The organism is Thermomonas carbonis (assembly GCF_014396975.1).
In the GTDB taxonomy this organism is placed as follows: Bacteria; Pseudomonadota; Gammaproteobacteria; order Xanthomonadales; family Xanthomonadaceae; genus Thermomonas; species Thermomonas carbonis.
Map to the genome: position 1 here is coordinate 169369 of NZ_CP060719.1, position 55976 is coordinate 225344.

Consider the following 55976-nt stretch of genomic DNA (forward strand, 5'->3'; position numbering starts at 1 on the left):
GCTGGCCTCGCGCATCGTCGATGCCAATGCCAAGACCATGACCGACCCGGGTGCGCGCCACGCAGGCAAGACGATCAAGCGACTGGTGGTGAAGGGTGCGTTCCATGGCCGCACCGAGCGCCCGGCGCTGTATTCGGATTCCAGCCGCAAGGCCTACGTCCAGCACCTGGCGAGCTACCGCGACGAGACCTCGGTGCTGACCGTGCCGGCCTACGACATGGACGCCCTGCGCACGCTGTTCGCCGATGCCGACACCAACGGCTGGTTCATCGAGGCGATGTTCCTGGAGCCGGTGATGGGCGAAGGCGACCCCGGCCGCAGCGTTCCGGTGGCGTTCTACGAGCTCGCCCGCGAATTGACCCGTGCGCATGGCGCGATGCTGCTGGTGGACTCGATCCAGGCCGGCCTGCGCGCCACCGGCTACCTGTCGATCGTCGATTACCCCGGCTTCGAAAATGTCGATGCGCCGGACCTGGAAACCTATTCCAAGGCACTCAACGCGGCGCAGTACCCGCTGTCGGTGCTGGCCGTCACCGCGGAATCCGCGGCGATCTACAAGCGCGGCCTTTACGGCAACACCATGACCGCCAACCCGCGTGCGCTCGACGTTGCCTGCGCGGTACTGGCACAGCTGACTCCGGAACTGCGCGCCAACATCCAGCAGCGCGGCAAGCAGGCGCTGGCCATGCTCGAAGCACTGAAGGCCGAGCTCGACGGCCGCATCACCAAGGTGCAGGGCACCGGCCTGTTGTTCTCCTGCGAACTCGCGCCCGGCTACAAGGGCTACGGCGCCGGCTCCACCGAGGAGTGGATGCGCGAACACGGCATCGGCGTGATCCACGGCGGCGAAAACTCGCTGCGCTTCACCCCGCATTTTGCGGTGAGCGAAGACGAGCTGGCGCTGGTGGTGGCGATGGTCAAGCGCGCCCTGCTCGAAGGGCCGTGCCAGCAGATCGACGCCGCAGCCCAGGCCGCCTGATTCCTGGCAGGCGCGCGTGAAAAAGGCGGGTCAGAGTGGGGTTTCCTGCAGGAAACCCCACTCTGACCCGCCTTTTTCGTTTCCGCCTAGCGACCGGACTGTTTTTCGAAGCGCTGCATCGCTTCGCGGATCAGCGCCTTAGCTTCGGCGGCATCGCCGTAACCTGACAGGCGCACCGGGTTGCGACCCTTCGGCAGGTCCTTGTACACGCGGAAGAATGCTTCGATGCGATCCAACTCGACCTGCGGCAAGTCGGCGACGTCGCGGATCCCGGCATAGGTTGGATCGACCTTGTCGGTCGGCACGCCGATGATCTTCTGGTCGGCCTCGCCAGCGTCTTCCATGCGCAGCACGCCGACCGGGCGGAAGCGGATCAGCACGCCCGGATGCAGTGCTTCGCGGGTAAGCACCAGCGCGTCCAGAGGGTCACCATCGCCAGCCAGGGTGCGCGGCAACGAGCCATAGTTGGCGGGGTACGCGACCGGCATCGACTGGAAGCGATCGACGAAAACCAGGCCTTCCTCGTTGATCTCGTACTTGGTGATGCTGCCGGCCGGGATCTCGACGGCCAGCACCGCGCTTTCGGGCGCGTCCTTCGCCTGCTCGGCGTGGAACGGATGGCGAACGTTCGGGTCGCCCGCCATCGCCGCGCCGACGCACAGCGAAAGCACCGCACCCACCGCACATCGGCTCATTCCCAGCATCGGTCGCTCCGTCCCTTCAATGTCTGCGCTCGGGGGCAGTCTCGCTCCGCGATACGGCCTTCCTGCACTTCCAGCAGGCGCTTGCCGGCAGCGCCGTCGTCGAGCAACTCGAACGCGTCGTACAGGCACCCGGTGGCGGTGCGCGCTTCGTAGCGCAGGCGCGTGCCATCGATGCGCACGACCTGGAACAACTGGGTGTCCTCCGCGACCGGGCGCATCGTCTCGCGTGCTTCCCGGGACAACCGGTATTGCTTGGCACCGGCCACCGAGACCACGAACACCGGCGTCGGCGCGTCGCCCGCGCGTCGTCCGTACAAATGGTCGTGGCCCTGCAACACCAGGTCGACGCGATGCTTGCGAATCACCGGCAGCAGGTGTCCGCGCAGCAACACGTTGTCGCGCCCATCGCGCGGCGAGAAGAACGGCTGGTGCGTCATCACGATGCTCCAGCGATGCGGGTTCGCCCCCAGCACACCGTCCAGCCAGTGCGCCTGCGCACTCGCAGTGCCGAGGTCGAGTGCTGACGTGCCATCGATCACCGCGACCCGCACGCCCTGGTAGTCGAACCAGTACGTCGTGCCCTTCGCACCGGCTGCGCCATTGCCGGGCAACGAAAACGTGAGCGGCCAGTGCGCACCGAGCACGCGGCGCTCCCGCGGCGTGTCCTCGAACTCCTCGAAGTATTCGTGATTGCCGATCGCCGGTGCCACCATCATCGAGGTCGGCAGCGACTCGTTCGCCTCGAACCACTCGCCCCACTCGTTGTCGTCCTCGCCGTCGCCGCCGCTGACCAGGTCGCCGGCGAACAGCGCCAGCCTGGCGTCCGGCGCATGTCGCATCGCCTCCCGGATTACCCGCGTGGTCAGGCTGGTGTTCTTGTTCTGGGTGTCGCCGAAATACAGCAAGGTCATTGGCGCTTCGGCGCGGGCTGCGGTGCGGGTGTGGTGCCAGGCGCTCCAGGTGCCGCCGCCCTGCACGCGCCAGGCGTACAGCGTGTCGGGCTGCAGGCCGTCGACATCCGCGCGGTGGTGGCGAGCCAGGCCGTTCTCGGTGCGCAGTTCGCGGCTCGACGATGCAATCTCGCGCGGCACGCCCATGTCGGGCGAATCGCCGGCCACCACGATCTGCAGCAACGGCGCATCGAGCTGCGCGCTGGTGCGCCATGCCACCGAGAAACCCGTCGATGCATCCTGCTCGGGCGACGCAACGATGCGATCGGGGAACACGCTCGGTGAAAAGCGGATCACACCCGCCGGCACCCGCGTGTTCGGTTCGTGCTTGCGCGCCGCGTCCTGCGCCGCCAGCGGCAGGCACAAGAGCGCTGCCAGCACGACGGCAGCTTGCACGCTCAACTTCAACGCGCGCACGCCGGCAGCTGCAAGGCCTTGGCGATATCGCGCCAATCGAACGCAGCCACGCCCAGGTCGAGATGCGAGGCGTAGAACGCGCCCTGCGGGAAGCGCGCGTCGCCGCGTTCGTCCAGCCACACCCCGTCGGTCAGGCCGGTCACCTTGCCGGCGAACGAACCGGCGTGCTGCAGGCTCCTGCGCTCGAACAGGTGGAACACGGTGCGGTCGGCGAACTGGTCGCTGGCCACCCACCAGCCGCTGCCGTCGGCGCAGCGCATCAGCGCGATGCCCTCGGCCTGGGCGACATACTGGCCATTGCCGACATCGCGACCGAGATAGCGGCCATGCAGGTCGTACTCGCGCAGGCGGGTGCCGGTGGGTACATCTTCCTCGGCGATCAGCAGGCGGTCGTTGGCTTCGTCGGCGAACAGCGACTCCGGCACGCGGATCGCGCCGGCCGCGCTGACATCGCCGAATGCGCCAGCGGCCTGCGCGCTCCATTTGCCATCGGCCTGCAGCACCTCATAGCGACGGAAACGGCGATCGAGTTGCGCCAGCGGCGGGACGATATCGTCGCCCTTGGCATCTTCGCCGGCCATGTAGGCATCGCTGACCAGCACTTCGTAGCCCGCGCCCTTGCGCCGCACCCACAGGCCGTACGGCTGCTGCAACGCGTCGTCGCCGAACGCGAGCAGCGGGGTGAAGTCCGGCAACTGGAACATCTGCACGCGGCGGTTGTCGCGCTCGACCACGAACAGGAAACGGTCGTCGATGGTGGCGATGCCGTTCGGGCGCGACAGCTTGCCCAGTGCCTTGCCGCTGCCGCCGAGGGTGCGCAGGCGCTTGCCGGTGTCGCCGTCGTACACGACCAACTGGTCGGTGGCCTTGGCGCTCGCCACCAGCATCAGCCTGCCGTCCTGCAACCAGCTCGCCGGCGAATCGATGTTGTCGTCCGGCGTGGATGCGGTGACGAACGCCTCCGCGACCACCACATGCGGGACGTCATGGTTCCGCAACAACACGTCGTCGGCTTCGTATTCGTCGGGCTCGCGATCCGCATCGACGATGGTCGCGCCGCCTGGCGCGCTTGCGCAGGCGGCGAGCAGCAACGGCAAGGCAAGCAGGGCGAGGCATTGGCGCATCAGGCGGTTCTCCGGACGGATGTTGCAAACCGCGATGTTGTACGCGGCGTGGATGACGCTTTCGTGTCACCGCCACCGCGCCGACTGACTGTCATGCAGATGGCATCCCGCTGTCATCGTTCGGCCATCCCGCTTACTTACAAAGGCGCGTTCATTTACGCAACGGGACTCCATTCGATGAAACGCACTGCCTTGGCCACCAGCCTGTCACGAGCACTGTTCTGCGTGGCCCTGCTGCCGGCCGGCTTCGCCTCCGCCCAGCAGGTCGCACCGGATGGCGGCAACGCCACCGACCTGACCGCGACCGACCCCAAGAACCTGGACAAGGTCGTCGTGCAGGGCGAGATCACCTACCGCAACCGCACCGAAGACACCGCGCCGGTGCTGCGCTACGACCTCGAATACTTCCAGCGCTTCGAGCCGAACACCGTTGGCGACATGCTCAAGCGCGTGCCGGGCGTGGCCTTCGTCGGCTCCGACATCATGGAGTTCGACGGCGCGATGATGCGCGGCATGGCCGCCGGCTACACCCAGGTGCTGGTCAACGGCAAGAAGGTGCCGGGCGCGGGCGACGACCGTTCGTTCTGGGTCGACCGCATCCCCGCCGAGATGGTCGACCACGTCGAGATCCTGCGCAGCAACAGCGCCAACCGCAGTGGCGACGCGATGGCCGGCACCATCAACATCGTCCTGCGCGACGCCTACGTGTTCGACGGCAGCTACATCCGCGTCGGCGCCAACCGCTGGTACGACGGCGAAATCAACCCGACCTTCGGCGCGGTCACCAGCGGCGATTTCCTCGGCGGCCGCATCCTCGCCGGCATCAACGTGCAGGATCGCTACCGCGCCAAGATCAAACGCTCCGACCGCTACGCCGATCCGTCGATGGACGAACTGGTCAGCTGGGAAGACCAGAACGAGGTCAAGGACGGCCGAGACTACTCGGGCAACCTGTCGTGGACCACCGACGTCGGCGAGACCGGCCGCTTCGGCATCGACGGCTTCTTCGTCAAGACCGATCGCGATGTCACCGAGGTCTCGCATGAAGTCGAGTACGACGACGACGTGATCGAGTCCAATGTCCCCGGCTTCAACCCGGTCGACCAGGTGAACTGGGGCATCGGTGCCGAGTACCGCTTCGACATGGCCGGCGGCACCACCTCGTTCGACCTCGACCATGCGCGCTTCGAAGACAACAGCGCCGTGCGCGAAGAGAAGCACGAGTACGTCAACGGCGAGTGGGACGCCTCCGAGGCCGAAGCGCAGTCGGTGGATGCCGTCGACAAGGAAACCGGCTTCACCCTCGCCCACAAGCGCGCGCTCGGTGCTGCCGAACTGGAGTTCGGCGTGGACTGGCGCAGCAAGAAGCGCGACATCACCTACACCAACTTCGAGTGGGAAGCCGACAACGAAGGCGACCCGGTGGTCTACGAACTCGACGGCAGCATCGGCTCGCTGATCGAGGAGACTCGCGTCGACCCGTACGTGATGGTGTCCGGCAAGCGCGGCGCGTTCGCATGGGAAGCCGGCCTGCGCTACGAGACCACCAAGTCCGACATCCGCTACCGCGAGGACGGCGAAGCCGAAGGTTCCGCGAATCGCGACTACAACAGCCTGCTGCCCTCGCTGCACCTGAAGTGGGACCTGGACGAGGCGACGCGCATCAATTTCTCGCTGGCGAAAAGCATCAAGCGGCCGAACTTCAACGAGTTGGTGCCGGCAGTTCTGGACGGCGAGTACGGCGACAACGACTACATCGGCAACCCGCTGCTGGAACCGGAAAGCGCGAACGGCCTCGACCTCGGTTTCGAGCGCCGGCTGGGCAAGAGCGGCGTGGTCGGGGTGAACTTCTTCTACCGCGACGTGAAGAACCTGATCGAACTGGTCAACACCGGCGAGTGGAGCGAGGACGCGCAGGACAACTACGAGGACGACCTCGAGGAATTCCTCGACGATAATCCCGGCGCGAGCGAGGACGACTTCGAGTTCGAGCCGGAAAGCTGGCTGTTCACTTCGGCCAATGTCGGCGACGGCAAGGTCTACGGCGTGGAATTCGACCTCTCGACGCCGCTGACCGCACTGGGCCTGCCGGATACCGGCGTGTTCCTCAACTATTCCTGGCTCGACAGCAAGGTCGAGGACTTCATCGGCAACCGCCGCTTCAACGACCAGGCGCGCAGCGTGTACAACGTCGGCTTCATCCATGACATGCCGGCGTTGCAGGCCTCGTTCGGCGCGACCTACCGCAAGCAGGGCGACGCCTTCAGCCGGATCGTCGCCGAGGAAGTGACGGTCAAGTACGGCGCCGACCTGGAGGTCTTCGTCGAGAAGCGCTTCGGCGAGACGGTGTCGCTGCGGCTGAGCGCGGCCAACCTGCTGGATGCGTCCAAGGACGAGTTCTTCAACAAGTTCGACAACCTGGACGACCAGATCGATCGCGATTTCGACGAGTACGAAGTTGAAAGCGAGCAGGCCGGGCCGAGCTACCAGGTGGTGCTGCGCTGGGCATTCTGAGCGCGCTGTCGCGTCACGAATCGTTGCGGAGGCCGGCCATGCGCCGGCCTTCGCATTTGCGCGCGGGCCGACTTGCGGCACACTCGTGCAGCAAACGGAGCGCATGCATGAAGATCGTCGAAGTCCGCCACCCGCTGGTCCAGCACAAACTCGGCAAGCTGCGCGATGTCGGCACCGACCCGGTGCTGTTCCGCCAGCTGGCCAGCGAAATCGCCGCGATGCTCGCCTACGAGGCCACCCGCGAAATGCCGGTGGAAACGCGCAGCGTGCCGACCTGGGCCGGGCCGTTGGATGTTGCACATGTGCGCGCCGAGAAGGTGACGCTGGTGCCGATCCTGCGCGCAGGCCTTGGATTCCTGCCCGGCGTGCAGGCGATGCTGCCGGCCGCCGCGGTCAGCGTGATCGGCCTGCGCCGCAACGAGGCCACCCACCAGCCGGAAACCTATTACGAGCGACTGGCCGACAACATGGGCGAGCGCACCGCGATCCTGATCGATCCGATGCTGGCCACCGGCGGAAGCGCGCTGGCCGCCATCGACATGCTCAAGGCAGCGGGCTGCAGGCAGGTCAAATGCCTGTTCCTGGTCGCCGCACCGGAAGGACTGCGTGCGCTTGAGGCCGCGCATCCCGACATCGAGGTCTATGTCGCCGCCGTCGACGAACGACTGAACGAGGACGCCTACATCCTGCCCGGGCTGGGCGATGCCGGCGACCGGTTGTTCGGCACGCCGGTGGATTGATCGCGCGGTTTCAACGCAGGGCAAGCCACAGGCCTGCCAGCGCCATGGCCAGGAACACCAACCAGGTCAGCACGGTGCCGGTGAAACGACCGAAGGAATAACCGCCGCTGCGCGACAAGCCGAACGCATGCAGCATCCGTCCGAGCAACAGCGCGCTGCCGAAACCCCACAGCCACATCGGCGCCAGCCCGCAGAGTTCCAGCAAGGCCAGCACCAGCAACGCGAACGGCGCATGTTCGATGAAGTTCCCGTGGGTGCGGATCATCCGCGTCAGCACCTTGTCCCCGCCGTCGCCAAGTCCGATCTTGCGCGAACTCCGGTAACGCGGGATCGGCGCGAGCAGGACCAACATCAGCAACACATGCAGCGACGCGAACAGCAGGGTGATCTTGGGCATCGGTCGGATTCGCGTTGGCGGGAGCGCGCACGATGCACGCCCGCGTGACGGAATGCCAGTGGATCAGGCAGCCATCGCCCTTGCGCGCAGTTCCGCGTGTTCGTGGGCCGTGCCGAACTTTCCCTTGTCGTCGCGCACCACCCGCGCCAGCGCGCAGCCGGGATCGTGGGTAAAGAACAGATGCACATTGCGCGCCAGCATGTCTTCCAGGAACGCGCGCTTCTCGTCGATCAGCAGTTCCGCATTACGGTCGTAGCCCATGGTGATCGGCACGTGCACCCATGGCCGCCCGGGGATCAGGTCGGCGCAGAACACCACGCCGCCATGGTCTTCGCCACCGCCGTGTTCCGGCCCGACGATCTCGGCCAGCATCAGCCCCGGCGTGTGCCCGTCGCTGTAGTGGAAGCGCACGCTGCGACCCAGCGCCTTCGAAAACTCGTTATCCACCAACTCCAGGCGACCGCTGGCTTCCAGCAAGGCCGGCAACTCCGGAATGAAGCTGGCGCGATCACGCTGGTGCGGCGCGCGCGCGCGATCCCAGCACGCGGCGCTGACCAGGAAGGTCGCATTCGGGAACAGCAGGCGCGGCGGCTCGCCCTCCTGCCACGCCGCAAGCAGGCCGCCGGCATGATCGAAATGCAGGTGCGACAGCACGACCACATCGACGTCCTCGTGCGAGAACCCCGCCTCGGCCAGCGAATCCAGCAGCACGTGGTTGGCCTCGACCACGCCATAGCGCTCGCGTAGCGCCGGCGCGAAAAAGGCGCCGATGCCGGCCTCGAACAGCACGGTCTTGCCGGCCAGCGGACTGGCCAGCAACGCACGGCAGGCCAGGTCGATGCGGTTGGCTTCGTCCACCGTCGTCCAGCGTTCCCACAGCGCACGCGGCGCATTGCCGAACATCGCGCCGCCATCGAGTTTTTGCGAATTGCCGAGGATCGACCACAGCTTCATGTCATTCGTCCCTGTTTCGCGCGGGCCGGCTTGCACGACCAATGGCGCAGGAGTAGTACGGGATACCGTGGGCACGGGCTTGCGGAGGAGCAATGGGCACACGGACTGCCGGCCGTCTATTGTCCTGCATCTGCGCAATCGCAGTTGTACCGTCCGTCCAGGCGCAATCGCGAGCCGGCCATTTCGACGACATCGGGCGAATCGCCTGCGCAGAGGGTGCCGAACGCTACCTGCCCGGCGATTACTACTTCTGCGCGGCGAACAAGGCGTTGCAGTCCGGAAATGCCGGCAAGGCGCGCGAAATGTACGAGGAGTCCGCCGGTTGGGGCGACAAGCGGGCGATGTTCAACCTCGGCCTGCTGCTGGTGCGCGGCGACGACTTCCCCAGGGACGAGCCGCTCGGGCTGGCGTGGCTGGCACTGGCGGCGGAACGCCCGAAGAATGTCCTTCACCGCGAGGTGCTGGCCGGCGCGTGGAAAGCCGCCACGCCGGAGACGCGTGCCGCGGCAGATGCGTTGTGGAACCGCATGAAGCTGCAATACGCGGATCGATTCGTGCTTGCACGCGCGCAGCAGCGTTACGAACGCGAAACCCGCCAACTTCGGTTTGCCCTCCAGCGCGATCCATCCATGCGCATACAGATCGGCGGTGTGCAGGGCGCGCAAGGCGGCAACCGCGCCATCCAGCTGCTGGACGAAGCCGCCGCCGAAACCATCCTGCGGCCGTTGCCGGGCGCGCAAGGCGAAGTCAACGTCGGCGCCCCGGAAACCGTGCGCGACCCGGAAAAACCGCAGACGCCGTGAACGTCCGGCTCGCCGCTCACGCGATCAGGGCGTCGCGACGACCCGTGCCTTGCCGACATTGCCACGCGGATCGCTGCCACCACTGAGCGTGTTGGCGCGCTTGTCCCACAGCACCGTGTTCATGTTGCCCCAGGCATCGCTGGAGCGGCGGCCCCGGTTGTCCTCGCCGGGAACCACGACCACGTGCCCCATCGCCCGTAGCGCGGCGACCACGTCCGCCGGCAAGGCATTGCGTTCGATGCCGAGTGCGTCCGGCATCCACTGGTGGTGGTAGCGAGGCAACGCCGCGACCTGCGGCGCATCCAGCCCGTCCGCATAGCCGAGGATGCCGAGCAGCACCATCGTGATGATGCGACTGCCGCCGGGCGTGCCGATCACGGCGATCCTGTCGGCATTCGACAGGAAGGTCGGCGTCATCGAGCTGAGCATGCGCTTGCCCGCTGCCGGTGCATTCGCGTCGTAGCCCATCACCCCGAATGCATTGGGGGTGCCCGGCTTCAGCGCGAAGTCGTCCATTTCGTTGTTGAGCAGCACTCCGGTGCCGGCGGGCACCAGGCCGGAGCCGTACAGCAGGTTCACCGTCTGGGTCACCGCCGCACGGTTGCCCTCGGCATCGATGATCGAGAAGTGGGTGGTTTCCTCGTCTTCCAGCGGCGTCGCCGCGCCGGAGAGCAGGTCGCTGGGCGTGGCCTTGCCTGGATGGATGGTGGCGCGCAGACCGGCGGCGTAGTCCGGATCCATCAGGGTCTTGACCGGAATCTTCACGAAGTCCGGATCGCCCAGGTAGAAGGTGCGGTCGCGGTAAGCGCGGCGCATGGCTTCGGTAATCAGGTGCACGCGTTCGGCCTGCGGCAATGCCGCCAGATCCCACGGCTCGAGGATCTGCAGCATCTCGGCCAGGGCGATTCCGCCGGAGGACGGCGGCGGCGCGGTCACGATGTCCCAGCCGTCGTACTCGAAGCGCAGCGGCTCGCGCTCCTTCACCCGGTAACCCGCGAGTTCCTCGGCAGTCCATTTGCCGCCGGCCGCCTTGACGCCTGCAAGCAGTCGCTTGGCCGTGGTGCCGCGATAAAACCCGTCGAAACCACCCGCTGCCAGGCGCTCCAGCGTGGCCGCCAGTTCGGGCTGGCGGAACAGGTCGCCTTCCTTCGGCGGCTGGCCGTTGCGCAGGAAGACTTCGCGAGTGCCCGGATAGCGCTCCATCACCTCGCGGCGTTCCGCGTAACCACGGGCCAGACGACCGTAGACCGGGAAGCCTTCCTTCGCGATGCGGATCGCCGGGGCCAGCGACTGCACCAGCGGCAAGCGGCCATGACGCTCGGCCACGTGCACCAGTGCCGCCGGCAGGCCGGGGATACCAGCCGACCACGGCCCGTTCTGCGCACGATCGCGATCCAGCTGGCCCTCCTTGTCCAGGTAGGCCTGCGGCGTGGCTGCGGCCGGCGCGGTCTCGCGCGCATCCACGAACACGTCCTTGCCGGTTTTCGCATCGTGCAGCAGGAAGAAGCCGCCGCCGCCCAGGCCGGAGCTGATCGGCTCGACCACCGACAGCACCGCGGACACGGTGACCGCAGCATCGAAGGCGTTGCCGCCGCGCGCCAAGGTCTCGAAACCGGCATCGGTCGCCAGCGCATGCGCCGAGGCGATCACCGCACCGGGTGGCTTTTCAGGACTGCCCGGCTGCTGGGCGAACGCCAGCAGCGGCGACAGCAACAGGATCGGGCACAACAAGTTCAGGAACCGACGCTTCATGCCACCTTGCCTCCATGCATTTGCAGGCGGGCCAGCTTGGCCAGCAGCTGCTCATTGGTTTCCGGATGCGCCGGGTCGGAGTCGATGCATTCGACCGGACACACCGCCACGCATTGGGCTTCGTCGTAATGGCCCACGCATTCGGTGCACAGCGCCGGATCGATCACGTAGATCTCCGGCCCCATCGCGATCGCCTTGTTCGGACAGACCGGCTCGCAGACGTCGCAGTTGACGCAGAGTTCGTTGATCTTGAGCGACATCTTCTATGGTCGTTTCGAGCTTGGCGAACAACCCGACTGCAGCTCCTGCCGAAGCAGGACAGATCCCTCGCCTGCGCTCGGGATGACGGTTCCGCAAAGGCGTGGCTGCAATGCAGCCACGCACGGAAGCGTCACTTGGCTTCGACGAAGATGTATTTCACGCCAGCCGGTTCGACCGCGGTCCTGACCCGCTCGCCCAGGATCGGGGTGCCGATGAAGATGACCTTGACGCCCTTCATGCTGCCCGGCGGCACCGTCTTGAATGCGGTCTCGACCATCTCGGTGGTCTTCTCCTGTGCCGGCGATGCAAACACCAGCATGTTGCCTTCCAGGATGCCGCGGCCGAGGTCCTGCTCCAGCTTCTCCAGCAGGCGCTCGTACAACCCGCCGAAGCCTTCGCTGTTCTCGCCCGGCAGGAAGTACACGAACGGACTGTTGTTGATGCCGTCCATGTTGCGGGTGGCCACGTCGTTCACGTAGGCGCGCCATGCGGTTGCGTCTTCGGTCGTCGGTGCGGACAGCGGCGCGGCGACTTCGGCCTTGGGTGCCTCTTCCTTCTTGCACGCGGCGAACGACAGGGCCAGACAGGCGACGGCGAGCAGGCGGGTGATGGTCTTCATGGTGTTTCCCCTGGTACGGCGAAGTGGTGTTGAGGATGAGACGGAGGTGGTGGCGCGCGGGCTCATCCGGACCGTTTGCGCCATTGCGCCTCGAGCGCGACGGCGACCGCCGCCGGCACGAAGCCGGACACGTCGCCGCCCAGCCGCGAGATCTCGCGCACCAGCGACGACGAGATGAAGCCGTACTGCTCTGCCGGCGTGAGGAACAGGGTCTCCACCTCCGGGATCAGATGGCGGTTCATGCTGGCCATCTGGAACTCGTATTCGAAGTCGGATACCGCACGCAGGCCGCGCAGCAACACCCCGGCACCGATCTCGCTGACGAAGTGCGCCAGCAACGAATCGAAGCCACGCACCTGCACGTTCGGGCAGCCGGCAAGCGCTTCCTGTGCCAGCTCCACGCGCAGTTCCAGCGGCAGCGCAGGCCCTTGGACGGGCTGGCGGCAACGCCGACGATCAGGGTTTCGAACAACGGCGCCGCGCGCTGGACCAGGTCCACGTGCCCGTTGGTGATCGGATCGAAGGTGCCCGGATAGACCGCGGTGCGCGTGGCCACGCTCATGTCGTCTGGGGATCGCTGCTGCTGTCGATGCCGGCGAGTGTAACCCGCCGATACAGGGCAGAGCGCACCTCGCGGGTGCGGTTTTCCCGATGCAGTGCCCATTCCAGCGACAGCACGGGCACATGGTCGGACGGCGATTCCAGGTAGAGCCACGCATCCGCGGCCAGCGCGGCTGGCAACGCCGCCAGCACCGGCTCCCATAACCCGGCGGCGAAGGGAGGATCGACGAAGGCGATGTCGAACCCCCGCCCCGCGTGCCCGCGCAGCCATGCCAGCGCGTCGCCCGGGTGCACCGCGACCTCGTCGCCGGCACCCAGGCGAACGCTCGCATCCTGCAGCGCCCGCGCGAGCCGGGGCTCGGCTTCGACCAGTTGCGCCGAGGCCGCCCCGCGCGACACCGCTTCCAGCCCCAGCACGCCGGTGCCGGCGAACAGGTCCAGCACGCGCGCACCCGGCAAGGCCGGCTGCAGCCAGTTGAACAGGGTCTCGCGCACGCGGTCGGAACTGGGGCGCAGACCGGGGCTGTCCGCCACCGGCAGGCGGGTGCCGCGCCAGCGGCCACCGATGATGCGCACGCTGCCGGAACCCGCTCCGCGCGCTTGCGGACGTGGGCCGTTCATCGGGGCGTTGCCGGGGCGGGTGATACCATGCCGGCCATTCTCGCTCATCGCCTGCGGCACCGTGCCAGGCGCCCCGCAGGCACGCATCCCCCGCATGGTCAGCTGGTTCCGTCGCAACAAACCCGAAGCCGACGCGCCGCGCCGCCTCTCCACCGAGGAACTGGCGGCAGCCTTCCCGGAAAGTCACCAGCCCGGACCGTCCGCAGAGGCTCCGCCCGCGACTGTCGAGGCAATCGCCACAACGGTCCCGGCACCCGCTGCGCAACCCGAGCCGGCATCGCCCTCGCCTGTTGTCGAACCGACGGTCGTTGCATTGGAAGACGCCGCACCGTCAGCGCCAGCCGCCGCACCCGGCAAACCGGGCTGGCGACAACGCATCACCAGCATCCTGACCCGCGATATCACCGAGTTGTTCGGGCGCAACCCGAAGCTGGACGACGACCTCCTCGACGCGATCGAAACCGCCCTGCTCACCGCCGATGTCGGCGTTACCGCCAGCACCCAACTGGTCGAGTCGATGCGCAAGCGGATGAAGGCGCGCGAATTCGCCGATGCCCGGGCGCTGCTCAGGGCGCTGCGCGGCGAACTGGTGGCGATGCTGGCGCCGGTGGTCAAGCCGCTGCACATCGATGCATCGAAGAAGCCCTTCGTGATCCTCACCGTGGGCATCAACGGTGCCGGCAAGACCACCACCATCGGCAAGCTGGCGCGTCGCTACAAGGACGAGGGCCTGAGCCTGATGCTGGCCGCCGGCGACACTTTTCGCGCCGCCGCGGTGGCGCAGTTGCAGGCCTGGGGCGATCGCAATGGCGTGGCAGTGGTCGCGCAGGGACAGAATGCAGATGCGGCCTCGGTCGCGTTCGATGCGCTGCAGGCGGCGAAGTCGCGTGGCATGGACGTGCTGATCGCCGACACCGCCGGCCGCCTGCATACCCAGGGCGGGCTGATGGAAGAACTGGCCAAGGTCGGCCGCGTGCTGGGCAAGCTGGATCCGCAAGCGCCGCATGAAGTGCTGATGGTGATCGACGGCACCACCGGCCAGAACGCGATCAACCAGGTGCGGGAGTTCAGCAAGAAGGTGCAGGTCACCGGCCTGGTGGTGACCAAGCTCGACGGCACCGCCAAGGGTGGCGTGGTGTTCGCGCTGGCCCGCGAATTCGGCATCCCGATCCGCTATGCCGGCATCGGCGAGCGCCCCGAAGACCTGCGCGTGTTCGATGCCGAGGCCTTCGTTGACGCGCTGCTGCCCGAGTCGCTCACCGGGTGAGCGAACCCGCGCCGCCGCGCCGCATCGGCAAGCGCCTGCTGCGGCTGGCCGCGATCCTCGCCGCCGTCCTGCTGGTCCTGCTGCTGGTTGCCGGTTGGCTGCTGCAGCCGCAGCGCGCGGGCGGGTTCCTGCTGAAACAGGTCGGCAGCAGCCTGGGCCTGCAGATCACCGCCAGCGCCATCGACTATCGCCTGCGCGGCACCCCGCAATTGGTGTTGCACGACGTGGTGGCGCTACGACCGGGCGATGCCAAGGCCTTGCTGCGCACGGAGCGCGTGTTCGTCTCGCTGCCGTGGCGCACGCTGCGCACGCGCGGCAACGACCTGACCGTGCAACGAGTGGAACTCGACGCGCCGGTGCTCGACCTGCCCGCGCTGCAACGTTGGTTGCCCACGCGTCCACCCAGCGCGGAAACCCGCATCCCGACGGTAGTTGACGGCCTGCTCATCGTCCGCGGCCGCATCGACAACGACGACTGGTGGATCGAAGGGCTGTCCATCGATGTGCCTTCGCTGAATCCGGAACGGCTGTTGCGCGCTCGAGTGCGCGGCCGCTACTCCGCTCCGCCGATGTCGATCCCGGCCGATCTCGCGATCGCCATCGCGCATCCCAGGCGGTTGCTGGCCGGTGCGCCGACCGGCGTCGCCGGCATCGGCACACTGACCGTGGCCAATGCCGACTGGCAGGTACCAGCGCAGGTGTTCCTGTCTGGCCCGCTGCGGCTGGGCAGGGATTCCGCGCTGATGAAACCGGCGCGGCTCGGTATTGACGCGCGCTATCGCTCACCGTCCACCGACCTGCCGTTCCGGCTCGGCCTGCACGGACCGATGGCGTTCAACAGCGCGACTTGGCGATTCGTGCCGGTGCAGGTGTTCCTGGATGGCGATGGCGCGATCCCGGACGCCAGCGCGCGCGGCAGCGTTTCGGTCGGCAAGCGGCTGGTGTTGCACCTGGACGGCCGCATCGCCGCCTGGCCGGAGACATGGCCCACATTGCCGGCACCGCTGTCGGCTTCCACCTCGCCGATGCCGTTCGCAGTGGACTACAAGGGCAGCATCGACTTCGCCGATATCGCCGCGCTCGAATTGCAACGCGAGGCCACCCGCTTCGACGCGCGCTTCCGTTTGCCCAAGGTGCTTGCATGGCTGGACGACATCGCCACCGGCACGCCATTGCCGCCGCTGCAAGGCTCGCTGTCGACACCGCGCATCGACATCGCGGGTGCGGTGCTGGAAGGCGTCGAGATCGAGCTGGACGATTCCGGCACCCCGCCGCAGGCCGACTGATGGTGCCCATCGAAACGGAATTCGCGCCACGCCTGCTGGCATGGTTCGATCGCCACGGCCGCCATGACCTGCCCTGGCAGCATCCGCGCACGGCCTACCGGGTGTGGCTGAGCGAGATCATGCTGCAGCAGACCCAGGTCTCGGTGGTGATCCCGTATTTCCAGCGATTCATCGATGCCATGCCCGACCTGCCCTCGCTGGCCCATGCCCCGCAGGACGATGTGCTTGCGCTGTGGTCGGGCCTTGGCTACTACGCCCGCGCACGCAACCTGCATGCGGCAGCGAAGCGCTGCGTCGAACTGCACGCCAGCGACCTGCCACGCGACCTAGACGCATTGATCGCGCTGCCCGGGATCGGGCGCAGCACCGCAGGCGCGATCCTGTCGCAGGCCTGGGGCGATGCCGCGCCGATCCTGGATGGCAACGTCAAGCGCGTGCTGTGCAGGCTCTTCGGCATCGAAGGCTGGCCGGGCCTGCCGAAGGTGGAAAAGCAGCTTTGGGCAATCGCGGAAACCATTCTGCCCAACACACGCCTCGCCGACTACACGCAGGCGCAGATGGACTTCGGCGCGACCCTGTGCACACGGACCGCTCCGGCCTGTGCGATCTGCCCGCTGCAGGATGGCTGCATCGCATTGCGCGAGGGCCGCGTCGCCGAACTGCCCTCGCCCAAGCCCGGCAAGCCGCTGCCGGAACGTGTCACGCACATGCTGATCATCGAGGACGCACAGCAGCGCGTACTGCTGCAGCGCCGACCGATGACCGGCGTCTGGGCCGCGCTCTGGTCGCTGCCGGAATACGCCGATCTAGCGGATGCGCGCATATGGTTTGATCGGCATGCGCATGGCGATTTCGATGCCGCACAGGCCGGCGATCCCATCGCCCACGGTTTCAGTCACTACCGGCTGCACATCCACCCGCATCGCATCACAGGCGTGCGGCCGCCCGATGCGGTCGGCGATAATGACGACCTGCGCTGGGTGACGCGCCAGCAACTGGCCGGGATCGGCCTGCCTGCGCCGGTGCGCCGATTGCTGCAAGGCTCGAACGAGAAGGAATGACGATGGCGCGCAAGGTTTTCTGCGAAATGGACCAGGTCGAAGCCGATGGCCTCGATTTCGCCCCATGGCCCGGCGACGCCGGCAAGCGCGTGTTCGCCGGCATCGGCAAACCGGCCTGGCAGCGTTGGTTGGCCCACCAGACCATGCTGATCAACGAGAACCGGCTCTCGCCGCTCAACCCGCAGCACCGCGCCTTCCTGGAAGGCGAGATGCTGAAGTTCCTGTTCGGGGGCGGCGCCGAAAAACCGGCGGGTTACGTCCCCGCTGATGCCTGAGCCGTCGCCGCGTCCTGCGCGGCGCGCATCGCCTTGACATCGACCGGACGGATCTCCTCGATCCGGCAACTGACCGGCGACCCATCGGTGAGGATGCGGTCGAACTTGGCCATCACGTATGCGCCGGAGGAACTCAGGCGCAACACCGGCGAACCGCTACCCCAATCCAGGCACGGCCCGGAGACGCGCAGCAACCAGCTCTCGGTGGGCCGCATGCTCAGCACGACGTGCTGGTCGTCGATCCGGTCCCAGCCCATCGCGTTGTGATTGCGGATCTGCTTGACCGGCTCGCCGGCATGCGCTTCGTAGAGTGCGAGGCGGTCGGTATCGCTGATTCGGTTGGTGGCGCAGGCGCTCAGGGATGCAACGGCGAGCAAGGACAGCAGCAGGGTCTTCATGGCGATGCTCCGGTGGACTGACGCGATCATCCACCCACTGCGCACAACCTGTGCTTTACCTGCCCGCAACCGTTCAGCGCTTGCTCGGGTTGCCGGGAACCGCCGCTGCACGTATCATGCGCGGCTCGTTCGACCGGCTGCACTGGCCGGGTAGCTCAGTTGGTAGAGCAGGGGATTGAAAATCCCCGTGTCGGGGGTTCGATTCCCTCCCCGGCCACCATTCCGGAAGACGATGCCGCAAACCCCGCCTCGCGCGGGGTTTTCGCTTTCCGGGCCTTGGATGATCCTCGATCTCGCGCCACTCGCAGGCCGGGTGTATGGTCGCCGCCATCTTCCGAGGAAACCCCCATGGACATCCACGACATCGCCCTGAGGTTGTACGCCGAACTGGTGTCAGCCAACCGCAACGCGCTGGCCGACGATGCCGCTCGGATCAAGCTCGGCCGCGAGGCCTATCTCTATGCGGATGCCTTCATCGTGGCGAAGGACATCTACATCCGCGAACTGCCGGTGGTCAACGTCGACGCGGGCTACTGACGGGTAAGCCGCCCCGGATTGCAGCTATCCTCGGACAAACCGCCGAAGGAACCGCCATGAAATCGCGCCACGCTTTGATCGCCCTCGTCGTCCTTGCGCTTGCGGCCTGCGGCGGCGGGCCGGTGAAGCGCGTCTCGGAACCGGCCGCCGGCATCCAGCAATTGACGGTGCGCGCCGATGGTCACTGGGACGTGGTCGTGCGGCTGGACAACTTCAGCAGCGTGCCGATGCGCTTCGCCGACGCCAACCTCGACATCGCCTTCGACAACGGCGCGGCGGCGAAACTGCAGGCGCAACCGGGCATCAGCATCGGCCCGGAATCGGCCGACGTGTTCACCGCGACCTTGATCCCGCTGCCCGCGGGCCGCGCGCGTCTGGCCAGTGCATTGGCAGATGGTCAGGGGCTTAACTACACGTTGGGCGGCACCGTCCAGGCCGGCCCCGAAGATGGAAAAGCGCGCAGCTACAAGATCGAGCGCAAGAGCGCGCTGGCACCGGTGCCCGGCCTGCCCGGCGTATTGCGTTGAGCCGTCACTGCGTTCCAGAAGGGACTTCACGGCGGAACCATACGCCGTAGTATGCTAGCGTTTCCACGGGCCGACCGGCGGCCCGTCACGACTGGTAACGCCGCATGAGCACCTACAAGGCCCCACTCGACGATTTGCGCTTCGCTCTCTACGACGTCCTTGGCGCGGAGGCGCTGTTTGCCCGCCTGGGGCAAGCCGACGTGAATCGCGAACTGGTCGATGCCGTGCTGGATGAAGCGGCGCGCTTCTCCGAAACCGTGCTGGCACCGCTCAACAAGGTCGGCGACGACATCGGTTGCACGTACGACAAGGCCAGCGGCGACGTGACCGCCCCGCCGGGCTTCAAGCAGGCCTTCGACCAGTTCGTGGAAGGCGGCTGGACCGGCCTGACCAATGCGCCCGAGCACGGCGGCCAGGGCATGCCGGCCGTCGTCGGCGCGGTCCTGACCGAGATGGTCGATGCCGCCAACCTGGCGTGGGGCAACTTCCCGATGCTGTCGCACGGCGCGGTCAAGGCGCTGGAGACCTACGGCGAGGACTGGCAGAAGAAGGTGTTCCTGGAGCCGCTGGTGGCCGGCACCTGGACCGGCACGATGTGCCTGACCGAGCCGCATTGCGGCACCGACCTGGGCCTGTTGAAGACCCGCGCGGAACCGGTCGCGGACGACACGTATTCGGTCACCGGCACCAAGATCTTCATCACCGCCGGCGAGCACGACCTGGTCCCGAATATCGTGCATCTGGTACTGGCCAAACTCCCCGACGCGCCACCCGGTGCCAAGGGCATCTCGCTGTTCGTGGTGCCGAAGTTCAAGGTCGCCCGCGATGGCAGCATGGGCGAACGCAACTCGGTCCGCTGCGGCGCGATCGAACACAAGATGGGCATCCACGGCTCGGCGACCTGCGTGATGAATTTCGACGGTGCCGAGGGTTACCTGGTCGGTGCGCCGCACAAGGGCCTGCAGGCGATGTTCGTGATGATGAACTCGGCACGGCTCGGCGTTGGCGTGCAGGGACTGGGCCTGTCCGAGCGCGCGTATCAGAACGCCTTGCGCTATGCCCGCGAGCGTCTGCAATCGCGTTCGCTGTCGGGTCCGAAGAATCCCGAAAAGCCGGCTGATCCGATCATCGTCCACCCCGACGTGCGCCGCATGCTGCTGTCGCAGAAGGCGCTGATCGAAGGCGGCCGCCTGCTCAGCCTGCACGCCTATTCGCAACTCGACATCGCCGAAAAGTCGCAGGACCCCGCCGAGCGCGAACACGCCGATATCCTGGCCGGCTTCCTGACCCCGATCTCCAAGGCCTGCCTGACCGAATGGAGCATCGAGAACACCTACAACGCGGTGCAATGCTTCGGCGGCCACGGCTACATCGCCGAGCACGGCATCGAACAACTGGCGCGCGATGCGCGCATCACCACGTTGTACGAAGGCACCACCGGCATCCAGTCGCTTGACCTGATTGGCCGCAAGACCGCCGCCAGCCAGGGTGCGGGACTGAAGTTGTTCCTGGCCGAAGTGGAAGCGTTCGCGAAGCAGCACGAGGGCGATGAGGCGCTCGCGGAGTTCATCGCTCCGCTGCGCGGCAAGTGCAGCGAATGGGGCAAGCTGACCATCGACGTGCTGCAGCGCGCGGCCGGCAATCCGGAGGAACTGGGTGCCGCCAGCACCGACTACCTGTTCTATTCCGGCTACGTGGTGCTGGCCTACTGGTGGGCGCGCAGCGTGGCCGCCGCCAATGCCTCCAGCCGCCCGCAGGCGTTCAAGGATGCCAAGCGCGACACCGCCCGCTTCTACTTCGCGCGCCTGTTGCCACGCACGTTGGCCCACAAGGCGGCGATCGAAAGCGGCGCGGCATCGCTGATGGCAATGCCGGCAGAGGCCTTCGGCGCGGAGTGACGATCATGGTCGCGCCCGGCAGGCGTCGGGCGCGATGAGATGCGGCACCGGCATGCCGTACCCAAACGGTCATCGGAGGCGTATAAGCTGATGACCCATGGGAACCGCTAGCGCAACGCTACGCCCGGTCCATGCCGGAACCCGATCCGCGCCAGGTCATGCGGATGGGTGTCTTTCCCCCGAATTCCTCCACGGCACGGCCGCCTCGCCGCCCCCCGGCCTGCGCCTGCTTGGCCTGGATGCGCATGGCCGCGCGCTGGACTGGATGAGCTGGCAGGACGCAACCTGCCTGTATGCACGCGGTGCGGTGGCGTGGACCCTGGGCGAGCCCTGCCTGGAAGTGCATGGCGGGATCAATCGCGCCAGCGGCCAGCGCAGCGTGCTGCACCTGCACCCGATCATCGCCGCGCGCGGGCATGCGCGCCCGCATGCGCTGGCCCCGACGCCGGCATTGACCAACCCGGCACTGTTCGCCCGCGACCAGTCGCTGTGCCTGTATTGCGGCAATGCGTATCCGCGCTCGACACTCACCCGCGACCACGTGCAACCGGTGTCCAAGGGCGGGCGCGATATCTGGGAAAACGTGGTCACCGCCTGCTATCACTGCAATTCCCGCAAGGGCAACCGGACGCCGCAGCAGGCGGGGATGCCGCTGCTCGCAGTCCCCTATCGGCCGAGCTGGATCGAGCACCTGATCCTGTCCAACCGCAACATCCTGGCCGACCAGATGGCGTTCCTGAAATCCCAGCTGCCGAAGAAGTCGCCGCGTTTCGCCTGAGTCGTCGCCCACCTGAATGGGGAAGTCCTTGCTGCGATGCCGACGCATTGCAGGAACTGGGTCGCACATCCGTTGACGCAGCCTGCATGCATGGCAAACACTCCATGTTTTCCGCAGCGGATCACCGCCATGGCACTGACCCTGGGCACCACCGGCATGGACAGCAAGACCAAAGCCGAGGTGCAGGCTGCCTTCAAGGCCGCCAATGCGGAAACCGGAAACCTGTGGACCCTGGTCGAAGGTGACGAAGCCGATTACGTCGTCATCGACATGGATAGCCTGTACGGACCGATGAGCTGGCTGCGCCTGCACGCGGCAGGACGCAAGGTCGTGGGCCTGACTTCGGTCGACCGCAACCAGACCGATTACCGCCTGCCGCGCCCGATCAGCGCCAATGATTTCACCGTCCTGCTCAGCGAGATCGCGGTGGATGCACCGGTCGAAGCTGCCGCCGCGAAGGCCGCTGCAGCATCCGTTCTCGCGGCTGCCGCAGCACCCGAACCTGCCCCACCGAAGGTCGAAGCTGCGCCAGCCCTCGCGCAACCGATCCCGGCAGCAGAACCGGAACCGGAACCAGAGCCCATTCCGGAACCCGTCCCGGCCCTCGAACCCGAGCCGGAACCCATCCCGGAGCCCGTCATCGAAGTGCCCGCGGATCGCGGCCTGGCACGCTGGCTGCTGGCAGGCGGCCTGGATCGCCGTGTCCGCCTGCAACGCGGCGACGGCCCGGTCCTTCTGGTCGATCCGCGCACCCGGGTCTGGCACGGCCCCGCTACGCTCAAGCCCTTGCTGGGCTACTTCGACGGCACCTTGCAGCTGGAGGATTTCGCGACCCTGGATGCCGCGGCATGGGAATCGGAAGCCGCCGCGATCGGTACCGCACAACCACTGTCCCGCCTGCAATGGTTGGGTGGCCTGCTGTCCGGGCATGGCGCGCTGTTGCCGGGGCTGGACCCCGATGGCAAGTTCCGGCTGCTGAAGTGGCCGCAGACCGAGCGCGAATATCCCAAGCACTTCCGCATCGCCACCGCGATGATGAAAGGCCCCGCGACCGTGACCGAGGTTGCCGAGGCCAGCGGCGTGGCAAAGGAAGACGTGGCTGATTTCGTCAACGCCAACCTGGCGACCGGCTATGCCGAGTCGGCCAGCAATACCCCACCGGAACCGGAGACGGCGGCGGGCAAGCCGGCAGGCGGTCTGTTCGGGCGCATGCGCGGCCGCTGACCCGGGCGGGTTTAACGCAATTCCCGCGCCAGTAGCGCGCGCTTCCGCTAACGTGAAGACGCGCGCGACTGGCGCGTGTCTCGATGGGGAGATCGCGATGATCAAACGACTCGGTGCCGAATGTATCGGCACGTTCTGGCTTGTGTTGGGCGGTTGCGGCAGCGCCGTGCTTGCGGCGAACTTCGGTGGCGATGGCAATCCGCTGGGGATCGGATTGCTCGGCGTGTCGCTGGCGTTCGGCCTGACCGTGCTGACCGGTGCCTATGCGCTGGGCCACATCTCCGGCGGGCACTTCAACCCGGCGGTGAGCTTCGGGCTGTGGGCCGGCGGACGCTTTTCGGCGAAGGACCTGCTGCCCTACATCGTCGCGCAGACCCTCGGCGCGATCTTCGCGGCGTGGATCCTGTTCCAGATCGCCAGCGGCACTGCCGGCTTCGCGATCGACAACACGTCGGCCGGCGCATTCGCGACCAACGGCTTCGGCGCATTCTCGCCCGGCGGCTACAGCATGCATGCTGCCTTCCTGTGCGAGGTGGTGCTGACCGCGATGTTCCTCATCGTGATCCTCGGCGCGACCCACAAGAACGCAGCGGCCGGCTTCGCGCCGATCGCGATCGGCCTGGGCCTGACCCTGATCCACCTGATCAGCATCCCGGTCACCAATACCTCGGTGAACCCGGCGCGCTCCACTGGCGTGGCGCTGATCACCGGCGGCGAGCCGCTGTCGCAGCTGTGGCTGTTCTGGGCCGCGCCGATCATCGGCGGCGTGCTGGGCGGCGTGATCTACAAGTGGCTGGGCAAGGACTGATCCACGCCTGCAATTGATGGGCGAAGGGCCGCAGCGATGCGGCCCTTCTTCGTTGTGGTCACCCCGCGGTGATCCGCCATGCGCGATGGATGCGCGGATTGCGGGCGAAGTCCGGCGGGATGGTCGAGGCGCTGATGTCCTCGACGCGCGCGAACTGGCTGATCGCGGTTTCGTCCAGCTTGAAACGGCGGAAGTTGTTGGAGAAATACAGCACGCCGCCCGGTGCCAGCCGGGCCACGCCCGCGCGCAGCAGGCGCACGTGGTCGCGCTGCACGTCGAAGTCGTCGGCGCGCTTGGAATTGGAGAAGGTCGGCGGGTCGCAGAACACCACGTCGTAACTGCCGCGGTCCGCTTCCAGCCACCTCAACGCATCGGCCTGGGCGATGCGGTGGCGGGTGCCGCCTGCGCCGTTGCCGCGCAGGTTGTCGGCCAGCCATTCCAGGTAGGTCGCCGAGAGGTCGACGCTGGTGGTCTCGTTCGCGCCCTGCACCGCGGCCTGCACCGTGGCCGCGCCGGTGTAGCAGAACAGGTTGAGGAAGTGCTTGCCGCGCGCCTCCAGCGCCATTCGCGCACGCAACGGCCGATGGTCGAGGAACAGGCCGGTATCGAGGTAATCGAACAGGTTCACCCGCAGGGTCGCCGCGCCCTCCTCGACCTGCAGGAATTCGCCGCGATGATCGAAGCGGCCGTACTTGGACCCGCCCTTGCCGGTGCTGCGGGTCTTCACCGCGACCCGCTCCTTCGGCACGCCGAACACCTCGCGCACGCCGGACAGCAGGTCGTTCAGGCGCTTGCGCGTGGTCGCTTCGGGGATGTCGTCGGGTGCCGCGTATTCCTGCACGTGCAGCCAGATATCGCCCGCGGTCGAGGTGTACACGTCGACTGCGCAAGCGTACTCGGGGATGTCGGCGTCGTAGGCGCGGAAGCAACTGACTTGTTCCTGCTGCCGCCAGCGCTTGAGCTTGTCCAGGTTCTTGCGCAACCGGTTCGCGACCATCTGCGCGCCTTCGGCGAGCTCGCGCTTCTCCGCGCCTTCGCGCTGCGGCGGCGCGATCGGCTCGCAGGTGATCAGGCTGCACTCGATCGGGCCGTTGAAGACCTGGTAGCGCTTCTGCGCGCGCAGGCCGGTGGCGCGCGCCAACTCGAAATCGCCGCAGAGCAGGCTGGCCCGCCACGCCGGCGTGCTGCGCTTCAGTGCCTCGCCCAGCGTTCGATACAGCGCAGGATCGGCGGCGAGGCGCGCGTCGTACGGCGGATTGCAGACCACCACGCCACGCTGGTTTTCCATCGCCGGCAGGGCAGCGATATCGCAGACGCTGAAATCGATGGCGGTCTCGACGCCGGCGGTGCGCGCGTTCTCGCGAGCCGCGCGGATCGCATGCGGGTCGAAGTCGCTGCCGTGGATGCACGGGCGCAGCGAGGCACGCCCGCGCGCTTCGCGCTCCAGCGCGTCCACGCACAGGCCGCGCCATGCATCCACGTCGAATCCCAGCCAGCGCGTCGGGAGCGCGTCGCCATGCCGCAGCAGGCCCGGCGCCACGTCGGCAACCATCAGCGCGCCTTCGATCAGTAACGTGCCACTGCCGCACATCGGATCCAGCAGGTCGCCGCCGTCGGCATGCGCCTGCGGCCAGCCGCCGCGCATCAGCACCGCCGCCGCCACGTTCTCTTTCAACGGTGCCTCGCCCTGCAACCTGCGCCAGCCGCGCCGGTGCATCGGCCCGCCGCCGAGGTCGATCGACAGGATCGCGCGGCCCTTGCGAATGACCAGGCTGATGCGGACATCGGGGGTTTCGACATCGACATCGGGGCGCGCGCCGGTCTTCGCGCGCAGGGTGTCGACGATGGCGTCCTTGACCCGCTGCGCGGCATAGCGCGCATGGGTGATCGCATCGCCGGACACATGCGCGTCGATGGCGATGCTGTGCCCCGGCCCGAGGTGCTCGATCCAGTCCACCGCCGCGGCACCCGCGTACAGCGCGTGTTCGTCGAGGCATTCGAACTCGGCGATCGGCCATGCCACGCGGCTGGCCAGGCGCGACCACAGCACTGCGCGCTGCGCGTCCAGCAGGGTGCCCTCGACGTTGGTGCCAGCCATCGTGGCGGTGGCGCGTGCGCAACCCAGCGCGACCAGTTCATCGGCCAGCAGGTACTCCAGGCCCTTGCCGCAGGAAGCGAAGAATTTCAAGGCGACCTCATTGGTTGTTGCGGTCATTCCGGCACGCGCCGGATGACATCAAAGACTTGCGAGCAATTGGGCGAACGCATCGGCACTCGCCTGCACGTGGGCGGACAGGCGATGCGAGTCGTCGACCAGCAGCAATCGCGCATTGCGGCTGGCGGCCCAGTCGACCACCTGCACCGCGGGAATCAGTTCGTCGTGCCAGCCGTGGATGATCGAGATCGGCACCGCGGCGGCCTGCAACGCCGGTGCACGGCCCATCGCGATCGGCGGTGCCATCAGGAACAGACCTTTGATGGGCACCTGCAGCGAGACCTGCCCGGAAATCCACGCGCCCAAACTGGAACCGGCCAGCACTAGCGGGCCACGCGCGGCGGCGTCTCGAACCAATGCCAGCAGGCGTTGCAGTCGCGCCGCGACATCACCCAGTTCGCTGACCTCGCGCCGTGCATCCAGGTCCGTGAAATCCGGGCGTTCATGGGTCCAGCCCAGTCGCTCGGCGGCATCCGCCAGCGCGGTCACCTTGGTTGCGTCGGGTCCGCTTTCGAAGCCGTGCGAGAGGATGCAGTGCCCGGTCATTCCGCAATCACCGCATCGCCCAGGCGCAGGCTGCCGCCTTCGAGGATGCGCGCGCACAGGCCGCCCATGCCACGCATCGCGTTGTAGCCGCCGGGGCCGAGCGCTGCTTCCATGCGCGAACACGGATCGCAGGGATCGGTGCCTTCAAGCAGGACGTCGCCGATGCGAAACCGCCGGCCCTTCAACGCGATCAGCGGAATCCCCGAGACCACCACGTTGCGTCGCAGGGTTGCCGGCAGGATTTCCGGATGTCCCGAGAGCGCCGCGATGACCGGGAAGTGCTCTGCCTGGATCAGGGTGATGCCGCGCTTGCCGCTACCGGTGCCATAGCGATCGCCCGAGAGTCCCTTGCCTGCGGTCGCCTCGGCCATGTCGACCGCGTGCATCGGCACGTCGCGGGCCGGGCGCAGGCCGATCCAGTCGACCTGGCCCGCACGCGGGAACTGCGCGAACAGGCGGCCGAGCTCGGAATCGGGAGGCGGTTGCTTCATGCGCGAATGCTAGCATCGGCCGATGCCTGCGCCCCCGATCCTGCGCGATCCACTGCCCTATGCCGATGCGCTTGCGGCGCGCGAAATGGCCAGCATCGACACCGTGGTAATCCATTGCACCGAGCTGCCGGATCTGGCCACAGCGCGCGACTACGGCGAACGGATCCTGTATCCCGCCAGCGGCACCGGCAACAGCGGCCACTACTACATCGATCGAGACGGCAGCATCGTCGAATACGTGCCGCCCGGCCGCATCGCCCACCACACCCGTGGCTGGAACCCGCGCAGCATCGGCATCGAACTGGTCAACACCGGCCGCTATCCGCACTGGCTGGATTCGCGCAGGCAGGCGATGGATCAGGCCTACACCGAGGCACAGATCGAATCGTTGATTGGCCTGTTGGCCGAGCTGCAGGAGAGGATTCCGTCGCTGGTGCAGATTGCCGGCCACGAAGACCTGGACCTGGACGAAGTCGAAGCCAGCGACGATCCCAGCGTCAAGGTCCGCCGCAAGCGCGATCCCGGGCCGTTGTTCCCATGGGCGCGCGTGCTTGCCGCACTGCCGCTGAAACGCCTGTAAGACCATCCGATGGCGAACGTGGTGGGTGTTCGCGCAGCGGCATTTCGAGCCGCGAAGCGAATACCCGCCACCCTCGCCATCGAGCGATTCACTGCCCGCCTATAATCGACGGATGACCCCTCCCGTCTCCGAACTGATCGAACTGCTTTCGCTGGAGCGGCTGGAAGACAACCTGTTCCGCGGGCAGAGCCGCGACATCGGCACCCGCTTCGTGTTCGGCGGGCAAGTGCTGGGGCAGGCATTGTCTGCTGCCCAGGCGACCATCGACCCCGCCACCGGCAGCCGCGCCGCGCACTCGTTGCATGCGTATTTCCTGCGCGCTGGCGACATCGAACACCCGATCGTCTACGACGTGGACCGCACCCGCGACGGCGGCACGTTCTCCGTGCGCCGGGTCACCGCGATCCAGCACGGCAAGGTGATCTTCTTCTGCGCGGCCTCGTTCCAGCAGCAGGAAGACGGTGCCGAACACCAGCTGACGATGCCGGAAGTGCCCAAGCCCGAGGACATCCAGCCTGCGCCTGCACTTGCACCCGATGTACTGGCAGCCCTGCCGACCAAGGTCCAGCGCTGGCTGTCCCGGCAGGGGCCGTTCGAGTTCCGCCACGTCTATCCGCGCGACGAACTGAACCCGCCGAAGCGCCCGCCTTACCAGCAAGTGTGGTTCCGCCTGTCCGAGCCGGTCGGCGATGCGCCGGAGCTGCATCGCGCGCTGCTGGCCTATGCCAGCGACTTCCACCTGCTGGGCACCGCGACCTTCCCGCATGGAATCAGCTACTACCAGCCGGATGTGCAGATGGCCTCGCTCGACCATGCGTTGTGGTTCCACCGCGATTTCCGCGCCGACGACTGGCTGCTCTACAGCATCGACAGCCCGAGTGCGCAGGGCTCGCGCGGACTGGCACGCGGACAGATCTTCGACCGCGCCGGCAGGCTCGTGGCCAGCACCGCGCAGGAAGGCCTGATCCGCGTCGTGCCGCCGCAGGCGGCGGGCTGAGATGCGCCAGGTCTTCACCAGCCCGCGCCTGGAAAACGTGGAAGCGGTGGCCGGCTTGTTGCGCGCCGAGGGCATCGAAGTCCGCATCACCAACGACCGCTCCTACCGTGGCCAGCGCCGCAGCCACTTCAGCTATCGCGAAGACGAGGAAGCGCCATCACCAAAGCCGGCGGTGTGGATCGTCAACGCCGACGAACAACCGCGCGCGCGCCAGTTGCTGCGCGATGCCGGTTTGCTGGACAGTTCCCGCGACGGCACATCGAGCTACCTGCCGCTGTCCGCGCTGAACGACCCCGCAGCGAGTGCCCAGGAGAAAAAAGCCAAGCGGAAGGTGCGGATCAGGCTGGGCCTGCTGGTGGTGATCCTGGTGGCGATCGGATTCACGATCTTCGGTACACGTACACCATCGCCCGCGGTGCCGGCCGTGGCCGCCGCCAAACCCGCGCCCCCTCCCGCGGACATCATTCCGCAATCGGCCGAGGAGCTATCGGTCTATCGCGTCGACATGCCCACCGCACTGGCGAAGCGGCTGGTCGAGGAAACGCTGGCAACGCGCAAGCCGGCGCAGGCCTGCATCGCCATCGACGGCCGCAACCCATCGCCCGCCTTCCTGCAATCGCTGGCTGCCGGCAACGCCACGCTGTCGGCCAGCACCGCCTGCGTCGATGGCGCGACGCGGATCTCCGTGAGCGACTACATGACCGACGGCAGCGGCAGCGGCAAGGCGACCGTGCAAGTGGACGATGACGCTGCGCGCAGCCTCGCCGTGGAACGCGACGGCACCGCCTGGCGGATTCTCGACGCGCGCTGAGCGCAGACACGACGACGCCCGGACATGCCGGGCGTCGTTGCACTGCATCGAACGGAAAATCAGCGCTTGCGCGGATGCGTTCCCTTGCCGCCGTGCATCGGCTTGGCTGCGTCGAACTCGGCCCTGGTCACCGTGCCGTCCTTGTTCGCGTCCATGCGGTCGAACGCCTTGCCGGCGCGCTGCAACTGCTCGGCCTCGGTCGGGACCCGACGCGCCTTGGGCGTCTTGCCCGCGGCCTCGACCCGCTGCGCGAACTGCTCGCGACGCTCGGCACCACGCGCGCCCTGCTCCACTGCGTACTCGTCGCGGCTCAGCTTGCCGTCCCTGTTCGCGTCCGCGCCCGTGAAGAACGCCGCGCGTTCACGGCTCATGCGCAGCTCGCGGTCGGTGCGGTCCAGGTAACCGTCCTTGTTCGCGTCCATCTCGCTGAAGCGCGCGGCGAAACCGGCGTTGCCGGCATTCGCCTCGGTGCGGCTGATGCGCCCGTCCTTGTCGCTGTCCAGCGCCTGCATGCGGTCGCCGCCACGGCCGCCACCTCGCTTGCCGTGCGCGCGCTGCGGGCGTTCGCTGGCAGTCAGCTTGCCGTCCTTGTTGACGTCCAACTGATCGAACTTCGCTGCCAGTCGCGGGGCCTTGGCGGCCTCGGCGCGGTCGATCACGCCATCGCCATTGGCGTCGATGCGCGGCGCGGCCCTCACGCCCGTGGCGGGGGTGGCGGTCTGCGCGACCGCGAAGGTGGATGCCAGCGCGGCGGCGATCGCCAGGGCCAGGATGTGCAACTTCTTCATCGTTCATCTCCTACCGGCACGCGCCGGGCTTGCAGGGAAAACGCGGCCGGCGCACGGCGGTTGACAGCGAAGGCCGCGCGCAGCTGAACGAGGGCGTTATCCTGCGGGCATGGGCACCGACGCCGACAACCTGCGCATGTTCCACACCGGCGCGCATCCCTGCGGCTACTGGGACGACCGCGAAGCCCGCGACCTGGTGCTGGATCCGCGTGATCCGCGCCTGCCGCTGGCCTACCCGATGGCGCTGGACTGGGGCTTCCGCCGCTCCGGCGACATCGTCTACCGGCCAAGTTGCAGCGGCTGCAATGCCTGCGTGGCGGTGCGCATCCCGATCGACACGTTCACGCCGGATCGCAGCCAGCGCCGTTGCCTGGCGCGCAATGCCGATGTCGACGCGCGCATCGTGGCGCCGGTGCGAACCGACGAGCACCTGGCGCTGTACCGAAAATACCTGGCCAGCCGGCATGCCGGCGGCGGCATGGACGACCACGGCGCGCACGAATTCGACCAGTTCCTGGTCGGTTCGTGGAACGAAGGGCGCTTCCTGGAGCTGCGCGAACACGGCACGCACACGCTGCTCGCAGTAGCCGTCACCGACCTCGCGGCCAATGCGCTGTCCGCGGTCTACACCTTCTACGATCCCGAACACGCCGCGCGCGGACTGGGAACGCTGGGTGTCTTGCGCCAGATCGAATGGGCACTCCGCGATCATCGCAGCCACCTGTACCTGGGCTACTGGATCGCCGGGCACCCGAAGATGGACTACAAGCGCCGCTTCCAGCCGCTGGAAGGCTTCAACGGCCGCGGCTGGCGACGCCTGCAGGCATGAAGACCCGCACGACGCGGTGGCTGGCCACCTGCACCGCATTGCTGCTGGCGGCCTGCGCGGCGACCACCCCTCACTCCAGGGAACACGACGCCATGGCATCGACGCCGACCGGCACGCTGCGCGTGGCGACCTACAACACCTCGTTGTTCGACGAGGACACCGGTGGCCTGGTCGCGCGGCTGGAACTGGGCAACGCGCAGGCGCGCAAGATCGCCGCAGTCCTGCAGAACGTCCGCCCCGACATCGTCCTGCTCAACGAGTTCGATTACGACGACACCCATCGCGCCGCCGACCTGTTCCAGCGCGATTACCTGGAAGTGGCGCAGCCCGGCGGTGGCGTTCCGCTGCACTACCCGCATCGCTATCTCGCGCCGGTCAACACCGGCGTGCCAAGCGGCCTCGACCTGGATGGCAATGGCGAGACCGGCGGGATCGGCCGCGACCGCGGCAACGATGCCTGGGGCTACGGCCTGCATCCCGGCCAGTACGGGATGCTGGTGCTGTCGCGCTTCCCGATCGACGCGGCGGCGGTGCGCACGTTCCAGTTGCTGCGCTGGGATGCGATGCCCGGCGCGCTGAGGCCGATGGTGCCGGCCACCGGCAAGCCCTTCCATGCCGATGCCGTGTGGCAGCAGCTGCGGCTGTCGTCGAAATCGCACTGGGACGTACCGATCCGGACGCCTTCGGGCACCTTGCACCTGCTCGCCTCGCATCCAACGCCTCCGACCTTCGACGGCCCCGAAGATCGCAATGGCATGCGCAACGCCGACGAGATCCGGCTCTGGCGCGAGTACATCTCGCCCGGCGACAACGCTTGGCTCTGCGATGACGGCGGCCATTGCGGCGGACTCGCCGCGGATGCGCGCTTCATCATCGCCGGCGACCTCAACAACGATCCGGTCGATGGCGCGGGCCACCACGACGCCATCCTCGAAGTACTCGAACATCCGCGGGTATTGCGCATGGCCACGCCGCGCAGTGCCGGCGGCGAGGCGAAGGCCCGCGAATATGCGGCGGCCGGCATCGAACGCCTTGGCGCACCCGCGCACGTCACCGGCGATTTCGGCCCGAACGTCGGTGCGCTGCGGCTGGACTACGTGTTGCCCTCGACCGGCTTCGTGCTTGCCGGCAGCGGCGTGTTCTGGCCCGCGCCGGGCGATGCGGATGCGGCGATCGCCGACGGCAGCGACCATCATCTGGTCTGGGTCGACCTGCGCTGAGCGAACGAGCCGCGTCTACACCACGGCCCAGCGAATGCGAACGGTCACACTGCTGTTGCGGGGATCGGCGCCTGCACAGCCGGAGGTTCGGCGGCCGGCGTTGCATCGGCGGGCGCAATGACCGGCATGCCCGGCTCCAGCATCGCCTGCGCGCGATTGCGGTCGTAGAAACCGAACTCGTTGTCGCTGTGCGCGGACACGATCATCCGCACCATGTTGCCGGGCACCATCAGTTCAAGCTCGACCACGCGGCCGTCCGGAGATTGGCCTTGCAGGGTCATCTCGATGAAAGCACCACCGGTGTCGATATCGCGGCAGGGCACGTGCGGGCCGGCGGGGCCGTCCTGCAGGTAGGGCTTGATCGCATCGCCCAATGCCTCGAGCGCGGGCGGGAAGAAAAACACGGCGTATCCGGCGGACTCGTTCATGCGCTGGATTCTGTCACGCCGGTTGCAAGACCACCGTCAACGCCGCCGCGGCATCGCGGGCCAGCGCGCGGGCGGTGTCGATGTCGTCGCCACGCGCCAGTGTCACCGCGACCCGACGATGGCCTTCCACTCGCGGTTTCCCGAACAGGCGCAATTGCACATCGGGATGCGCCAGCGCGCTATCCACACCTTCGAACACCGGCACCCCATGCCCGTGCGCCAGTACCGCGCAGGACGCAGACGGTCCCGACTGGCGAATCGCGCCGCCGGCATCGGCATGGATCGGCAGGCCCAGGATCGCGCGCGCATGCAGGGCGAATTCGCTGAGTTCCTGCGAGACCAGGGTGACCAGGCCGGTGTCGTGCGGGCGCGGGCTGACTTCGCTGAACCAGACTTCGTCGCCCTTCACGAACAGCTCGACGCCGAACAGTCCCCAGCCGCCGAGGTCGTCGGTGATCGCGCGGGCGATCTCCCGAGAGCGCTGCAGGGCGAGCGCCGACATCGGCTGCGGCTGCCAGCTCTCGCGGTAGTCGCCGTCGCGCTGCAGGTGGCCGATCGGTTCGCAGAAATCGGTGCCGCCGGCGTGGCGCACGGTGAGCAGGGTGATCTCGTAGTCGAAGTCGATGAAGCCCTCGACGATCACGCGCCCGGCGCCGGCGCGACCGCCGGTTTGCGCGTACTCCCAGGCGGCGTCGATGTCGGCATCACTGCGCACCAGCGACTGCCCCTTGCCGGAGGACGACATCACCGGCTTGACCACGCAGGGAATTCCCAGCGCCGCGACGGCGGCGCGATAGTCCTCGACGGTATCGACGAAGCGATACGGCGAGGTCGCCAGGCCCAGTGTTTCCGCGGCCAGCCGGCGGATGCCCTCGCGATCCATGGTCAGCCGCGCGGCGCGTGCGGTCGGGATGACGCGCGCGGTGCCTTCGGCTTCGAGTTCCACCAAGGTCTGCGTGCTGATCGCCTCGATCTCCGGCACGACCAGATGCGGCTTCTCCAGCGCGATCAGCGCGCGGATCGCCGCGCCATCGAGCATGTCCAGTACGTGGCTGCGATGGGCGACCTGCATCGCCGGCGCATTCGCGTAGCGGTCGGCGGCGATCACCTCCACACCGAAGCGCTGCAACTCGATCGCCACTTCCTTGCCCAGTTCGCCGGAGCCGAGCAGGAGCACGCGGGTGGCGTGCGGGGACAGCGGCGTGCCGATGCGAGTCATGCGTGGTTTCCGGTATTTCGGGAGCTGCAATTCTAGCGAAGCCGACCATCGGACACTGTCGCCCGCGCGCGCCGCCATGCGATCCTCGGCGCATGCCGATCCGCCCACTCCCGCGGCTGTTGCTGCTCGCCGCGCTGCTGGCGTGCCTGGTCGCGTGCGCGCCACCGTCGCTACCGTTTTCGCGGCTGGCCGGGCTGATCACGGCCGGCCAGCTGGACGAGATCAGCGGCCTGGCAGCGTCGCATGTGCACGAGGACGTGCTGTGGGCGATCAACGACGGCGGCAATCCCGCAGAGATTTTCGCGATCAATCGCCGCGGCCGGGTGCTCGCCCGCTACGACGTGCGCGGCGCGCGCAACATCGACTGGGAAGACCTGGCCAGCTTCAGCCTGGACGGCAAGCACTATCTGCTGGTCGCCGATACCGGCGACAACGGCGGTCGGCGCAAGGACATCGTGCTGCACGTCTTCGAGGAACCCGCGACCCTCGATGGCGGCGAATTGAAACCGTCATGGACGATTCGCGCGCGCTGGCCGGACGGCCCGCGCGATTGCGAAGCGGTGGCGGTCGATGCCGCCGCCGGCCAGGTGCTGCTGGTCTCGAAGAAGCGCAACCCGCCGGACCTGTTCGCGCTGCCGCTGGCGAAATCGCGCGGCGTGCGCGAGGCGCGCCGCATCGGCCGCCTCGCCGGGGTGCCGCAGGCAAGCGAGGAATTGCGCCGCAACGATCCGAAACTGGCCAAGCTGTTCCCGCAGGTCACCGCTACGGACCTGTCGCCGGACGGCCTGACCCTGGCGGTACTGACCTACGGCAGCGTGCTGTTCTACCGGCGCACGGCGGGCGAAAACTGGGGCGCTGCCGTCGCGCGCGCGCCGCAAGCGCATGACGTGCCGCTGATCCCGCAAGCCGAAGCACTGGCCTGGAGCGCCGGCGGTGCCGGGCTGTATGCCACCGGCGAGTTCAAGCCGGCACCGTTGTTCTATCTGAGTCCACAGCGCTGATCCGCTGAAATCGGGACGGAGGGAGTCAAGCGCGCCTGACTCCATCCGTCCCGATTTCGCCCCGTTGCGCCATTCGTCGCCTCGTGTTTGCAAGATTGATATCAATTTGATATCAATACTGCCAAGCGCCCATTCCGGGCTGCCATGACGAGACGCCGCCATGAAAGAAAACCCCATCCACTCCCTCCCCGGCATCCCGATGCTGCTTGCGCTGTTCGGCGGCATGCTTGCGGGTGGCTACCTGACTGTCTCCGGCGCGCAGGCCGAATCTGCGCTCCAGGTGATCCTGGGGGTGTTGCTGGCGCTGGTGGCGATGTTCTGCCTGTTCGGCCTGTACATGGTCGAGCCCAACCAGGCCGCGGTGGTCAGCCTGTTCGGCAAATACATCGGCACGGTCAAGGACAACGGCCTGCGCTGGAACAACCCGTTCTTCAGCAAGAAGAAGGTCAGCCAGCGCGTGCGCAACTTCGAGAGCAGCAAGCTCAAGGTCAACGAACTGGACGGCAGCCCGATCGAGATCGCCGCGGTCATCGTCTGGCAGGTGGTCGATGCCTCGGAGGCTGTCTACAACGTTGACGACTACGAGAGCTTCGTCCACATCCAGTCCGAATCCGCGCTGCGCACGATGGCCACCAGCTATCCGTACGACCAGCATGAGGACGGCCAGATCGCCTTGCGCAGCCATGCCGTCGAGGTCAGCCAGCACCTCAAGGACGAACTGGCCGAGCGCCTGGCGGATGCCGGGGTGGCGGTGATCGATGCGCGCATCACCCACCTTGCCTACGCCCAGGAAATCGCCCAGGCGATGCTGCAACGCCAGCAGGCCAACGCGATCATCGCCGCGCGCACGCGGATCGTCGCCGGTGCGGTGGGCATGGTGCAGATGGCCCTGGCCGAGCTCGAGAAGAATGGCGTGGTCAACCTGGATGAAGAACGCAAGGCGCAAATGGTCAGCAACCTGCTGGTGGTCCTGTGCGGCGAGCGCGGCACCCAGCCGATCGTCAACGCCGGCAGCCTGTCCTGACCTGACATGAGCGAGAAGAAGGCTTACCCGCTGCGCATCAACGCCGAGATCCTCGGCGCGGCGCAACGCTGGGCCGACGACGAGCTGCGCAGCGTCAATGCCCAGATCGAATACCTGCTGCGCGAGGCCCTGCGCAAGGCCGGCCGCCTGCCCAAGCCACGCCAGCCAACACCGGAGGACGACAACACATGAGTACGCGCTGGAACTACAAGGTGGTCGAGATCACCCAATGGATGGGCCTGAAGCCGAAAAAGATCGAGGAACTGATCGCACCACTCGGGCAACTGGGCTGGGAGCTGGTCTCGGTAACCCAGGTCGCGGCCTCGACCGTGCTGTATCTCAAGAAGCCGGCCTGAGCGCCGCAATCCACGCCACATCCGGGGAGAACCACATGCTGCACATCGTCCACATGCTCGAACGCCGCTACGGCCCGGCCCGCGGCCGCCAGTTGGTGATCCGCATCGCCATCGCCTCGCTGCTGTTGCTCGCCCTGGGCGCGGGCCTGGCGATGTCGCTTCCCGCGCATGCGCAGGCCGTCGATGGCAAGGCGATCGCCACCCGCGCGCTGGATCACATGGACGCCGGCGAATACGCGCAGGTCGAGGCGATGTTCAGCGCCGACATGGCCAAGGCGGTGCCCGCGGACAAGCTGAAGGCGGTGTGGGAATCGCTGCCGGCGCAGGTCGGCAAGGCGAACGGTCGCGGCGATGCCGAATCGATGCCGCAGGATGGCGGCACGATGGTGCAGGTGCCGCTGCAGTTCGAGAAAGCCGCGCTGGTGGCGAAGTTCGTCATCGACGCCGACGGCAAGATCGCGGGCTTCATGATCCAGCCTGCGCAGGCCGCCGCACCCGTGCCGGCGGCGCCCACGGTGGCCGAGGACGCGAACTTCAGCGAGCGCGAAGTCATGGTCGGCGACGACGACCGCGCCCTGCCCGCCACCCTGGCGCTACCGAAAGGCGACGGCCCGTTCCCCGCGGTCGTACTGGTCCACGGTTCCGGCCCGCACGACCGCGACGAAACCATCGGCCCGAACAAGCCCTTCCTCGACATCGCCCGCGGGCTCGCCGCGCAGGGCATCGCGGTGCTGCGCTACGAGAAGCGCACCAAGGCGCGTCCGCAGGACTTTGCCAGCGGCGTGTTCGGCGTGGACGAGGAAACCACCAACGACGCGGCGCAGGCCGTGGCCACGCTGCGCGGCATCGATGGCATCGACCCGAAGCGGGTGTTCGTGCTCGGCCACAGCCAGGGCGGGATGATGGCGCCGCGGATCGCCGCGGTGTCCGGCCACGTCGCCGGGCTGGTGTTGCTGGCCGCACCCGCGCGCTCACTGCTCGACATCGTCATCGAGCAGAACCGCCGGCTGGCCGTGCTGGACGACCAGAAGACCAGCGACGCGGAACGCGACGCGATCACTGCACTGATCCAGCAGGTGCGGGTGACCCGCGACGCGGCGACCGATCCCGCGACCAGGACCGTGATGGGCCTGCCCGCCGGTTACTGGCGCAGCATCGACAGCGTGGATCCGGTCGCCGAGGCGAAGTCTCTCGCGCTGCCGATGCTGGTGCTGCAGGGCGCGCGCGACATCCAGGTGGTCGATGCCGACTGGCAGGCCTGGCGCGGCGCGTTCCATGCCGACCCCAAGGTCAGCTTCAAGCTCTACGAGAAGCTCAACCACCTCGGCATGCCCGGCGAAGGCGACGGCAACCTGGCCGAATACCAGCAGCCCAACCACGTCGACCCGGCGCTGATCGAGGACGTGGCCGGCTGGATCAAGGCGCGTTGACGTGCAACCGAAGCCAGCCCGCACGTTTGCAGTCTCTCCGCCTCCGGCGTACGCATGGGGCATGCTGGTCGCACTGGGCGGCGTACTGCCGCTTGCAATCATCGCGGGGCTCTGGCTCTGGGGACCGCGGGCGCAGTTGTCAGGCGTTGGCCCCGCCCTGGTCGGAGTGCCCGCAGTGCTCGCGGTTCTCCTGCTGGCGACAAAACGCCGATCGGTCGAATTGCACGACGGCACGCTGGATGTGCGGGCTGCCCTGTTCCGCCAGCGCGTCGCGGTTGCCCAACTCGATCTCGACCGTGCGCGCATCGTCGATCTCGCCGAGCGCACCGAACTGCGCCCCGTGGTCAAGACCGGCGGCATGTCGATGCCGGGCTTCCACGCCGGCCGCTTCCGCCTGCGCGAGAAATTCGCCAAGGCATTCTGCCTGCTCACCGATCGCCGCCGCGTGCTCTGGCTACCACTGCGCGACGGCAAGGATCAGTTGCTGCTCAGCCTGGAGCAGCCACAGGCCTTGCTGGACGCCCTCAAGGGCGCGCGCGGCTGACGCCGGCCCGGGCAAGTCCTATCCTTCGCGGATGATGCGTTCGCCCCCGGTTCCGCTGAAAGCCGTCCTGCTCAACACGCCGGACATCGAACTGTGGCCCGGCGGACTGCTGCGCGCGCGCAGCAGCCACGATGCACGCGCGCTGTCGCGGGCAAGACACGTGCTGCGGCGCAAGCGCGATGGTGTCTATCTGGCCGCCGATCTTGCAGAAGGTCTGCTGCCCCTGCTCCCGCGGTTGCAACGCGAGCCGGGACTGGATGCCGCTCTGGACGCGCTCGACGCATCGCCATTGCACGCACGCAACGGCATCGACCGCGTCGGCGAACTGCCGCTGCATCGCCTGCAGGAACGGCTGGACGTGCTGGGCATCGATGCGGATGGCTACGAAGCGCGCACCGGCCTTGCCCTGGTCGCCGAGCCCGACTGGCTCGCGTTCGCCGGGTTCGATCGTTACCGGCGCGTGCTGTGGCTGCGCATCGACGCCGCCCGCGCGTGGTTGCGCATGCGCGACGCGGCCGCGCGCGATGGCATCGTGCTGGAGGCGATCTCCGGTTATCGCAGCCACGATTACCAGCTCGGCATCTTCGAACGCAAACGCGCGCGCGGACTGGGGATAACCGACATCCTCGCGGTGAATGCCGCGCCCGGCTATTCCGAACACCACGACGGTTGCGCACTCGACATCGGCACGCCCGGCGAACCGCCTGCGGAAGAGTCATTCGAGGCCACGCCCGCCTTCGCATGGCTGCAAACGCATGCCGACGCGCACGGATTCACGATGAGTTATCCGCGCGGCAATCCGCACGGCATCGTGCATGAGCCGTGGCATTGGCGCTTCGCCGGCTGATGGCGGGCCGCGATGACGTCGCCTTCGACCGGCGTCGCGCCCTGCAAGCGCTGGGGGTCGGCGCGCTGACGCCGTGGCTTGCGACGAGCTGCGCACGCCAGCCGGATCGTCCGGCCGTGCGCGACATCGCGGCGATCGGCGAAACACCGGTGCGCGACATCGTCCGTCCGCGCTCCACCGCCGACATCGTGCGCCTGCTGCGTCAATCGCAGGTCCCCATCTCGATCGGCGGCGCCCGCTGCAGCATGGGCGGGCAGACGGCCAGCCCCGGCTCGATGCACGTGGACATGCGTGGCTTGCGGGGTCTGCGCATCGATCCTGTCGCGATGCGCGCACGAGTGCAGGCAGGTGCCAGTTGGCGGGACCTGCAGGATCGACTCGATCCGCATGGATTGTCGGTGCGGATCATGCAGAGCTACAGCAACTTCAGCATCGGCGGTTCGCTGTCCGTGAATTGCCATGGCCGATACGTCGGCCGCGGACCGCTGGTGAACAGCGTGCGGGCGTTGCAGCTCGTCGCGGCGGATGGACGCGTGCTGGAACTTTCGCGGGAGCGACAACCGGAATTTTTCGCTGCGGTCGTGGGCGGCTATGGCGGACTCGGCATCGTCACCGAGGTCGAACTCGACCTGGACCGTAACGAACGCATCGCGCGCAGCGCGGAACGCGTGGCACTGCATGACTATCCGGGCTATTTCGCCGAGCGCGTGCTGGCCGATCGCGATGCCGTCCTGCACAACGCGGATATGGCACCGCCCGACTTCGACGGCACGGTGACGGTGACATGGCGACGCAGCGATGATCCGCCGACAGCGGTCGAACGGTTGGTGCCACGCGGCGCCGACTATTCGCGCCAGCAGACATTGATCTGGGCCACGTCCGAACTGCCCGGTGGCGACGGCATACGCGACCGCGAACTCACCCAGCGGCTGCTGTCCGAGCGCATCGTGGCCTGGCGCAACCACGAAGCCAGCCTCGACATCGCCTCGCTCGAACCGCGAACGCGGCGGTTCTCGACTTACCTGTTGCAGGAATACTTCATCCCGGTTCCCGCGTTCCTCGATTTCGCCAGGGAGATGACCCGCATCCTGCGGCGGCACGACGTGAATGCCCTCAACGTGTCGATCCGGCACTCGCCGGCGGATCGCGATTCGCTGTTGCGCTGGGCACCCGTCGACGTGTTCTCGTTCGTGCTCTACCACAAGCAGCGCAATACCCGCGCCGCGGATCGCAGGGCAGGCGAATGGACTCGCTTGCTGGTGGACGCGGCGCTCGACTGCGGCGGTCGCCACTACCTGCCGTACCGGCTGCATGCGACACCGACCCAATTCCTGCGCGCGTATCCCGAGGCGCGCGCATTCGCGGCGCTCAAGCATCGCGTTGATCCCGCCAATCGCTTTCGGAACGCGTTGTGGGATCGCTACCTCGGCGCAGCGTCCGCATGACGTCCATCCGATCCGCCACGCTTGCCGACGCATGGGCCAGCGGTCGCAACAACTTCAACCTGATCCGCCTGTTCGCGGCCTGGCTGGTGATCTACGGGCATGCGTGGGCGATCACCGGCAGCGCCGGCGGCGACCTGATCACTCGGCTCACCCGATTCAAGTTCGCCGGCGGCGTGGCGGTGGACGTGTTCTTCTTCATCAGCGGCTTCCTGATCGCGGCGAGCCTGGCCCGCAACGATGTGCGCAGCTATCTGGCCTCGCGTGCGCTGCGCATCCTGCCCGCGCTGGTCGTGTGCGTGGCGCTCAGTGTGTTCGTGCTTGGGCCGCTGCTGACCACGGCGGCCGACTACTGGCGCCACCCGATGACCTGGGACTACCTGTGGGCGAACAGTTCGCTGTGGGCGAGCCGGTACACACTGCCCGGCGTGTTCGAGTCGCTGCCGCAGCAGGCCGTGAACGGCTCGCTGTGGACGCTGCCGATCGAAGCGCGGCTGTACCTGGCCTTGCTGGTGGTGAGCCTGCTCGGCGTCCTCACCACGCGTCGATACACGCCGCTGTGGGCCGTCGCGATGGCGGCGGCGTACGGATTCGCGGCATGGCGGCATCCACTGCCCGAATGGCTGGCGAACTACATCTGGTGCACCGCATTCTTCATCACCGGCACCCTGTGCTGGCTGCATCGCGAGCACATCCGATTGAGCCCCTGGCCCTTGCTCGCATTGCTCGGATTCGCCGTGCTAGCGCGAGGCACGCCCTGGTTTCACCTGCCCTACTTCGCCATCGCCTGCTACGGCACGCTGTGGCTGGCCTTCATGGCGAAGCTTCCGGTGATCCGTCGCAACGACCTGTCTTACGGCCTGTACCTGTACGGCTGGCCGGCGGCGCAACTCGTGCAGCAGTTCTCGCCGGGTGGACCCTTGCACAACATGCTGTGGGCGACGTTGCTGGCCGGCATGTTGGCAGCGGTGTCGTGGTTCGCGATCGAGCGTCCGGCGCTCCGATGGAAGCGAAAAATGGGGTCAGAGTAGAGTTTTGCGGGCGCGATGCATGGGCATCAGAACTCTGTCTCCGCAAAATCTAATCTGACTCCATTTTTGCTTTCGCATCGACCAGTTCCCGCAACGTCGCGCGCAATCCCTCGCGCCAGCCTGGAGGGATAATGCCGAAGTCGTTGCGCAGGCGCGTGGTATCGAGCACCGAATAGGCGGGTCGCCGTGCGGGCGTGGGGAACTCCGCCGTCGTGATCGGCACCACCGTCGGCATGCGCGCCAGCAACCCGAGCGCATGCGCATCTTCCATGATCGTGCTGGCGAAGCCGTGCCAGCTGACATGCCCCGAGGCGACCAGATGCCAGGTGCCGGCCTCGACGATGCCATGGCGGATGAGGGCCGCGGTCGCATCGGCAATCCACGCGGCGGACGTCGGTGCACCGACTTGATCGGCGACCACGCGCAGTTCGTCACGCTCGTTCGCCAGCCGCAGCATCGTGAGCAGGAAATTGCGGCCCTGTGCCGCGTATACCCAGGCCGTGCGCAGGATCGCGTGGCGCGCGCCGCTGGCGCGGATCGCGTCTTCGCCCGCAAGCTTGCTGGTGCCGTAGACACCGAGCGGCGCGGTGGCGTCATCTTCGCGGTACGGCTCGGATGCCGTGCCATCGAAAACATAGTCGGTCGAGTAGTGCACCAGCAGTGCATCGATCTTCGCGCACGCGGCAGCGATGACCGCAGGTGCTTCGGCATTGGCGCGAAACGCGGCTTCGATGTCGCCCTCGGCTTTGTCGACGGCGGTGTAGGCAGCGGCATTCACCACCACATCCGGTGCGACCTGCGCAATCACGGCAGCGAGTGATGCCGGCACATCGAAGTCCGTCGCGATATCGGCGTTCGCGCCATTACGGGTGGCTATGACCAGTTCACCCAGCGGTGCCAGGCTGCGCCGCAGTTCGCGACCGACCTGGCCATTGCCACCCAGCAGCAGCAGCCTCACGGCGCGACGTAGACGGGAAAACGCTCCGACGGAATGTCCGCGAGCAGGGGCGCAACCGCATCCTTGGGCGACAGCGATGCCTCCGCCAGCGGCCAGTCGATGGCCAGTTGCGGGTCGTCCCAGCGCAGCGAGTTGTCGCTGGCGCGATCGTAGGGCGCGGTGCACAGGTAGGTGAACACCGCACTCTCGCTGAGCGTGAGGAAGCCGTGCGCGAACCCTTCCGGGATCCAGAAATGGCGCTTGTTTTCTGCGCTCAGGATCGCGGCCGCATGCTGGCCGAAGGTGGGCGAGCCTTGGCGGATGTCGACGGCAACGTCGTACACCTCGCCTTCCAGCACGCTGACCAGTTTTCCCTGCACGCTATTCGGCCACTGGTAATGCAGGCCGCGCAGCACGCCGCGCTGCGAGCGCGAGACGTTGTGCTGGACGAACTGCGTGGGCAATCCATGCTCGGCGAAACGCGCGGCATTCCAGCCCTCGTAGAAGTAACCACGTTCGTCACCGAATACCGCCGGCTCGATCACCACGCAGCCAGGCAGCTTCGTCCTGATCAGCTTCATTCGACGCGGCCGTGTTCGAGCAGCCCCAGCAGGTACTGGCCGTAGCCGTTCTTGGCCAGCGGCCGCGCGAGCTCGCGCAACTGGTCGTCATCGATCCAGCCGTTGAAGTACGCGATCTCCTCCGGGCAGCTCACGCGCAGGCCCTGGCGCTTCTCGATGGTCTCGATGAAGGTCGAAGCCTCGACCAGCGATTCATGCGTGCCGGTGTCGAGCCAGGCGTAGCCGCGCCCCATCTTTTCGAGCTGCAGGGAACCGTCGTCGAGATAGCAGCGATTGAGGTCGGTGATTTCCAGTTCGCCGCGCAGTGAAGGCGTGAGTCCCGCGGCGAAATCACTGGCACGGCCATCGTAGAAATACAGGCCGGTCACCGCGTAGCTCGACTTCGGCTGCGCGGGTTTTTCTTCAAGGCCGATGACCTTGCCGGCCGCATCGAATTCGGCCACGCCGTAGCGCTCCGGATCGCGCACCCAGTAACCGAACACGGTCGCGCCCGTGTCCTGCGCGTTCGCCCGTTGCAGCAACTGGGTCAGGCCATGGCCATAGAAGATGTTGTCGCCAAGCACCAGGCAACTGGGGCCGCCGGCAAGGAACTCGCGACCGATCAGGAACGCCTGTGCCAAGCCGTCCGGGCTGGGTTGCGCGGCGTATTCGATCTTCATCCCCCACTGCGAGCCATCACCCAGCAAATGCTGGAACAGGGCCTGCTCGTGCGGGGTGTTGATGATGAGAACTTCGCGGATGCCCGCCAGCATCAGCACGCTGAGCGGGTAATAGATCATCGGCTTGTCGAACACCGGTAGCAGCTGTTTGCTGATCGCCTTGGTGATCGGATACAGCCGCGTACCGGAACCGCCGGCAAGGATGATGCCTTTGCGAGCAACAGCGGTCATGCGGCTGCTCCAATGCGCTCCAACCGATACGAACCATCCAGTACGCGCTTCACCCAGTCCTGATGTGCCAGATACCAGTCCACGGTCTCGGCGATGCCGCGCTCAAAGGTGTATTCCGGTGCCCAGCCCAGTTCGCTGCGCAGTTTCGAGGCGTCGATCGCGTAGCGGCGGTCATGGCCCGGGCGGTCGGCGACGTAGGTGATCTGCGATGCGCGCGGTACCCCGTCCTCGCGCGGACGGCGCTGATCCAGCAGCGCGCAGATCGCGTGCACGACCTCGATGTTCTGCATCTCGGCTTCGCCGCCGACGTTGTAGGTCTCACCCACCCGGCCCTTGGCCAGCACGGTGCGGATCGCCGCGCAGTGGTCGCTCACGAACAGCCAGTCGCGGACTTGCTTGCCATCGCCATAGACCGGCAACGGTTCGCCGGCCAGCGCCTTGGCGATCACCAGCGGGATGAGCTTCTCGGGGAAGTGGTACGGGCCGTAGTTGTTGCTGCAATTGGTGGTCAGCACCGGCAGGCCGTAGGTGTGGTGGAAGGCGCGCACCAGGTGATCGGAGGCGGCCTTGGATGCCGAATACGGCGAGTTCGGCGCGTATGGCGTGGTCTCGCTGAACTTGCCGGTCTCGCCGAGCGCGCCGTAGACCTCGTCGGTGGAGACGTGGAGGAAACGGAACGCATCCTTCGCCTCGCCGTCGAGCACCTTCCAGTAATCGCGCACGCTTTCCAGCAAGGCGAGCGTGCCGACCACATTGGTCTGGATGAACGCCGCCGGGCCATCGATGGAACGGTCGACATGGCTTTCCGCGGCGAAGTTCACCACTGCATCGGGACGATGTTCGGCCAGCAGCCGCGCGACCAGCGCACGATCGCAGATGTCCCCATGCACGAACACGTGGTTCGCATCGCCATCCAGCGATGCCAGGGTGTCGCGATTGCCGGCGTAGGTCAGCGCATCCAAGTTGACCACCCGGATGCCGTTTGCGACCGCAGCCAACACGAAATTGCCGCCGATGAAACCGGCGCCGCCGGTCACGAGCCAGGTCGTCATGCTTGTCAGCTTCCCTGCGTTGGGCGAGTCAGGAGGCCCGCTGAGCAGGCCCCGCAATACTCAGAACGGAATGTCGTCGTCGAACGGCACGTCGTCGAAGTTGGCCGGCTTGGCCGGCGCGGGATCGCGACGCTGCGCCGGCGCACGTTGCTGGCGATCGCCGCCGCTGCCGTAACTGCCACCGCCGCCACGCTGGAAACCGCCTTCGCGCGGCGCCCCACCACCACCGCCCGCAGCACCGCCTTCACGGCCACCGAGCATCTGCATCTCGTCCGCCACGATGTCGGTGAAGTAGCGTTTCTGGCCGTCGTCGCCGGTGGTCTCGCTGTAGGTGATGCGACCTTCCACGTACACCTGCGAGCCTTTCTTCAGGTACTCGCCGGCGATCTCGCCGAGCTTGCCGAAGAAGGTCACCCGGTGCCACTCGGTCTTTTCCTGCTGGTTGCCGTCCTTGTCCTTGCGGACCGAACTTGTCGCCAGGCTGACCTTGGTGATCGCCATGCCGCCCTGCGTGTATTTCACGTCCGGGTCGTTGCCCAGGTTGCCGACCAGGATCACTTTGTTCACGCCGCGTGCCATGTTCTTCCTCGACTCGGTTTCGTCCGGATGGGACGACTGACAGTGGATTATAGCGGCCGGCCCCGGCGCAGTCGGGCACCGCCCTGGACAGACGTAGGGAATTCACTCGATGCCGGCAGCCGCTCTCAACGATCGCCTTCGCGATCCTCCGAAAAAGATCGCTTGACGATATTTCATGTAAGAAATAGATTCTATTACATGAAAGCAGGCCAAACCGCCCTGAAGACGTCTACCGAGCACCAGCGCAGGTATCGGGAGCGACTGCGCGAACAAGGCCTGGTCAAGAAGGACGTCTGGATCCGGCCGGAGTATGCGGCGGAGCTGGCCGCCATCGAGAAATCGATGCGCGGGCAAGCTCGCGACCCGGCAGCGCCCGCGCAAGCCGAGGCCGGCTGGACCATCGCCACCATCCGCCATGCGCTGGGCGAGACCAGCGCGGTCCGCGACGGGCTGCTGACCATCGAAATCATCGAGGGCGCGGAACCCAGCCTGCATCTGGTCCTGCACGAATACGGCGACCTGTCGCTGTTCGTCGCCGCGGTCGGCGGGCAGATCATCGTCGAGGCCTACCTGTGGCCGGTGGCGATGGTCGCCGACCCCGCCCTGTTCAACCTGCATGTGCTGCGCACGCAGAAGCTGCTGCCGCTCTCCACCATCGCCGTGCAGGCGGTCGCCGGGGTGCCTGGCTACATCATGTTCGGTGCGCTGGACGCGCATTCTCGGCTGGCCAATCTGATGTTCGAGATCGAGACGCTGGCGGAAAACGTGCTGGGCGCGACCGAAGCCTTTGCCGGCTACCTGCTGCCCATGGAGTCGGCGACGTGATGTCGGGCCTGCTCGCACAATGGCTGGCAAGGCTGGGCGAGGATGTCGCGGGCGTCTCCGATGCGCTGTTCGGCGACAAGGCCGAGCGCCAGCTGGACCAGGACATCCGCGACCTCGACGACGCCCTGCACCGGGTCCGCGCCGACATCGCCACCGCGAAGGCGGCCCGCATCGCCGCCGACCAGCACACACAGGATCTGCGCACGCGCATCACCGCGCTCACCGCGCAAGCCGAGCAGGCGTTGCGCACCCGCAAGCGTTCGCAAGCCCGGGAAGCCGCCGAGCGGATCGTGGTGCTGCAGGCCCATCGGGACGAGGAACATGCGCGCGCGAACTCGCTGCAGGCCAGGGAAGCAGAACTGGCGCATGTGCTGGAGCAGGGCGAACACCAGCTGCGGCGGCTGAAACACCAGGTCGATACGCTGCGCGCGAGCGCCAGCCTGCAACAGGCGCAAGCCAGCGTGGCGCGACGCCAATCGACGGACACCCCGGAACCGGCACTGGCATCCGCACAGCGCGCGCGCCAGCGCAAGGCCACGAGCGGGCCGGATTCCCGCGCAACGGCCGTTTCCCCGAAAGAGGCGACCGCTAATGCGGCCGACCAGATCCTGGAACGCATCGCCAAACGCATCAAGCCGAAAGCCCCGTCGCCCTCGACCGCCAAGCGCTGACCCGGACCCCCGCATGACCGAATTCCTGCAAACCGCACTGACCTTCCCCACGTTGCTCTACAGCATCCTGCTGGCGTTCTGCACCATCTACTGGCTACTGGCGGCCACCGGCCTGGTCGACATGGAGGCCATCGACGGCCTGCTGAGTGGGGACGGTGGCGGCGACAGTCACCACCATGCAACCGACAGCGCCGGCCTGCTGGCGCGGCTCGGGCTGGGCGGTGTGCCGATCATGATCGTGCTCACCGTACTGGCGTTCTTCGGCTGGATGATCACGTACTTCATGCAGTTGCTGGCGCTGCAACACCTGCCGGCACCGCTGCGGTTGCTCGGCGGCATCGCCACCCTGGTCGGCGCGCTGATCCCGGGTGTGTTCGTCACCTCCCTGCTGTTGCGGCCGGTGCGCAAGCTGATGGTCAAACTGCGTCCGCCGGTGGCACCCAGCATCCTGGGCCGCGTCGGCACGGTGATCTCGCCCGAGGTCGATGGCAAGCAAGGCCGGGCGGAATTCGCCGATGGCGGTGCAGGCCTGATCCTGCAGGTGCGCATCACACCACCCGGCCGCTTCGTCCGCGGCGACCGCGTGGTCCTGCTCGAACACGACGCCACCGCCAACACCTATCTCGTCATTTCCGAATCGCAGTTCAACGCGCACTAAGCACCATCAAGCACGCCACTGGAGCTTTCCATGAATTTCGCCCAAATCGCACCGTTCCTCGTCGGCCTCGTCGTCGTGCTGGTGTTCGTCTTCGGCCTGATGGGCCTGTTCAAGGCCTTCTACAAGAAAGTCGACCAGGGCACCGCCCTGATCGTCAACGACATGAGTTCGCAGCCGAAGGTGCACTTCACCGGCGCGCTGATCGTCCCGGTGCTGTACCGCGCGGAGCTGATGAAGATCAGCCTGATCACCCTGCAGGTGGACCGTCGCGGCAAGGAAGGCCTGATCTGCAAGGACAATATGCGCGCCGACATCACCGTGGCGTTCTACCTGCGCGTCAACGAGACCCAGGCCGACGTGCTGCGGGTGGCCAAGGCGATCGGCGCCGACCGCGCCTCCGACAAGAATGCGGTGGATGAACTGTTCAACGCGAAGTTCTCCGAGGCGCTGAAGACGGTCGGCAAGAAGTTCGAATTCACCGACCTGTTCGAGAAGCGCCAGGAGTTCCGCGACGAGATCGTCAAGGTCATCGGCAACGACCTCAACGGCTACGTGCTGGAGGACGTCGCGATCGACTACCTGGAGCAGACGCCCAAGCACATGCTCGACCAGAACAACATCATGGATGCGCAGGGCATCCGCAAGATCACCGAGCTGACCGCGCTGCAGAACGTCAAGACCAACGAGCTGGAGCAGGACGAGAAGCTGCAGATCACCCAGAAGAACGTCAGCGCGCGCGAGGCATTGCTCTCGCTCGAACGCCAGCAGGCGGAGGCCGAGGCCCGCCAGAAGCGCGAGATCGAAACCGTGCAGGCCCGCGAACAGGCCGAGACCGCCCGCGTGCGCGAGGAACAGCGGCTGATCTCCGAGAACGCGCGCCTGCAGTCCGATGAACTCATCCAGATCCGCGAGCAGGAACAGCTGCGCCAGGTCGAAGTGGCCGAGCAGAATCGCTCGCGCGCGGTCAGCATCGAGCTGGAGCGCGTGGAGCGCGCCAAGCAATTGGAGAAGGTCACCACCGATCGCGAAGTGCAGCTGCAGGGCGTGGAGCGCGACAAGGCGGTCGAGAATGGCCGCATGGAAGTCGCGAACATCGTCCGCGAGCGCACCGTGATCGACCAGACCGTCGCGATCGCGCAGGAGAAGATCAAGGAAACCCGCGAGGTCGCCGAGGCCGATCGCGCCAAGCAGGTCACGATCCTGCAGGCGGAAGCCGATGCACAGGAAGTCCTGGTCAAGGAAGTGAAGGCCGCCGAGGCCGCGGAAACCGCGGCGAAGCATCGCGCGGTCGAGTTGACCACGATGGCCGACGCGGAATTGCTGGCCGCCAACAAGCAGGCCGAGGCGAAGAAGATGCTGGCCGACGGCACGCGCGCCGAACGCGCGGCACCCGGCCTGGCCGATGCGCAGGTGCGCGAGGCGAATGCCGTCGCTGTGGAGAAGGTCGGCGTGGCCGAGGCGCGGGTGATCGAGGCCAAGGCGCAGGCGAACTACAAGCAGGGCAGCGCGGACGCGAAGGTGCTGGCCGAGCGGCTGGCCGCGGAAGCCGAAGGCAAGGCGCAGATGGGCCGCGCGGAGGCGGACAACAAGGCGCAGATGGGTCGTGCGCAGGCGGATGCAACGCAGGCGATGGGCGATGCCGAAGCGACTTCGATCGGCAAGCGCATGGCCGCGGAAGCGGAAGGCCTGACCTCCAAGTTCGATGCGATGGACAAGATGAGCGTCGAGTCGCGCAGCCACGAGGAATTCCGGATGGCGCTGGAAACCGGCCTGAAGCAGGCGCTGGCCTCGATCGAGGCGGGTCGCCAGGTGTCGAAGGAGAATGCCGAGGTGCTCGGCGAGGCGCTGCGTGGCGCCAACATCGAACTGATCGGTGGCGACGGCGGCGTGTTCGACGCGCTGACCAAGGGCGTGTCGCTGGGCAAGGCCATGGAAGGACTGGCGCAGCACAGCCCGATCCTGCAGCAGTTGCTGTCCAAGGTCGCCGGCGTGGACCTGCGCCCCGCGCTCTCCAACGACGCGGACAACGCGTGATGCCGATGCGGGCATGCGCCCTGGTGCGTGCCCGCGTTGACCTGCAGGCGCGCAACAGCACGCAACAAAGGACGCACGGATGACGGACAGCACCGACAAGCAGGCGACAGGCAGCGATTCGCTTGTCGACCAGGCGGTCGCGCAAGGCGGCGCCTACGAGGTGCTGCGTCGCCGGCTGGGCGAACAGGGCCAGAAGCTGCAGGCGATCGCGCAGCGCATCAACGCGCAGCGCCTGCAGGAGTTCGGCGACAGCAAGATGGAGCTGGTCGGCCGCCTGCGCATCCGCAGCGAGCACAACTGCGTCGGCCGCGACATCGTCCAGGTCGGCGAGCTGCTGCTGTTCGGCTTCAACGTGTTCATGGGCCTCAAGTCCACCACCGCGGTATCCGACGTGTTCGGGCTGTATCGGCTGGTGCAGGTCGGCGATGGCTATGACGTCACCCCGGTCGACCACGCCGGCAGCTTCCTTGGCGATGCCGGCTTCGTCCGCGATTTCGCCGAGCTCTACACCTACTACAAGGACGCCCGCCTGCTGCAGCTGATCGTGCGCGACGGCAAGCTGCTGGCGGCGTTCCAGATCGGCCTCAACGCGAACGACGTGCGGGTGTTCCGCTGGTCGCTCGCCAGCAGCGGCGAGATCGACTACATCGATGCACGCGGCGAACGCGACATCGCACTGCCCCCGCCGTTCGACTTCGAATGGATCCGCGCCAGCAAGTCGCTGGAGGTCAGCGGGCGCTTCCCGCACCTCAACATCCTCGACACCCTGTTCGTCGAGACCACCGGCGGCGACCTCACCCTCAAGATCGAGAACAACACCGAGACCGGTGCCGGCATTTACAGCGAGCCGGTCGAGGACGCCACCCAGTCGCTGGACGACGCGCAGATCCACTTCGCCAAGGTCGGCGCGCTGATCCTGCTGAAGGTCCTGCCGTACCGCGAAACCACGTGGCGCGGGCTGGTCTACAACACGGTCACCGGCAAGGCCGTGCGCCAGGACGCGATCGTGCAGGCCTGCATCCAGTTGCCGGAAGACCACGGCATCATCTTCCCCGGCGGCTATTACCTGCAGAACGGCGAGCACAAGGCCTTCGATGCCGCCGTGCAGGGCATGCAGTACAAGCGGATGATCCGCTCGCCGAACGGCGAAGACGTGCTGTACGTGTTCTACGAGCGCGAGTCCGGGCTGTCCGCGTTGCTGGTCTACAACATGATCCAGCGCCGGCTGCAGCCGCCGGTGCTGGCGCACGGCTACGCACGCCTGCACGACGGCCGCATGGTGCTGTTCCACGCCGAAAGCGACGACCCCACCCGCGTCCACCAGATGCAGGTGTGGCAGACCCCGTTCGCGTCGGACGAATACGTCGCGGCACGCCCGCCGGGCACCAGCTTCATGGGCCGGATCGGCAATGCGGAACTGGTCCGCGCGGTGTCCAACCTGCTCGACCTTGGCCGCGACATCGAGCGCGACGAAGTGTCTGCGGCGCGCTACGAGTTGCTGGCCCACAACACCCGCCGCCTGTTCGACGTGCATCACTGGATCGACGACGCGCAGTGCGGCGGCCTGTCCACCCTGCTGCACGAAATCGCCGCCACCGGCGAATCGGTGCTCGACGAATTCGGCAAGGTGCAGGACGTGCGCCGCCAGTCCGAAGTCGCGATGACCAAGGCGCGCGCGAGCCAGCGCGCCCTGCTCGGGCGCATGCAGCCGGAGGGATGGACCGGCATCCAGCAGTTCGTCGAGGCGCTGGCCGAGATCACCGCGCAGCGCGGCCACCTGCTGACGATCCGCGACTACCGCTACATCGACACCGCCGCGATCGACGCGATGGGCGTCGAGCTGCAAGAGGTGAACGAGCGCGTGGGCGTGGCCACCGGCGTGTTCCTGGCCGGCGACAAGGCGCTGCTGCCCCTGCAGCAGGCGCTGCAAACGCTGGACGAGCAGGCGCAGAAATCGCAGACGGCGACCCGGATCGGCGAACAACTCGCCGGCATGCAGGCGATGTCGGCCGACCTCGACCGCCTCTCCGAACTGATGGCGAGCCTGAAGGTCGACGACGCCACCCGCCGCACCCGCGTGGTCGATGCGATCTCCGCGCTGTACGCGAAATTGAACCAGGCCCGCGCGCGCGCCGAGCAGAAGCGCAAGTCGCTGGCCTCCGGTGAGGCGGTGGCGCAGTTCGGCGCGCAGTTCTCGTTGTTCGCGCAGGCGGTCGCAAGCGCGCTGGACATGTCCACCACGCCGGAGCGCGCCGACGAACAGCTGTCGCGGCTGATGGTGCAACTGGAAGAACTCGAGGGCCAGTTCGGCGAGCACGAGCAGTTCCTGGGCGACATCCTGAGCAAGCGCGAGGAATTGCTGGAAGCCTTCGACACCCACCGGCAGGCGTTGCTGGACGAGCGCCAGCGCAAGGCGCAATCGGTGCTCGATGCCGCCAACCGCATCTTCGACGGCCTCGGCCGCCGCACCGAGCGCTTCACCAATCCCGACGAATTGAATGCCTTCTTCGCCGGCGATGCGCTGGTGATGAAGCTGCGCGAACTCGCCGAACGCCTGCGCGCGCTGAAGGATTCGGTCAAGGCCGACGATATCGAATCGCGGATCAAGGCCGCGCGCGACCAGGCGGTGCGCGGATTGCGCGACCGCAGCGACCTGTTCGAGGAAGGCGGCAACGTCATCAAGCTGGGGCCGCGCCACCGTTTCAGCGTCAACACCCAGCCGCTGGACCTGACCCTGCTGCCGCGCGGCGACGAGATGGCGGTGCACCTCACCGGCACCGACTACATGGCGCCGCTGCACGACCCGGAACTGGCCGAGCTGCGCGCGTTCTGGCAGGTCACCCTGGAGTCGGAATCGCCGGGGCTGTATCGCGGCGAGTACCTGGCAGGGCAAGTGCTGGAGGCCGCGCTGGACGCGCGCGACGGACTGGATATCGAGACGCTCGAGCGGCTGGTCGGCGTTCCCGATGCGCTGACCAACCGCGTGCGTGAATTCGCCTCCGCGCGCTATCGCGACGGCTACGAGAAAGGCATCCACGACCACGATGCCGCGCTGATCCTGCGCGCGGTGGTACCGCTGTATCGTCCCGCCGGCCCGCTGGTGCACGCCGCCGATGCGCGCGCGTTGGCCGCGGCCTTCTGGCGGCAGGCGCAGGCCACGCCCGAGGCCGGCTGGCTGGAACGCATCCGCAATGCCAACGCGGTGCGCAGCCAGTTGCAGGACACCACGGCAACGACCGCGCTTGCGGACGAGCTCGCACGTGCGATCGGTGAGTTCCGCACACGACAGGCCTTGCCCCTCGCAGAAGGACTCGAGCACGAAGCTGCTGCCTTCCTGCTCGCCTCGATCACCAACGACTCCGAGCAATTGCCGTTCACACGCTACGCATCGGGCCTGCTGGAAGCGCTGCAGGTGCAGCTTGCTGGCTCGGGCAGCGACGCCCTGTTCGCGCAGGCGCTGCAACGACTGCAGGATCGCCCCGGCGCGCAATGGTCGTTGCTGCTGCAGTGGCTGCAGGCGCTGGTCGCACGTCCCGAGCACGCAGCACTGGCCGCATACGCGCACGAAGCGGCGGCATTGCACCTGCACGGCCCGCACCTGCCGCACCGCATCGTCGACGTGCGCCTGATGGCGGATGCCAGCGGCCTGCTCGGGCAGCATCCGCGGATCGTGGAAGGCACGCTGCGCCTCGCCATCGACGATCTGCAGGCGCGGTTGCGCACGCACAACAGCGTGTTCCTCCCGGCGTTCCGCCGCTACCAGGAAGTCCGCTCGCGGATCGTCCAGCGCGAGCGCGAATCGATGCGCCTGTCCGAATTCAAGGCGCGGCCGCTGACCTCGTTCGTCCGCAACAAGCTGATCAACGATGTCTACCTGCGGGTCATCGGCGACAACCTCGCCAAGCAGATGGGCACGGTCGGCGAAGACAAGCGCAGCGACCTGATGGGCCTGCTGATGCTGATCTCGCCGCCCGGCTACGGCAAGACCACGTTGATGGAGTACGTCGCGCACCGGCTGGGCCTGGTCTTCATGAAGATCAACGGACCGTCGCTGGGCCACCAGGTGCGTTCGCTGGATCCGGCGCAGGCGCCGGATGCGACCTCTCGGCAGGAGCTGGAGAAGCTCAACCTCGCGCTGGAGATGGGCAACAACGTGATGCTGTATGTCGACGACATCCAGCATACCCACCCGGAATTCCTGCAGAAGTTCATCTCGCTGTGCGATGGCACCCGCCGCATCGAGGGCGTCTGGCGTGGCCGCACGCGCACCTACGACCTGCGCGGCCGCAAGTTCGCGGTGGTGATGGCGGGCAACCCATATACCGAGTCCGGAGAAGCCTTCAAGATCCCGGACATGCTGGCCAACCGCGCCGACATCTACAACCTCGGCGACGTGCTCGGCGGCATGGAGGACACCTTCCTGCTCAGCTACATCGAGAACAGCCTGACGTCCAATGCGGTGCTCGCGCCGCTGGCCACCCGCGACCTCGCCGACCTGTACCTGCTGGTCGACCGCGCGCGCGGGCGCGAAGTCTCCACCAACGCGCTCAGCCACGCCTACAGCGGGGCGGAGATCAACGAGATCGTCTCGGTACTGAAGCGGATGCTCGAGATCCGCGAGGTGGTATACAAGGTCAACCAGCAGTACATCGCGAGCGCCGCGCAGGCCGACAAGTACCGGGTGGAACCGCCGTTCAAGCTGCAGGGCAGCTATCGCAACATGAACAAGCTGGCGGAGAAAGTCTCGCCGGTGATGAACGATGCGGAGCTGCGCCAGGTCATCGCCGACCACTACCTCGGCGAATCGCAATTGCTCACGCAAGGTGCCGAGGAAAACCTGCTCAAGCTGGGCGAACTGCTCGACCGGATGACGCCGGAACAGCAGGCACGCTGGACCCAGATCAAGGCCGATTTCCTGCGCAACAAGGCGATGGGCGGTGAGGATGCCGATGTCGGTGGGCGCATGGTCGCGCAGCTGGCCGACATCGCCGGCGGCCTGCAGGGCCTGCGTGACGAACCGGCACCGGTCGCGCCGCAACCGCCGCCCTGGAACGAATTGCTGGAGGCGCTGGCGCGCATCGCCAAGCCACCGGCCACGCCGGCGATAGCGTCCCCGCCCGTGCCACCGGTCGGCGACCTGCTGCACAGCGCCAATCAACCGCTGCTCGACGGCCTGGAGCGCACGCTGGCGCGGCAGGACCACCTGCATTCGGCGCTACTGGAGTTGGTCGAGGTGATGAAGGCCGGCGGCATGCCGAACACCACGCCGCGCGAACCCGTCGATCGAACAGTGCCGCGCATCCGCACACCGGAAGAGCGCGCGTTCGAGAAGACCATCAGCGCACTGAAATTCAAGGCCGCCGAGGATGCCAGGAAAACGGATGCGGCCAAGCCGCCTGGCGAACCCGGCGCTTCATGAGCGAGCTCGACGTGCCACGCGATGAAGCGAGCCTGCTGGATGCGGCACGCCATGCGCAGGCAGAAGCCGCGTCGCTGCAGTCGCCCGCGTTCGACATCCAGGAGACGTTGCGCGACCTGCGCACCGTGCTGTTGTCGACCGACGCGGGCGCGTTGCGAAAGAGCGTCGGCTTCTTCGGTCGCCTGCTCGGTCGCGACATCGACCTGCAGGCGCAGTCCACTGCCATGCGCGAGCAACTCGCGCTGCTGGTGTTGCAGGCGCGTCAGCGTGGTGAGGCACTCGATCGCCACAACCACATGCTCGCGTCCCTGCGCGATCGCCTGACAGCGCTCGCCGGTGAATTCGATGGCGCCATCGCCCGACATGCCGAAACAGAGTCGCACCCGACATCGGACCACGCGCGTTCGCGCCTGCTCGAATCCACCCGCCTCGGCTGCGCACTGACCGCAGCCCAGCTCGGTGTGCTGGTGCAGAATGGGCAAGCGCTGTCGGTCCGCTACCAGCACATGCTGCCGCAGGTGGAGGGCCTGCTGGTCCAGCATCGCGCCTCACTGGCGGGCCGGGTCGATGCAACACGCATGCGCGATGCCGCCAGCCTGGTCGCATCGATCGAATCCGGCATCGCCGGCCTGTCGCCATCGCCATCCGCAACCCCCATGCACGCCGCCGCCCAGGAGTCGCCATGACCACGCTCAACACCGAATCCACCTCCCTGCTCCCGGCCGCGCTGGACGAGAAATCGCTGCTCGACCTGGGCCTGACCAGCGCCGACATCGGCAAGATCCAGGAGACCTCGCGCGCGTTGCAGGACATCACGCCGGGCAACCTGCACGGCTACGGCCGCGAAGCCGCGGGCAAGACCAGCAGCTTCTCGACGCAACTGCTCGACAAGGTGCGCAACGCCGACCTCGACAACTCCGGCGACAAGCTCGGCGAAGTGGTACGGATCGCGCGCAGCCTGAACCTGGATTCGTTCGGCGAGCGTTCCAAGCTGCCGATCCTGGGCCCGCTGATCGACAAGCTGAAAGCCACTCGCGACGACCTGGTGCAGAAGTACAGCTCGACCAACAGCCAGA

Annotated in this window: 54 protein-coding genes, 1 tRNA gene and 3 pseudogenes (2 of these 58 only partly in view); 36 read left to right on the plus strand and 22 right to left on the minus strand. The window is 67.1% G+C overall.

The features are described 5' to 3' along the window. A protein-coding gene (locus H9L16_RS00815) for an aminotransferase class III-fold pyridoxal phosphate-dependent enzyme (RefSeq protein WP_187552740.1) crosses the window boundary here: on the plus strand, positions 1-979 show its 3' portion. The gene continues 524 nt to the left of window position 1, outside the view; 979 of the gene's 1503 nt are visible here — the last part of the coding sequence; the start codon falls outside the window, past its left edge; it ends in the stop codon at positions 977-979. Positions 980-1065: 86 nt separating this feature from the next. On the opposite strand, the gene H9L16_RS00820 is transcribed toward H9L16_RS00815, so the two are convergent. The 3 genes from H9L16_RS00820 to H9L16_RS00830 are packed head-to-tail and all read right to left on the minus strand — an operon-like array spanning position 1066 to position 4174. Then, entirely contained in the window at positions 1066-1683 is a 618-nt protein-coding gene (locus H9L16_RS00820) for an inorganic diphosphatase (RefSeq protein WP_187552741.1), read from the minus strand. Next, positions 1671-3050, minus strand: coding sequence for a purple acid phosphatase family protein (locus tag H9L16_RS00825; protein WP_187552742.1), 1380 nt, complete (start codon positions 3048-3050; stop codon positions 1671-1673). Before H9L16_RS00825 ends, H9L16_RS00820 begins: the two co-directional genes overlap by 13 nt. After that, the gene (locus tag H9L16_RS00830) at positions 3038-4174 is read right to left on the minus strand and encodes a phytase (RefSeq protein ID WP_187552743.1); all 1137 of its coding nucleotides are present in this window, start codon (positions 4172-4174) and stop codon (positions 3038-3040) included. Before H9L16_RS00830 ends, H9L16_RS00825 begins: the two co-directional genes overlap by 13 nt. A 177-nt stretch (positions 4175-4351) precedes the next feature. Between H9L16_RS00830 and H9L16_RS00835 the strand changes: the two genes are divergently transcribed. Together H9L16_RS00835 and upp are read left to right on the plus strand one after the other, a co-directional pair. Further along, positions 4352-6688 carry a TonB-dependent receptor plug domain-containing protein gene (locus H9L16_RS00835; RefSeq protein WP_187552744.1) on the plus strand — a complete coding sequence of 779 codons (2337 nt, stop codon included), beginning with the start codon at positions 4352-4354 and terminating at the stop codon, positions 6686-6688. Between the two features lie 107 nt (positions 6689-6795). Then, positions 6796-7428, plus strand: a complete 633-nt coding sequence (gene upp, locus H9L16_RS00840; RefSeq protein WP_187552745.1) for a uracil phosphoribosyltransferase — start codon at positions 6796-6798, stop codon at positions 7426-7428. Between the two features lie 10 nt (positions 7429-7438). On the opposite strand, the gene H9L16_RS00845 is transcribed toward upp, so the two are convergent. After that, on the minus strand, positions 7439-7825 hold the full coding sequence (locus H9L16_RS00845; protein ID WP_187552746.1) for an MAPEG family protein: 387 nt from the start codon (positions 7823-7825) through the stop codon (positions 7439-7441). A gap of 63 nt (positions 7826-7888) precedes the next feature. Further along, positions 7889-8779, minus strand: a complete 891-nt coding sequence (locus tag H9L16_RS00850) for an MBL fold metallo-hydrolase (protein WP_187552747.1) — start codon at positions 8777-8779, stop codon at positions 7889-7891. 92 nt (positions 8780-8871) lie between these two features. On the opposite strand from H9L16_RS00850, the gene H9L16_RS00855 reads away from it, so the two are divergent. Continuing rightward, positions 8872-9582, plus strand: coding sequence for a hypothetical protein (locus tag H9L16_RS00855; RefSeq protein WP_187552748.1), 711 nt, complete (start codon positions 8872-8874; stop codon positions 9580-9582). A 24-nt stretch (positions 9583-9606) separates the two neighbouring features. Here the strand turns inward: H9L16_RS00855 and ggt are convergent. The 5 genes and pseudogenes from ggt to rsmD all read right to left on the minus strand — a co-directional run. Further along, positions 9607-11244 (minus strand): annotated as a pseudogene (gene ggt, locus H9L16_RS00860) (gamma-glutamyltransferase); the annotation flags it as partial. An 86-nt stretch (positions 11245-11330) separates the two neighbouring features. Next, positions 11331-11594, minus strand: coding sequence for a YfhL family 4Fe-4S dicluster ferredoxin (locus H9L16_RS00865; RefSeq protein WP_187552750.1), 264 nt, complete (start codon positions 11592-11594; stop codon positions 11331-11333). A 131-nt stretch (positions 11595-11725) separates the two neighbouring features. Then, positions 11726-12214: a hypothetical protein gene (locus H9L16_RS00870; RefSeq protein WP_187552751.1), complete on the minus strand. Its 489-nt coding sequence runs from the start codon at positions 12212-12214 to the stop codon at positions 11726-11728. Between the two features lie 62 nt (positions 12215-12276). Continuing rightward, positions 12277-12776, minus strand: a pseudogene (coaD, locus tag H9L16_RS00875) (pantetheine-phosphate adenylyltransferase). Further along, the gene (gene rsmD, locus H9L16_RS00880; protein WP_187552752.1) at positions 12773-13396 is read right to left on the minus strand and encodes a 16S rRNA (guanine(966)-N(2))-methyltransferase RsmD; all 624 of its coding nucleotides are present in this window, start codon (positions 13394-13396) and stop codon (positions 12773-12775) included. Before rsmD ends, coaD begins: the two are co-directional and overlap by 4 nt. A 133-nt stretch (positions 13397-13529) precedes the next feature. On the opposite strand from rsmD, the pseudogene ftsY reads away from it, so the two are divergent. The 4 genes and pseudogenes from ftsY to H9L16_RS00900 all read left to right on the plus strand — a co-directional run. Then, positions 13530-14663: pseudogene (gene ftsY, locus H9L16_RS00885) on the plus strand (signal recognition particle-docking protein FtsY); the annotation flags it as partial. Continuing rightward, a complete protein-coding gene (locus H9L16_RS00890) occupies positions 14660-15949 on the plus strand; it encodes a hypothetical protein (protein WP_187552754.1) in 1290 nt (429 codons plus the stop codon). The pseudogene ftsY and the gene H9L16_RS00890, both read left to right, overlap by 4 nt. Continuing rightward, on the plus strand, positions 15949-17010 hold the full coding sequence (gene mutY / locus H9L16_RS00895; RefSeq protein ID WP_187552755.1) for an A/G-specific adenine glycosylase: 1062 nt from the start codon (positions 15949-15951) through the stop codon (positions 17008-17010). Before H9L16_RS00890 ends, mutY begins: the two co-directional genes overlap by 1 nt. Before the next feature lie 2 nt (positions 17011-17012). After that, a complete protein-coding gene (locus H9L16_RS00900; protein WP_187552756.1) occupies positions 17013-17285 on the plus strand; it encodes an oxidative damage protection protein in 273 nt (90 codons plus the stop codon). Here H9L16_RS00900 and H9L16_RS00905 read toward each other — a convergent pair. Next, entirely contained in the window at positions 17264-17683 is a 420-nt protein-coding gene (locus H9L16_RS00905; RefSeq protein ID WP_187552757.1) for a DUF6491 family protein, read from the minus strand. The genes H9L16_RS00900 and H9L16_RS00905 overlap by 22 nt on opposite strands. A 144-nt stretch (positions 17684-17827) precedes the next feature. Here H9L16_RS00905 and H9L16_RS00910 point away from each other — a divergent pair. The 7 genes from H9L16_RS00910 to aqpZ all read left to right on the plus strand — a co-directional run bounded on the left by H9L16_RS00910 (position 17828) and on the right by aqpZ (position 23455). Beyond that, positions 17828-17903 (plus strand) — tRNA-Phe (locus H9L16_RS00910). A gap of 128 nt (positions 17904-18031) precedes the next feature. Further along, complete coding sequence (locus H9L16_RS00915; RefSeq protein WP_187552758.1) at positions 18032-18220, plus strand: hypothetical protein; 189 nt, start codon at positions 18032-18034, stop codon at positions 18218-18220. 56 nt (positions 18221-18276) lie between these two features. Further along, positions 18277-18747: a hypothetical protein gene (locus tag H9L16_RS00920; protein WP_187552759.1), complete on the plus strand. Its 471-nt coding sequence runs from the start codon at positions 18277-18279 to the stop codon at positions 18745-18747. Between the two features lie 104 nt (positions 18748-18851). Beyond that, positions 18852-20645 (plus strand): acyl-CoA dehydrogenase C-terminal domain-containing protein, encoded by a 1794-nt coding sequence (locus H9L16_RS00925; RefSeq protein ID WP_187552760.1) that lies wholly within the window; start codon positions 18852-18854, stop codon positions 20643-20645. A gap of 97 nt (positions 20646-20742) precedes the next feature. Then, a complete protein-coding gene (locus H9L16_RS00930) occupies positions 20743-21423 on the plus strand; it encodes an HNH endonuclease (protein ID WP_187552761.1) in 681 nt (226 codons plus the stop codon). Positions 21424-21552: 129 nt separating this feature from the next. After that, positions 21553-22647: a hypothetical protein gene (locus tag H9L16_RS00935; protein ID WP_187552762.1), complete on the plus strand. Its 1095-nt coding sequence runs from the start codon at positions 21553-21555 to the stop codon at positions 22645-22647. Between the two features lie 91 nt (positions 22648-22738). After that, positions 22739-23455, plus strand: a complete 717-nt coding sequence (gene aqpZ / locus H9L16_RS00940) for an aquaporin Z (protein ID WP_187553981.1) — start codon at positions 22739-22741, stop codon at positions 23453-23455. 58 nt (positions 23456-23513) lie between these two features. Here aqpZ and rlmKL read toward each other — a convergent pair whose 3' ends face one another. Genes rlmKL through H9L16_RS00955 form a run of 3 tightly spaced genes read right to left on the minus strand, consistent with a single transcriptional unit; the run spans position 23514 to position 26707 of the window. After that, the gene (gene rlmKL / locus H9L16_RS00945; RefSeq protein WP_187552763.1) at positions 23514-25643 is read right to left on the minus strand and encodes a bifunctional 23S rRNA (guanine(2069)-N(7))-methyltransferase RlmK/23S rRNA (guanine(2445)-N(2))-methyltransferase RlmL; all 2130 of its coding nucleotides are present in this window, start codon (positions 25641-25643) and stop codon (positions 23514-23516) included. Between the two features lie 48 nt (positions 25644-25691). Then, positions 25692-26216 carry an alpha/beta family hydrolase gene (locus tag H9L16_RS00950; RefSeq protein WP_187552764.1) on the minus strand — a complete coding sequence of 175 codons (525 nt, stop codon included), beginning with the start codon at positions 26214-26216 and terminating at the stop codon, positions 25692-25694. After that, on the minus strand, positions 26213-26707 hold the full coding sequence (locus H9L16_RS00955) for an MOSC domain-containing protein (protein WP_187552765.1): 495 nt from the start codon (positions 26705-26707) through the stop codon (positions 26213-26215). The genes H9L16_RS00950 and H9L16_RS00955 overlap by 4 nt, the downstream gene beginning before the upstream one ends. Positions 26708-26729: 22 nt before the next feature. On the opposite strand from H9L16_RS00955, the gene H9L16_RS00960 reads away from it, so the two are divergent. The 3 genes from H9L16_RS00960 (at position 26730) to H9L16_RS00970 (ending at position 29095) form a co-directional block, all read left to right on the plus strand. Continuing rightward, a complete protein-coding gene (locus H9L16_RS00960) occupies positions 26730-27287 on the plus strand; it encodes an N-acetylmuramoyl-L-alanine amidase (protein WP_187552766.1) in 558 nt (185 codons plus the stop codon). A 112-nt stretch (positions 27288-27399) separates the two neighbouring features. Next, complete coding sequence (gene tesB / locus H9L16_RS00965) at positions 27400-28284, plus strand: acyl-CoA thioesterase II (protein ID WP_187552767.1); 885 nt, start codon at positions 27400-27402, stop codon at positions 28282-28284. Between the two features lies 1 nt (position 28285). Then, positions 28286-29095 (plus strand): hypothetical protein, encoded by an 810-nt coding sequence (locus H9L16_RS00970; protein WP_187552768.1) that lies wholly within the window; start codon positions 28286-28288, stop codon positions 29093-29095. A gap of 59 nt (positions 29096-29154) precedes the next feature. On the opposite strand, the gene H9L16_RS00975 is transcribed toward H9L16_RS00970, so the two are convergent. Continuing rightward, on the minus strand, positions 29155-29883 hold the full coding sequence (locus tag H9L16_RS00975) for an EF-hand domain-containing protein (RefSeq protein WP_187552769.1): 729 nt from the start codon (positions 29881-29883) through the stop codon (positions 29155-29157). A gap of 109 nt (positions 29884-29992) precedes the next feature. Between H9L16_RS00975 and H9L16_RS00980 the strand changes: the two genes are divergently transcribed. Then, positions 29993-30712, plus strand: a complete 720-nt coding sequence (locus H9L16_RS00980) for an arginyltransferase (protein ID WP_187552770.1) — start codon at positions 29993-29995, stop codon at positions 30710-30712. Further along, positions 30709-31932: an endonuclease/exonuclease/phosphatase family protein gene (locus H9L16_RS00985; protein ID WP_229796496.1), complete on the plus strand. Its 1224-nt coding sequence runs from the start codon at positions 30709-30711 to the stop codon at positions 31930-31932. Before H9L16_RS00980 ends, H9L16_RS00985 begins: the two co-directional genes overlap by 4 nt. 44 nt (positions 31933-31976) lie before the next feature. Here H9L16_RS00985 and H9L16_RS00990 read toward each other — a convergent pair whose 3' ends face one another. Next, positions 31977-32360 carry a hypothetical protein gene (locus tag H9L16_RS00990; RefSeq protein WP_187552771.1) on the minus strand — a complete coding sequence of 128 codons (384 nt, stop codon included), beginning with the start codon at positions 32358-32360 and terminating at the stop codon, positions 31977-31979. Positions 32361-32373: 13 nt separating this feature from the next. Then, a complete protein-coding gene (gene purT, locus H9L16_RS00995) occupies positions 32374-33579 on the minus strand; it encodes a formate-dependent phosphoribosylglycinamide formyltransferase (RefSeq protein ID WP_187552772.1) in 1206 nt (401 codons plus the stop codon). Positions 33580-33671: 92 nt separating this feature from the next. Here purT and H9L16_RS01000 point away from each other — a divergent pair, with 92 nt between their 5' ends. The 9 genes from H9L16_RS01000 to H9L16_RS01040 all read left to right on the plus strand — a co-directional run bounded on the left by H9L16_RS01000 (position 33672) and on the right by H9L16_RS01040 (position 41254). Continuing rightward, complete coding sequence (locus H9L16_RS01000) at positions 33672-34580, plus strand: SdiA-regulated/phytase-like domain-containing protein (protein WP_187552773.1); 909 nt, start codon at positions 33672-33674, stop codon at positions 34578-34580. A 199-nt stretch (positions 34581-34779) separates the two neighbouring features. Then, entirely contained in the window at positions 34780-35604 is an 825-nt protein-coding gene (locus tag H9L16_RS01005; RefSeq protein ID WP_425507276.1) for an SPFH domain-containing protein, read from the plus strand. A gap of 6 nt (positions 35605-35610) precedes the next feature. Further along, the gene (locus tag H9L16_RS01010) at positions 35611-35796 is read left to right on the plus strand and encodes a type II toxin-antitoxin system antitoxin (protein WP_187552775.1); all 186 of its coding nucleotides are present in this window, start codon (positions 35611-35613) and stop codon (positions 35794-35796) included. Continuing rightward, positions 35793-35960: a DUF4177 domain-containing protein gene (locus tag H9L16_RS01015; RefSeq protein WP_187552776.1), complete on the plus strand. Its 168-nt coding sequence runs from the start codon at positions 35793-35795 to the stop codon at positions 35958-35960. The genes H9L16_RS01010 and H9L16_RS01015 overlap by 4 nt, the downstream gene beginning before the upstream one ends. 35 nt (positions 35961-35995) lie before the next feature. After that, positions 35996-37390, plus strand: coding sequence for an alpha/beta hydrolase (locus H9L16_RS01020; RefSeq protein ID WP_229796497.1), 1395 nt, complete (start codon positions 35996-35998; stop codon positions 37388-37390). 61 nt (positions 37391-37451) lie between these two features. Further along, the gene (locus tag H9L16_RS01025; protein ID WP_187552777.1) at positions 37452-37934 is read left to right on the plus strand and encodes a PH domain-containing protein; all 483 of its coding nucleotides are present in this window, start codon (positions 37452-37454) and stop codon (positions 37932-37934) included. A gap of 31 nt (positions 37935-37965) precedes the next feature. Beyond that, positions 37966-38781: a M15 family metallopeptidase gene (locus H9L16_RS01030; RefSeq protein ID WP_425507208.1), complete on the plus strand. Its 816-nt coding sequence runs from the start codon at positions 37966-37968 to the stop codon at positions 38779-38781. Continuing rightward, positions 38757-40226 (plus strand): FAD-binding oxidoreductase, encoded by a 1470-nt coding sequence (locus H9L16_RS01035; RefSeq protein WP_229796499.1) that lies wholly within the window; start codon positions 38757-38759, stop codon positions 40224-40226. Before H9L16_RS01030 ends, H9L16_RS01035 begins: the two co-directional genes overlap by 25 nt. Beyond that, positions 40223-41254 carry an acyltransferase family protein gene (locus tag H9L16_RS01040; protein ID WP_187552778.1) on the plus strand — a complete coding sequence of 344 codons (1032 nt, stop codon included), beginning with the start codon at positions 40223-40225 and terminating at the stop codon, positions 41252-41254. Before H9L16_RS01035 ends, H9L16_RS01040 begins: the two co-directional genes overlap by 4 nt. Before the next feature lie 49 nt (positions 41255-41303). On the opposite strand, the gene rfbD is transcribed toward H9L16_RS01040, so the two are convergent. From rfbD to ssb, 5 genes are read right to left on the minus strand one after another with little or no spacing between them, the layout of a single operon-like run. Then, positions 41304-42212: a dTDP-4-dehydrorhamnose reductase gene (rfbD, locus tag H9L16_RS01045; RefSeq protein WP_187552779.1), complete on the minus strand. Its 909-nt coding sequence runs from the start codon at positions 42210-42212 to the stop codon at positions 41304-41306. Further along, complete coding sequence (gene rfbC, locus H9L16_RS01050; protein ID WP_187552780.1) at positions 42209-42772, minus strand: dTDP-4-dehydrorhamnose 3,5-epimerase; 564 nt, start codon at positions 42770-42772, stop codon at positions 42209-42211. The genes rfbD and rfbC overlap by 4 nt, the downstream gene beginning before the upstream one ends. Then, entirely contained in the window at positions 42769-43662 is an 894-nt protein-coding gene (rfbA, locus tag H9L16_RS01055; RefSeq protein ID WP_187552781.1) for a glucose-1-phosphate thymidylyltransferase RfbA, read from the minus strand. The genes rfbC and rfbA overlap by 4 nt, the downstream gene beginning before the upstream one ends. Further along, positions 43659-44714, minus strand: coding sequence for a dTDP-glucose 4,6-dehydratase (gene rfbB / locus H9L16_RS01060; RefSeq protein ID WP_187552782.1), 1056 nt, complete (start codon positions 44712-44714; stop codon positions 43659-43661). The genes rfbA and rfbB overlap by 4 nt, the downstream gene beginning before the upstream one ends. A 60-nt stretch (positions 44715-44774) precedes the next feature. Next, positions 44775-45293 (minus strand): single-stranded DNA-binding protein, encoded by a 519-nt coding sequence (gene ssb / locus H9L16_RS01065; protein WP_187552783.1) that lies wholly within the window; start codon positions 45291-45293, stop codon positions 44775-44777. Between the two features lie 198 nt (positions 45294-45491). On the opposite strand from ssb, the gene H9L16_RS01070 reads away from it, so the two are divergent. From H9L16_RS01070 to H9L16_RS01100, 7 genes are all read left to right on the plus strand, one after another. Next, on the plus strand, positions 45492-46118 hold the full coding sequence (locus tag H9L16_RS01070; protein WP_187552784.1) for a YjfI family protein: 627 nt from the start codon (positions 45492-45494) through the stop codon (positions 46116-46118). Further along, positions 46118-46789, plus strand: coding sequence for a PspA/IM30 family protein (locus H9L16_RS01075; protein ID WP_187552785.1), 672 nt, complete (start codon positions 46118-46120; stop codon positions 46787-46789). Before H9L16_RS01070 ends, H9L16_RS01075 begins: the two co-directional genes overlap by 1 nt. A 13-nt stretch (positions 46790-46802) precedes the next feature. Further along, positions 46803-47447 carry an OB-fold-containig protein gene (locus tag H9L16_RS01080; protein ID WP_187552786.1) on the plus strand — a complete coding sequence of 215 codons (645 nt, stop codon included), beginning with the start codon at positions 46803-46805 and terminating at the stop codon, positions 47445-47447. A gap of 30 nt (positions 47448-47477) precedes the next feature. After that, positions 47478-49481, plus strand: coding sequence for a flotillin family protein (locus H9L16_RS01085; RefSeq protein WP_187552787.1), 2004 nt, complete (start codon positions 47478-47480; stop codon positions 49479-49481). Positions 49482-49560: 79 nt separating this feature from the next. Next, positions 49561-54900, plus strand: coding sequence for a DNA repair ATPase (locus H9L16_RS01090; protein ID WP_187552788.1), 5340 nt, complete (start codon positions 49561-49563; stop codon positions 54898-54900). Further along, a complete protein-coding gene (locus H9L16_RS01095; protein WP_187552789.1) occupies positions 54897-55586 on the plus strand; it encodes a hypothetical protein in 690 nt (229 codons plus the stop codon). The genes H9L16_RS01090 and H9L16_RS01095 overlap by 4 nt, the downstream gene beginning before the upstream one ends. Continuing rightward, on the plus strand, positions 55583-55976 hold the 5' portion of the coding sequence (locus H9L16_RS01100; RefSeq protein ID WP_187552790.1) for a toxic anion resistance protein. The gene runs 719 nt beyond the window's last position; only the first 394 of its 1113 coding nucleotides appear in the window; its start codon is at positions 55583-55585; its stop codon lies off the right edge, out of view. Before H9L16_RS01095 ends, H9L16_RS01100 begins: the two co-directional genes overlap by 4 nt.

What these genes read in the sequence shown, in the direction of transcription:
- H9L16_RS00820 (WP_187552741.1), bottom strand. Translation starts at nt 1,683, where the DNA reads ATGCTGGGAATGAGCCGATGTGCGGTGGGTGCGGTGCTTTCGCTGTGC.
- H9L16_RS00830 (WP_187552743.1), bottom strand. Translation starts at nt 4,174, where the DNA reads ATGCGCCAATGCCTCGCCCTGCTTGCCTTGCCGTTGCTGCTCGCCGCC.
- H9L16_RS00835 (WP_187552744.1), top strand. Translation starts at nt 4,352, where the DNA reads ATGAAACGCACTGCCTTGGCCACCAGCCTGTCACGAGCACTGTTCTGC.
- upp (WP_187552745.1), top strand. Translation starts at nt 6,796, where the DNA reads ATGAAGATCGTCGAAGTCCGCCACCCGCTGGTCCAGCACAAACTCGGC.
- H9L16_RS00845 (WP_187552746.1), bottom strand. Translation starts at nt 7,825, where the DNA reads ATGCCCAAGATCACCCTGCTGTTCGCGTCGCTGCATGTGTTGCTGATG.
- H9L16_RS00850 (WP_187552747.1), bottom strand. Translation starts at nt 8,779, where the DNA reads ATGAAGCTGTGGTCGATCCTCGGCAATTCGCAAAAACTCGATGGCGGC.
- H9L16_RS00855 (WP_187552748.1), top strand. Translation starts at nt 8,872, where the DNA reads ATGGGCACACGGACTGCCGGCCGTCTATTGTCCTGCATCTGCGCAATC.
- H9L16_RS00865 (WP_187552750.1), bottom strand. Translation starts at nt 11,594, where the DNA reads ATGTCGCTCAAGATCAACGAACTCTGCGTCAACTGCGACGTCTGCGAG.
- H9L16_RS00870 (WP_187552751.1), bottom strand. Translation starts at nt 12,214, where the DNA reads ATGAAGACCATCACCCGCCTGCTCGCCGTCGCCTGTCTGGCCCTGTCG.
- rsmD (WP_187552752.1), bottom strand. Translation starts at nt 13,396, where the DNA reads ATGAACGGCCCACGTCCGCAAGCGCGCGGAGCGGGTTCCGGCAGCGTG.
- mutY (WP_187552755.1), top strand. Translation starts at nt 15,949, where the DNA reads ATGGTGCCCATCGAAACGGAATTCGCGCCACGCCTGCTGGCATGGTTC.
- H9L16_RS00900 (WP_187552756.1), top strand. Translation starts at nt 17,013, where the DNA reads ATGGCGCGCAAGGTTTTCTGCGAAATGGACCAGGTCGAAGCCGATGGC.
- H9L16_RS00905 (WP_187552757.1), bottom strand. Translation starts at nt 17,683, where the DNA reads ATGAAGACCCTGCTGCTGTCCTTGCTCGCCGTTGCATCCCTGAGCGCC.
- H9L16_RS00915 (WP_187552758.1), top strand. Translation starts at nt 18,032, where the DNA reads ATGGACATCCACGACATCGCCCTGAGGTTGTACGCCGAACTGGTGTCA.
- H9L16_RS00920 (WP_187552759.1), top strand. Translation starts at nt 18,277, where the DNA reads ATGAAATCGCGCCACGCTTTGATCGCCCTCGTCGTCCTTGCGCTTGCG.
- H9L16_RS00925 (WP_187552760.1), top strand. Translation starts at nt 18,852, where the DNA reads ATGAGCACCTACAAGGCCCCACTCGACGATTTGCGCTTCGCTCTCTAC.
- H9L16_RS00930 (WP_187552761.1), top strand. Translation starts at nt 20,743, where the DNA reads ATGGGAACCGCTAGCGCAACGCTACGCCCGGTCCATGCCGGAACCCGA.
- H9L16_RS00935 (WP_187552762.1), top strand. Translation starts at nt 21,553, where the DNA reads ATGGCACTGACCCTGGGCACCACCGGCATGGACAGCAAGACCAAAGCC.
- H9L16_RS00950 (WP_187552764.1), bottom strand. Translation starts at nt 26,216, where the DNA reads ATGACCGGGCACTGCATCCTCTCGCACGGCTTCGAAAGCGGACCCGAC.
- H9L16_RS00955 (WP_187552765.1), bottom strand. Translation starts at nt 26,707, where the DNA reads ATGAAGCAACCGCCTCCCGATTCCGAGCTCGGCCGCCTGTTCGCGCAG.
- H9L16_RS00960 (WP_187552766.1), top strand. Translation starts at nt 26,730, where the DNA reads ATGCCTGCGCCCCCGATCCTGCGCGATCCACTGCCCTATGCCGATGCG.
- tesB (WP_187552767.1), top strand. Translation starts at nt 27,400, where the DNA reads ATGACCCCTCCCGTCTCCGAACTGATCGAACTGCTTTCGCTGGAGCGG.
- H9L16_RS00970 (WP_187552768.1), top strand. Translation starts at nt 28,286, where the DNA reads ATGCGCCAGGTCTTCACCAGCCCGCGCCTGGAAAACGTGGAAGCGGTG.
- H9L16_RS00975 (WP_187552769.1), bottom strand. Translation starts at nt 29,883, where the DNA reads ATGAAGAAGTTGCACATCCTGGCCCTGGCGATCGCCGCCGCGCTGGCA.
- H9L16_RS00980 (WP_187552770.1), top strand. Translation starts at nt 29,993, where the DNA reads ATGGGCACCGACGCCGACAACCTGCGCATGTTCCACACCGGCGCGCAT.
- H9L16_RS00985 (WP_229796496.1), top strand. Translation starts at nt 30,709, where the DNA reads ATGAAGACCCGCACGACGCGGTGGCTGGCCACCTGCACCGCATTGCTG.
- H9L16_RS00990 (WP_187552771.1), bottom strand. Translation starts at nt 32,360, where the DNA reads ATGAACGAGTCCGCCGGATACGCCGTGTTTTTCTTCCCGCCCGCGCTC.
- purT (WP_187552772.1), bottom strand. Translation starts at nt 33,579, where the DNA reads ATGACTCGCATCGGCACGCCGCTGTCCCCGCACGCCACCCGCGTGCTC.
- H9L16_RS01000 (WP_187552773.1), top strand. Translation starts at nt 33,672, where the DNA reads ATGCCGATCCGCCCACTCCCGCGGCTGTTGCTGCTCGCCGCGCTGCTG.
- H9L16_RS01005 (WP_425507276.1), top strand. Translation starts at nt 34,780, where the DNA reads ATGCTGCTTGCGCTGTTCGGCGGCATGCTTGCGGGTGGCTACCTGACT.
- H9L16_RS01010 (WP_187552775.1), top strand. Translation starts at nt 35,611, where the DNA reads ATGAGCGAGAAGAAGGCTTACCCGCTGCGCATCAACGCCGAGATCCTC.
- H9L16_RS01015 (WP_187552776.1), top strand. Translation starts at nt 35,793, where the DNA reads ATGAGTACGCGCTGGAACTACAAGGTGGTCGAGATCACCCAATGGATG.
- H9L16_RS01020 (WP_229796497.1), top strand. Translation starts at nt 35,996, where the DNA reads ATGCTGCACATCGTCCACATGCTCGAACGCCGCTACGGCCCGGCCCGC.
- H9L16_RS01025 (WP_187552777.1), top strand. Translation starts at nt 37,452, where the DNA reads ATGCTGGTCGCACTGGGCGGCGTACTGCCGCTTGCAATCATCGCGGGG.
- H9L16_RS01030 (WP_425507208.1), top strand. Translation starts at nt 37,966, where the DNA reads ATGATGCGTTCGCCCCCGGTTCCGCTGAAAGCCGTCCTGCTCAACACG.
- H9L16_RS01040 (WP_187552778.1), top strand. Translation starts at nt 40,223, where the DNA reads ATGACGTCCATCCGATCCGCCACGCTTGCCGACGCATGGGCCAGCGGT.
- rfbC (WP_187552780.1), bottom strand. Translation starts at nt 42,772, where the DNA reads ATGAAGCTGATCAGGACGAAGCTGCCTGGCTGCGTGGTGATCGAGCCG.
- rfbA (WP_187552781.1), bottom strand. Translation starts at nt 43,662, where the DNA reads ATGACCGCTGTTGCTCGCAAAGGCATCATCCTTGCCGGCGGTTCCGGT.
- rfbB (WP_187552782.1), bottom strand. Translation starts at nt 44,714, where the DNA reads ATGACGACCTGGCTCGTGACCGGCGGCGCCGGTTTCATCGGCGGCAAT.
- ssb (WP_187552783.1), bottom strand. Translation starts at nt 45,293, where the DNA reads ATGGCACGCGGCGTGAACAAAGTGATCCTGGTCGGCAACCTGGGCAAC.
- H9L16_RS01070 (WP_187552784.1), top strand. Translation starts at nt 45,492, where the DNA reads ATGAAAGCAGGCCAAACCGCCCTGAAGACGTCTACCGAGCACCAGCGC.
- H9L16_RS01075 (WP_187552785.1), top strand. Translation starts at nt 46,118, where the DNA reads ATGTCGGGCCTGCTCGCACAATGGCTGGCAAGGCTGGGCGAGGATGTC.
- H9L16_RS01080 (WP_187552786.1), top strand. Translation starts at nt 46,803, where the DNA reads ATGACCGAATTCCTGCAAACCGCACTGACCTTCCCCACGTTGCTCTAC.
- H9L16_RS01085 (WP_187552787.1), top strand. Translation starts at nt 47,478, where the DNA reads ATGAATTTCGCCCAAATCGCACCGTTCCTCGTCGGCCTCGTCGTCGTG.
- H9L16_RS01090 (WP_187552788.1), top strand. Translation starts at nt 49,561, where the DNA reads ATGACGGACAGCACCGACAAGCAGGCGACAGGCAGCGATTCGCTTGTC.
- H9L16_RS01095 (WP_187552789.1), top strand. Translation starts at nt 54,897, where the DNA reads ATGAGCGAGCTCGACGTGCCACGCGATGAAGCGAGCCTGCTGGATGCG.